The following is a 57,671-nucleotide window of genomic DNA, read 5'->3' as shown; positions in this document are numbered from 1 at the left end:
CAGAAACGCCAATGGAACTTATTTAACATTAAAAAACCCTGATAAAGTAGTTATCTGGGATAATCTTTCATACTTTAAAGAAATTGAGCCATCTCCTGAAGAGATGACACAGTTTGAATTAAGAAAGTATATTAGCAGGAAAAAGGCAATTGGAATTAAGCCATATAAATTTATTACAAATTATTACTATAGACTTGCATCTGCTTTTTCCCCTTTAATTTTACTTTTATTTGGACTACCTTTAGCATTGGGAGGAGAAGGAAGAAAAAAGAAACCTATAACAGGGGTAGGATTAGGCCTTGTTCTCGTTATTATTTACTACATTATAACTTCTTTATCATTAAGCTTTGGGGCAAAACACTACCTTCCATCTTTTTTTGCAGCATGGCTTACCAACCTACTTTTTGCTTTAACAGGCCTATATCTTTTTACAAAAATTAAAACTTAGAAAAATACTTTTTAAATTTCTTTGCTTTCCTGATTAAAGGAGTATTATCCTGGAAAAATTCTTTATCAAGAGTTTCCATTGCAACTTTCGCTTCATCCTTAGTATCGTATATCCCATAACAAACAATAAAGCAACTATTGCCCCTGAAAGTTGTAGGAATAAAAAATATTCTATCCTTCTCTGGTAGCAATTCAATTGCTTTATCAAGTGTCTCTGATTTACATGCCAATTCAAGTTGGATAGTAAAAGCTTCAGGATTTTCTAAAAGGATTGTTTTTGAATTAAGAGTAAATTCATCATATTTATCATTTTGAATATCACTTTCTATTGTAGATTGAGAACTGGTTGTCTTTTGTTCCTCATATACTGGTTTTGCCTCGTATGTTACTGTTGCTTCTATAGCATTTACATTTTCACTACCACTTTTTATATTATTTTCGGTTTTATTTTTAACAGTTGTTCCCTCCTTGTTGGTGACTCCATTCTCATTTAACTTTTCTTCAATTTTGTCAACAGTAATGTCTTCAGTTGTAATATCTTTTGATGATGAAACAATTTTCACTGTTTTTTTTGGTTTAGAGTAGCCTCTTTTCGATTTTATTTTAGATTCTTTATAAAAATTGTAACCAAGGTAACCTAAGGCAGCAATGAAAAGGATTAAAATTACAGCAACATACATCCCAATACCTTTTCCATTGCCAGAGACATACTCTTCTTCAACAACAAAAGAATCTTCATTGGATTCAATCATACCTTTCCCGTCAAAGTTAGACTGAATCTCCTGCTTAGCAGTTTCGTAAGGTGAGGAAGAAGGTATGGTTTTCTCTTCTTCATTTTCTTCATCTTTTTCAAATTCCAGTTTAAAGTTATCCTGTTCAATCTCTTCCACAATTGAGCTTTCGTCCTCTAACTGCTTTTGTAATGTTTCAATGTATTCTTTTTTGTCCTGAGCAATAGTCTCATTTCCTTCTTCAAATTCTTCTCCTGATTTCTCATATTCTTCATTTTCTTCTTGAAAATCAGATTCATCAAGGACAATAGAATCCATTTGATTGCTTTCGTTCAAATCTTCTTCAAAAGCTGAATGTTCCGATGTTACACCTTCAAATTCAATTGCAATATCGTCTTCTTTTTCTTCTTCTTCTCCAACTAATTCTTCGACCATTTTAATATTTTCTGTATCATCCCCTTTTATCTCATATACATTGTTCTCTTCTAAAACTGGTTCAAATGGAACTTCTTCATCTACCTTTTCTTCAATAAATTTAAGAAACTTTAATGCATAAAAAAGTTTATAAACTCTAAAATCCTCAATATCCACCATTTGAGTAATTTCTCCAACGGTTCTTTTTCCATCAATCAAATTGTAAATTTTTTCAAAATTTGGGTCGGTTAGAATTTTTTCTTTGTATTCTTCAAAGAAATCAGTTTTAATAAAAACCATGTCAGGGGAAATTTTCTCGGAAATCCAATCCTTGTCTTTGAATAGCAAAAATGAATCAAATAATATTTTTAACGTATTGAAAGGAAGCTTAATAATTCCCTCAGGTAATACCCCTTCTGTAACAGAATACTCGCCCTCTTTTAATACCAGAATAGAATAAACTATACTTAAAACCTGAATTTTAACAGCCCAAACTAATTCTTTATGGGTAATTAAACCCATATTAACAAGATTTCTTCCCAGAGAAATTGATTTATCCATCTGCTTGAGGGCCATATTTAGTTGTTCTTTTGTTATTTTTTTATTTTTTATTAAAATGTTTGTTAATTTGTCTTTTTCTGAATTTGAGGTAGCAAAAACGATATTCCCGTCAGAAAAGTAAACTGTCTTAACTATATTCATTGGAAAAAAAACTTTTATAACTCCTGTTTTTCCTGAAGTATAAAACTGATAAAAAATATCCTGAATTTTATATTCAACAAAACTATGAGTATTTTCTGTCATAACTTCTCCTTTAATATATTATTCTATCTTATTTTATTATAACTTAAATTTTTTTACATAGAAAATAAAATAAGAATTTTTTTTTGTGGGATTTAAAATTATTTTCTGGTAAGTTTATCAAGAAGTTGAATAATAACATCAATATCGTCTATCTCTGCTTTATCAAGACGTTCAACGATTTCTTTCACTTTTGTTTTCTTTTTATAATCGAACCTATCAAGTATCTTATATACTCCTGTATCATCAAGGTCCCCTGGCTCATCAAAAAACCACCTCATTGGAACATTAAACTTTTCACTAATTTTTCTTAAAAGTTTAATTGTATAATTTTGTCTGTAGCTTTCTGCCTGGGCGACAGTATTAATATTTATACCCAGGATATCTGCAAACTCTTTTTGAGTTAATCCTTTGGATTTTCTTAACTCTTTTACTTTGTCTGTTATCTTTCTATCACAAGATTCTCTTTTAACCATAGCAAAAAAATGTTATCAAATCTTATTAGAAAATGCAATAAAAAAAATTTTTATTTATCATATTTTTATTTTGTATAATAAATTATAAGGAGTTAACATAATGGGATATGAAGAAAAAAGAAGACATAAACGCATAGATCTAAAAGGGTATATTAATATTTACCCTTTAGCTATCAAAGGTAACTCTAACCCATTAAAGGGCAAATTTAAAAATATCAGTGAAGGCGGCATACTCTTTGAATGCTCTCGTAAAGTCAATATTGACACAATTTTAAAAATTGAATTTTTTCTCCCAAACAATAAAGCACTTGCAGCCAGATATAAAGAATTTACAAATGTAATTGGGCATAAAATAGTTATATTGGGGAAGGTTGTAAGGTTAATAAAAAAAAATAATGAGAATTTTGAATTAGGGATTCAATTTATCAATATGTACGAGGGTGACTTTACAAATTTAAAGCGATTTCTTGAACTTGTTGACAAAAATTACGTCTGGTAGTTTATTTTTTTCTATTGTCTAAAAAATCTGCTATAATTTCTATAAACTTATAAATGAGGTTGTATTGGGAATGGAAAAAAACAAGTTTGTATCAGGTATTGCATTGCCTTTTATCCCCAAAGCAGAGGAAATAAAAATTCTTGCTGTTGATGATGAAGATGAAATTTTAGATTCTCTTGAAGAAATCCTTGTTTTAAATGGTTTTTCGAACATTGATACTGCCTCAAACGGAGATGAAGCAATTGAAAAATTAAAGAAAAAACATTACGATATTGTCATTACCGATATAAGTATGCCAGGGAAAAATGGGTTTGAGGTTGTTGAATTTGTCACTAAAAATTGCTTTTCTACGGTTGCTATTGTTATGACAGGATACATAGATACAGATACCGCAATAAAATCTTTTAAATCAGGGGCATATGATTTTTTAAAAAAGCCGTTTAATAAAGAAATGCTCCTTTTAGCTTTAGATAGGGCTCTTGCCAAAAGAGCAGTAATCCTTGCTGATGAAAATTACAAAAAGATTCTTGAAGAAGAAGTTGAGAGAAGAACTGAAAAAGTGAGAGAGTTGAACAAAAAGATTATTGAACTGTATGAACTTTCTCAAAATACTAAAGAGACCCTGGAATTAGATAAAGCAATCAATATATTTAAACATCACTCTGTAAGGTTTTTTAAACCTATGAATTTTGCAATACTACTCTACTCTCCTTTAAATGACACACTAACCATGCACCATGAATTTTATTCTCAACATAACTTTCAACCTGAAAGGTTTATATTTAATGCAAAAGAATTTATTATTACCCAGAGTAAACAGGTAAAGAATGCCATCTTTTTATTTAAAAATGACAACTATTCTGTTTTGGTAAAACTTATAAGGCATAATCATTTTCTTGGCTTTTTATATATGGGTTTTGCAGAAGAAAAAGAATTTAAAACACTTGATGAAAAACTTTTAGAACTCTTTGTATCAGAATTGGAAGCAAGCCTTTACCACTGTTAAAAAGTCCACCGCAATCTTAGAGTTTAATTTATCAGTTAGAAAGCTTTCTTTTCTATATAAATTGCTGCCTGTTAAAGCCGATGCTAATGAGGAAAAAAATCCTCTTGCAACTGTCTTTTCAAAAACAACAGGTAAAATGCCAGTTTCTGGTTTTTTAGCACCCTTTTTGGATAAAACCCTTTCAACTGCTTTTTTAGAAATATTTTCTGAATCTTCAACTAAATCCTCTTTTACAGCATAATCCCACCAGCCGTCTCTAACCTTTCTTCCAACATTGCTTGAGCCTTCAATTCTGTCCTCTGATAACAAAACTATTCCCTTTCCAAAATATGTATGTTCAAAACCATCTGCAAAAAGGTAGGAATTTGCAAAAATAGTTAGGCCTGCATATGCAGAATAAAAAGAACCAGCTGATTTCACATCTGAGTTTAAAGACAGTGCAACATTTTCAAGATTCTTTGCTTCATAAACCATATCTTCAACTGTTTTGCCGAAAAAATTTACATCAAAGGTGTCTATATTCGCATCTGCTTTGCCTATTAATTCCCTCTCCGGAATGACAAAATACGGATCTTTTTCAACAATATCGATAAGATTTGTCAGGTAATTTATTAAAGATTCAACCTTTGATTCATTTATAAAATTCCCGGATACAGATGCAGTTTTGCCATTTTTAGCTCCTACAATTGAAATAGGGATGCTTTCAGAAAAGTTAACATTTTCTATACCACCATTTAGAATATTTACTTCTGTCTCTTGCATTGGGGTAAGGTAAATTTTTAAATAGTCAAATTTAGGGCTGAACTTTTTTACCAACCTGTATGCAATATCTATATAAAATTTCTTATCTTTCATGCCTGCTGTCCCCCTACTGTAATCTCTTTTATCCTGATTGTAGGCATACCAATTCCAACCTGAACACTCTGCCCTTTTCCACATATCCAGTTGCCTGAAGAAAATTTTAAATCGTAACCTACCATATCAACCTTTGTTAGCACATCGGGACCATTTCCTATTAGCGTTAAATTCTTAACTGGATATTTGACTTCTCCATTTTCAATATAGTAACTTTCATTTGGTACAAAGACAAAATCGCCGCTTGAAATATCAACCTGTCCACCAGCAAATGAACAACACATAATCCCTTTTTCCACAGATTTTATTATATCTTCTGGATTATCCTCCCCTGCATCAAGGTAGGTTACCCTCATTCTTGGGATTGGGTTTGATTTAAAAGATTCCCTTTTCCCGTTCCCGGAATAAGGTATTGAGAGTAAATCAGCATTAAGTCTGTCTGTCATAAATCTTTTTAAAATCCCCTTTTCAATTAAAACAGTTTTTTCTGTTTTTACAAGCTCATCGTCAAAGTTTAATGAACCAGTATTTTCTGGAATTGTACCGTCGTCAACTATTGTACAAAGTGAAGATGCTACCTTTTCCCCTACCCTTCCGGTATATGCCGAGCTTTTTTTTCTGATAAAATCAGCCTCCAACGGATGGCCAACAGATTCGTGAATTAAAGCCCCTGATTCTCCAGCTGCTAAAACAACTGGCATTAAGCCTGCAGGGGCTGGTTTTGCATCAAGGTTTAATATTGCCTTTCTTGAAGCCTCATTTGCAAGACTGGTTAAAATGTCACCATTTATTAACTCAAACCCACCCCTTTTTGCAAAACCATCTCTTCCAAACTCTCTTTTGTCTCCTTTTTCTGCAATAGTGCTAACAGAAACACTAATGGAGGGTCTTATATCAAAACCGTATTCACCTTGTGAATTAATAATAAAAATCCTTGATACTGTATCGGTAATCCTTCCGTTTGCTTTTTTTATAAGGTCTGAGTATTTGTAAGCCTTTTCAGTTAGTTTTTTTAAAATTTCAACTCTTTTTGTTAGCTCAAAACTTTCAAGTATTAAATCTGCTTGATAGAGATAATGTCCCTTAATCTCTTTAAATTCTATAGGATAAGTAAACAAATCCCTTTTAGATGATGCAATAGCTGAAGCAAATTTTCCTGCTTTTATTATTGAATCAATATCAAAGGTTTCGCAGTAAGAGTAACCAGTTGTTTCTCCCTCAATTACTCTGACTCCCACTCCACCCTGCTGGACCCTTGATGCAGATTTAACAATATCATCCTCAAAAACAACAGAAATACTTTCAGAAAATTCAAAGTATAATTCGCCAAAGTGACCTTTTTTAAGTATTTGAGAGAAAACCCTGTTTGCATCTGAAAAGGTAAATCCAAAAAAATGATCACTAAATTTCATAAATTATTTAATCCTCTTTGCATCCTCAATTAACACTTTGTAGTAGTAACCAAAACCAAAATCTTTGTCTGTAATTACCTTTCCTTCAATAGCAACAGTTTCACCAACCTTAAATGTTTCATTGGTAGTTGCTGTAATATCCTTATCAGTTGAAGCATCTTTTAGGTGAATCCAGTTTTTCTTCATAATATTAGGTAAAAACTTAACCACAACACCTCTAAACTTTACTGTTTTACCTTTAAATTTTTCAGCATTTTCAAGGATTTCTTTAACGGTAACGCCGCCTTTAAGCTTCTTTATTTTTGAGGTATCAATTTTTGCAATATCCTGAGAAATGTGAGGATTCTTCCCGCTGTGAATACCATCTTCCGGCATCTTCATTTCCATTTTTTTTGTATTTTCTCCAATAACCTTTCCATTAACTTCAATCCCTTCAGCAAAGTAAATTAAGTCAAAATGTTTTTTCAAAGACTTAGATTCAAAATTCATCATAGGTTGGGCAGCTATAAGTTTAATTTTATCCCCTTTATTAATTTTTGTTTTTAAAACTGCAGCCCATAAGGTTTTTCCTTCAGGTGTTTTGTACTTAATGTAGGTATATCTTGATGCATCTGCGGTAGAAAGCACTACCCCTTCAAAATCAGTATTTGTGGTATTAACTGCTGCTTTAGTTTCTTTTGTACTATTAGTTTTTACAACCTTATTGTCTCTGCTGCTGCAAGAAACAACTGTAGATACCAGAATAATCGCAATTAATGATAAAATTTTTTTCATTTTTAACTCCTCCATCTTTTTTTAATTCAAACAAAAATAATTTTACTTTAAAAAATGTTTTTAATAAAGTTATATTTAAAAATAAAAAAGGAAGCCTGTAAAGGCTTCCTTAAAGTTAAAATATTTAAATATTCTTTATCTTGGCTTAATTGAAGTATCTATCTTTTTCGATTTTTCTGATTTGATTTCTTTTTTTAATACCTCAATGGCCTTTTGCAACTGAGCATCATACCCTTTTTCAAACTGATTTGGGTCATTTTCAACTATTATGTCAGGAATAGCGCCCCTTGATTCCAATTGATGGCCATAAATATCCCATATTCCGATAAAGGTTTTTCTTATGTGCCCGCCATCAATTAACGGATACTCATCAACTGCAATAACAAAGCCTAATGTTGGAACCCCTATAAGTTTTCCTAACTTTCTTACCTTAAAGGCATTTGGGAAAACTTCTGCATCTGAGTATGAAAATTCGTTGCACAAAACAACTATTTTCCCTCTGAAAATATCCATAGGTCTTGGTAAATCCTCTCCATTTCTAAGCCTTGTTACCTGATACTGTTTTCTTTCAAGGTAATCAATCAACTGTGGGTCTATTCCACCACCGCCATTCCACCTTACATCAAGAATAAGTCCTTTTTTATCAAAGTAATAGCGAATGTAATCGTAAAATACCGCAAGGTTATCCCCAAGCATATAATTAAGATGGATATAGCCTATTTCACCGTTTGATTGTTTCTCAACAATAGCCCTGTTTTTCTCAACCCAGTTTAGGTATCTAAGCATGTATTCAGAGGAAATAGGTTTAACCCTTACATCCCATGCCCCCTTTTCAGATGGTTTATTGTTTACTGTAAGGGTTACCGATTTACCTGCTTTGTTAATTAAATACCACCTGTAATCCCTGTCTGTTTTAACAATTTGATTATCAATTTTTATAAGGTAATCCCCTTCTTTAACCTTAATGTATGGTTTATCAAGGGGTGAGTTGTACTGTTTGTAATAGGGATTTCCTTTGTAAATCTTTGCAAATTTATAGAATTTTCCGTCAGGTACTAAAACAGCACCTAAACTTCCTATTCCCACTCTCTTTGGTTTTTCCCTGAAATCTCCACCCCTTGCTCCCTGATGGGATGCGTTCAATTCACCAACAAGCTCTTCAAGTATCCTGTTTAAATCATTTCTCGTCTGGCAATAGTCAACCATTTTTTCATACTTTCTTCTCATCTTGTTCCAATCAACGCCGTGGAGATTTTTGTCGTAAAACATATCCCTTACCATTCTCCAGGATTCGCTAAAAATCTGATGCCATTCAGCCTTTCTGTCTAATTTCATAGAAAGAGTTGAAAATGACTTTCTGTCTTTTGGGCTTGCTTTTGCCTTTGCTCTTGCAATTTGATAGGATTTTGTGTAAAGAATTGCAACCCACTTATTGTTGTTTGAAATATCAAAGCCGTGAACTCCCTTTGCCACCTCTGTTAGTTTATTTTCCTTTACATTGTAAAAATACAGGTTATATCCAAAACTCCACCTTGAGCTTCTCTTTACTGTTAAATCCTTTGTTATAGGCTTAAACGCAACATATAAACCGCCTTTTATAGGCCTAATTCCCCAGATTGTGTACCCGTTTAACGGAAGGAGTTCAACCCTTCTTTCAATTCCATCAAAGTCAATTTTTACCTTAACCTTATTTGATTTTTTCTTTTCAACCTTTGCCTTCTTTTCATTTTTCTTATCTTTTTTCTTTGCTTCTTTATTTTCTTTTTTTACAACCTCTTCATCCCACTCTTTTTCCAGTGGATTTTTCTTCTCCTTTTGAAGCATAATCATTGCAATGTTTGCATTTTCACCATACCTTGATGTTATAAAGTAAATGTACTTTCCATCGGCAGAAAAAACAGGGTTGGCAATGTTGAAAACAGATGAGTATAATTTGTAACTTTTCTTCTCAACAACATTGTAGACATATATTGCACTGTGATAATTAGGCATTGTTTCTGTGTAGACAATCCACCTGCTGTCTGGAGACCATTCATACTCCCTTGAAAAATCCCTCTTGGTTTTTGAGATTAAAATTTCCTTCTTTGCATTTATATCAAAAAGGTAAAAAGCAAAATCGTTTGTTTTATATGTTAAATAATTTCCATCGGGAGAAAACCTTAAATCACTTATAAACCCTGATTTTCTATTGGTCAATTTTACAGGTTCTGTCTTTGCAAATTGGTCTATTAGATAAACATTCTCTTCTCCGTCTCTATCTGAGATAAATGCTATTTTGTCTTTTTTAGGAGACCATACAGGCTCATCGTCTCTTGCCCCACTGTTAAATGTTATCTGTCTAATCTCTCCATTCTTTTTCGGTGCTGTAAATATTTCTCCCCTGGCTGAAAAAACCAATCTTTTTCCTGTTGGTGAAACTGAGAAAGTGGTAATGAGGTTTGAAGGATTTACAAATTCATATTCTGGGAGAATTGAGTCAACATCTGCTTTAATGCTAATCTTTCCATACTTTAAGGTTTTGAGATTCAATTTCCATAAATCTGCCCCACATTCGTAAACAATATACTTTCTATCGGAAGATAGAGACGGCCACTGAGCAGCATAGTCTTTGTGGAATGTTACTTGCTCCCTCTTTTTTGTTTTAAGGTTTATTCTAAAAATATTTGCTATCCCTTTATTATTTTCAGAAACAAAGTAAATGTAATCTCCAGCCCATATAGGCCAAGATTCATTAAACTTTGTTTTTGTGATATTTTCGATTTTCTTTGTTTTTTTGTTGTAAACCCAAACATCTGTATTTGCGCTTCCCTTATACCTCTTCCACCACCAGAAGTAAAGAGAATGCCTGTTTAATGTGTATGCGTCTCCCTTATCGTTAAAGCATAAGGTTGAAGCCATATCAACGGGAAACTCCTGTCCTATTCCAACAGGTTTTCCATCTTTAACCCTGATTTTATAGATTTTTCTGAAAAATCTTGAAAAACAGCCCCTTGTGGTTAAATAGTAAATATACTTTCCGTCATTACTCCATTCAAGCATTTGAGCCCCTTCAGGTTCAAATGTAATTTGGTGAATTTCTCCACCTTCTGAAGGAATAACATAAACATTTCTGTTACCATTGTAATAGGATGTAAATGCTATCCACTTACCATCAGGTGAAAATTTTGGAAATGACTCAGGACCAACAGCCTTAACCAATCTTCTTACATTTGTACCGTCAAGGTTTGATACAAATAAATCATCCTGATAAACAAAAACAAGTTTGTTAATTCCCGCATCAGGGGTTTTTGCAAGTTTTAAGTAATTTGCAGAAAACCCGCTAAAAGCAAAAAAAACAAGCGCAATTACATTAATAAATTTTTTCATGATTTAATCTCCTCAAATAATTTGTTAACATTTTTTTTACGAAAAAAATAAAAAAAGGTTATAAAAAAATAAAAAAGCCCCGAAAAAATCGGGGCTTAAATTTTTATAAAATTATTATACTTCCCAGTCTTCAAAAGAGAGTTCTGAAAGTTTCTTGTAGTATCTATATCTGTTTATTACCCACTTGCTTGCCTCTTCAAGATACTTTTCAGCAATTTCAGGCTGAGTTTCAAGCAAATACTTAAACCTTCTTTGTGATTCGTAAAAGTCTCTTAAAGGCCTTGAAGGCTCTTTTGAATCAAGCTGCAATGGGTTCTTTTTCTCCTTCAACCTTCTCGGGTCAAACCTGTAAAGCAGCCAGTAACCTGTTTCAACAGCAAGTTTAGCCTCTTCAGGTCCCTGAGCCATATTTATTCCATGCTCAATGCAGTTGGAATAAGCAACAAGCAACGATGGTCCTGGATAGGATGCCGCTTCTTTCATTGCCTTTAAAGTTTGAGTCATGCTTGCACCAAAAGCAATTGAGCCAACATAAACATTTCTGTAAGACATTGAGATAAGGCCTAAGTCCTTTTTCTCTGTTTCTTTTCCGCCCATCGCGAACTTTGCCATACCACCCATAGGCGTTGCTTTAGACCTCTGTCCACCTGTGTTAGAGTAGACCTCTGTATCAAGAACGAGGATATTTACATCCATTCCAGAAGCTGTTACATGGTCTAATCCGCCATAACCAATATCGTAAGCCCATCCGTCACCACCAACAATCCATACAGCTTTATATTTCAGGTATGAAAGGTGTTCGTAAAGCTCATTTTCAAGACTTCCTGCTGGATAATCTTTTAGCAATTCCTTTAATTTATCAACAGCATCCCTTGTTTTATAGAAAGCATTATCATTTGCCCTCTGCTCATCAATATCTTCAACTTCAAGAAGGAGTTTTTTAACATCTTCGTTTACTCCATCCTTTTCAAGCAACTGCTTTCTCAATTCAAAGGCATGCTTTGTTAATTGGTCAACAGCAAGCCTCATTCCCAAACCGTATTCTGCGTTGTCTTCAAAGAGTGAGTTACCCCATGCCGGGCCCTCTCCCCTATCATTTTTGCAGTAAGGAATTGTTGGGGCTGTACCGCCGTAAATTGAAGAGCATCCAGTTGCATTTGCCTGAATTACCCTGTCACCCTGTAAGAGAGTCATAAGTGTTATGTATGGGGTTTCTCCACAACCAGGGCATGCACCTGAAAACTCAAATAAAGGCTCATTCAACTCAACTGTTCTAACAGAGGCTTTGCTTGCAAATTTAGTCTCTTTTGGCGCTCTTAAATATTCGTCAAGGCTTTTTCTTAAAGGTTCAAGCACTTCATACTTTGGAACAAGCTCAAGAGCTTTGTTTCCTTTCTTACCCGGGCAAACGGTTACGCAAACTCCGCAGCCTGTACAATCATCAGGGAAAACCTGAATTCTATATACATACTTACCGTCTTTGTTATCCTTGTGATTGAACTTAATTGTTGGGAATTCTTCTTCAGGTAATTGGATGTTATCCTTGTCAAAAACCGCGGCCCTGATTGCTGCATGCGGGCATGCAAAAGCACACTGAGAACACTGGATACAGTTTTCAAAATTCCATTTTGGAACCCTAACAGCAACAGACCTTTTTTCATATTTTGTTGTGCCTGTTGGGAATACGCCGTCAACAGGAATTTTAGAAACAGGGATTGTATCCCCTTCAGAGTGCATAACAGGCACCACAACACTTTCAATAAAATCCTTTATTTCTTTATCCTGAGGCAGTACTTCAACTGTCCATGGCTTTTCAGTATGTTCTGTCACGCTTGAAGGAACTGGAACTTCTTTAATCTCTTTCAAAGCCCTTCTCATTGCCTCAATATTCATATTGACAACTTTTTCACCTTTTTTAGCATAGGTTTTGCTTATTGCATTTTCAATCTCTCTTGTGAAAACTTCTTCTGGAAGTATTCCTGTAAGTTTGAAAAATCCAGTTTGCATAATAATGTTAATTCTTTCCCCTAAACCAATGTCATAAGCTATCTTGTATGCATCAATGCAGTAAACCTTAAGCTTTTTATTAATTATTGTTTCAATATCCTTTTTCGGGAAGAGAGAGATTACCTTTTCAGGCTCAACATGGGTGTTAATTAATACTGTTCCCCCTTCCTGAATCCCCTTTAAAACATCAAGAGTACCTATATACTCCATTTTGTTTATTCCAACAAAGTCTGGCTTGGTAATAAGGTATGGGGAAAGTATTTTTTCATCGGAGAATCTTAAATGAGAAACAGTGATTCCACCAGCTTTCTTGGAGTCGTAAACAAAGTACCCCTGTGCTTCCTTACCTGCAACATCACCAATAATTTTAATAGAATTCTTTGATGCGCCAACTGTTCCATCTGAACCAAAGCCAAATATCTTTGCCCTTCTAACCTTTGGGTTTTCTGCATCAAAGTTTTCATCGTAAGGAATAGACTTATGGGTTACATCGTCTTCAATTCCAAGAGTAAATCTATGAATTATTTTTTCTACAGGATTATTTATAACATGGTCAATAGCACCTTTAAGCATTGCTGGAGTAAATTCTTTTGAGGAAAGACCATAAATCCCGCCTACTATTAAAGGCTTGCTGTCAATTAAACCTAATTCTAACTGTCTGTCAAAAGCAGCAACAACATCAAGATATAAAGGCTCACCGGGGGCACCGTGCTCTTTTGTTCTATCAAGAACAATGACCTTTTTAACAGATTTTGGCATTGCCTTAAAGAATCTTTCCCTATCAAAAGGCCTGTATAATCTAACTTTTACAACGCCTGTCTTATATCCCATTGTGTTTAATTTTTCCACTGTCTCGTGGGCAACATCTGAACCTGAACCCATAATTACAACAACAACTTCAGCATTTTCATCTCCAACATAATCAAATGCATTGTATTTTCTTCCTGTTAGTTTTGCGAATTTTTCAGCATACTTATCAAAAACTTCAGGGAATCTGTCATAGTATGGATTCTGTGCTTCCCTGTTCTGGAAGAAAATATCAGGATTTTCTGCTGTTCCCCTCAATGTTGGGTAATCAGGGTTGAGCGCTCTCTTCCTCATTTCGTAAACATATTTCATTTCAATCATTTCTTTCATTACTTCTTTGGGAACAAGCTCAACCTTTCTTATTTCGTGAGAGGTTCTGAACCCATCAAAGAAATGAAGAATTGGAACTTTTGCTTCAATTGTTGCAGCATGTGCAATTGTAGCTAAATCCTGAATCTCCTGCTGGTTAGCAGAAGCGATCATTGCAAACCCTGTTTGCCTTGTTGCCATTACATCTGAATGATCACCAAAAATTGAAAGTGCATGAGTTGCAACTGATCTTGCTGCAATGTGAAACACTGTTGGGGTTAACTCTCCAGCCAATTTAAACATATTAGGTATCATTAACAACAAGCCCTGAGATGCGGTAAATGTTGTGGTTAGAGAACCTGCTGCTGCAGCCCCGTGGACAGCACCTGATGCGCCACCTTCAGACTGCATTTCATAAACTCTTGGTATCTGCCCAAAAATATTCTTTTCCCCTTTTACAGATAATACATCAGCAAGTTCTCCCATTGGCGAAGATGGTGTTATTGGATATATCGCTATTACCTCGCTCATTGCGTGTGCCACGCGCGCAGCGGCAGTATTGCCGTCAATTGACTGTTTAATAACCTTGTAATCAGACATAATAATTCCTCCTCCTAATCTTCTCGCATTCTTATTTTAACAAAAAAAGACAATTGAATTTATATTTTTAAATTTTTTTTAAAGTTTAACAAAAAATTAACTTAATCTCAGGGAATTTAAGATACAATAATAATCAGGGAAATTAAAAAGGGGAAGGGAAATATGGCTACAAGAAAAATTAGTTTTATTTTTTTAATTGTGTTTTGCTGCTCTTTTTCTGTTTTTTCACAGGTAAAGTTTAGCGAAATTGCATGGATGGGGACTCAGCATTCAACTTATGATGAATGGATTGAGTTGTATAATAATTCTGACAACGATATTGATTTAACTAACTGGCTTATTGAGGCTGAAGACGGCACCCCCCATATAGTTTTAAGCGGCGTAATAAAAGCTCACGGCTATTTCCTTTTAGAAAGAACAGACGATACTTCCGTCCCTGATGTAGCTGCTGATTTAATTTACACAGGTGCACTGGAAAACGGGGGAGAAAAGCTTTACTTAAAAGACAATGCAGGCAATGTTTCTGATTATGTTGATAAATGGTATGCAGGGGACTCAACATCAAAAGCAACAATGTATAGAAAGGATTTTTCAATTGAAGGCACAGATCCAAATGCATGGGAAACATCCACAGAAGAGTACGCTGTTGGGTTAGGAACTCCAACAAATTCACAGCAAAGCTCAAGTCTTGTTAAACCTGATTGGCTTTCAGCATACTTATCTAATCACCTTGAAACTACAATGCCCTCTTATGGCCCAAAAGATATGGAAAGAGTACTTGTTAATCTCTTAAATTCAGCACATACAAGTATTTATTTTGCTATATATGGTTATTCATCCTGCCCAACTGTATTACAGGCTTTAAAAAATGCAATTGACAGAGGAGTCGATGTAAAAGGAGTTGTTGATTGTTACGCTGATGGATGGTTCCCCTACCCTGACACACAGACTTTAATCAATGCTCTTCCCCAGGGAAGTATTGTCGCAGATTTCGATGACAGAACAATGCACAACAAATTCTTTGTTGTTGATGGAGAGTATGTATGGACAGGATCAACAAATATATCTTTAACTGGAATTGATACAGAGTATAACTCAAACTTTTCCGTTCTTATTCACAACAGTGACCTTGCAAATGCATATGAAACAGAATTTTTTGAAATGTTTAATGGAGCTTTTCATGATTCGAAGACAGACAATACTCCTCACAGATTTGTAATGGATGATAACTCTGTTGTTGAATGTTATTTTGCTCCAACTGACAATGCAAGAGATAATGCAATAATAAAAGCAATAAATCATTCAACTAAAACAATTGACATAAGAATTTTCTTTTTTACTGACACAGCAATCGCAGATGCTCTTATTGATGCAAAAAACAGGGGAGTACAGATTAGAGTTATCCTTGACGCCACTGGCGCTGAAAGTGAATACAGTCAGCATAATAGGCTTAGAGATGCAGGAATTCAGGTTAAGGTTGAAAATTGGGGAGGTAAAGAGCATTTTAAGGCAATGTGTGTGGATAATAAAGTGGTGGTGATGGGCTCCCAAAACTGGACAGGCTCAGGCAATTGGTCAAATGATGAAAACACTCTTTACATAGAAAATGCTTACCTTGCAAGACAATTTGAACAGGATTTTGAAAAGGCATGGGATTCTATCCCAGACATATATTTAACTGAAGACCCTGCTCCTGAATCTCAAGAATCAATTGGCTCTCTTTCAGACTTTTTAGATAACGATCATGATGGGCTTGTTGATGAAGGTGCACCGGAAGAATTAAATAATGTTAGCGAAGAGTTAGGGGCTATTAATGTTTACTTTAATAAAGGAGGGGTGGCTACAGTTGCTTCTACAGGAAATGTTTTAAATCAGCATGTAAATCTTGAAAACAGGTTAATAAAAAGAATAAATCAGGCTCAATATTCCCTCGATATAGCTACATACGATATAGATTTACCTGCACTTGTAGATGCAATAATTCAGGCAAAGGTAAGAGGAGTTAATGTCAGGGTTATTGCAGATTCAAAGGATTATCTCCCTGGAGAAAGCAGAACCTACGATTTACACTGCATAAGTATTGAAAAATTGATAAGAGGTGCTGACGGTGTTGTAGGCACTTCAGATGATATCCCGGTTTTCTCAGATTCTCCAATATTTGCAGTTGAAGATAGCTCAAAAAGACAGCAGTATGGATTACCGGCAAATCCTGACGGATTTCCTTATGTAACTGTAACCGTTGGAACTAAAGATAGAACTGGATATATGTTGTGTGAAGGAGAAAAGAAATCAAACGGAAATTATTACTCACCAGGAGACCAAATGCACAACAAATTTGTTATTGTTGATGAGAAATGGGTATGGACTGGTTCATGGAATTTTACAATAAATGGGTTGTACGGCTCAGAAAATAACATGAATTCAGGGATTTTAGGTGGAAACACAAATAATGCAGTCGAGCTTTATTCAACTGGAATTGCCCAAGCATATACACTTGAATTTGAGGAAATGTGGGGCAGCAGCACCCAAATTCCTGACCCTGATAATTCAAACTTTCACGGAAGAAAAACAGATAATACAAGGCATCTGTTTAATCTAAACGGGACAACTGTTGAGGTTTACTTTGCCCCTGGCGATAATCCTCTCTCAAAGTTACAGGATACAATTGCAAATGATGCTGATTATAATGCTTACTTTTGTATTTTTGCCTGGTCTGACCAGACTATGTGTGATGAGCTAAAATATAAATACGAAGGCTCCTATGATGACATGGTTGGCACATTAACAGGCTTTGACATTGCAGGCGTTTTTGAACATCTATACTGGAATCAATGGTGGTCGGCATCAGTGGATATGACAGGAAGAACAGCATCAAAGACAAGCGATAACAATCCAAACATTCGGTGGGCAAATCCGGCACCTGTCTATAAAGACAACGAAGATACCATGATGCACCACAAATATATGATTCTTGATGTTAATACTGATAGTGACCCTATCGTTATTACAGGCTCCCTAAATTGGAGTGCAAATGGAAACGATTCAAATGATGAAAATGTTCTTATAATTCACAATGCTAATATAGCAAATCAATACTATCAGGAATTTTTAGGCAGGTATTTTCAGGCAGGTGGAAACATAAAGAAGTATATAGACCCAACAACCTCCGTGAATATGCCTGTCCCGAATATTGAGAGAATATCCAAAAAATAAAGAGAATTAGAGAGCTTTTGAAGAAAAAGTAGTCTTTAAATGTGTGATTAAGAAATTTAAGGCAATTCTTTAGAGAAAAGGGATAAATTTTTAAAAAAGTTTTTAGCTTAATAAAGTAAAAAAGCCCCGCACTTTTGCGGGGCTTAAATTTTTCTTAAATAAACTGCTGTTTATTTATCTTTCTCCTCGTATGCCAGGCCTCTAATCATATCAACAGAGTTGTAAGGGGCTTTCCCACCTTTCAGCCATTTGTTAAACCACTCAAGGTGAGCATTGTAATAAAGAGGCATTGATTTTACCGGGTCAGGCCAGTGGCCGTCGTTTTTGAAAATTATTATCTCTGATGGCACTCCCCTTTTCTGCAATGCTGTAAAGAATTGAATACTTTGAGTGTAAGGCACTCTATAATCCCTCTCACCTGTTATTACGAGACACGGGGTTTTGAAATTCTTTACATAATTTGAAGGTGTGGATTTTTTATAGTATTCAGGGTTTTCCCAGGGAGCACCACCGCAATCGTAATTTGGGAACCATAACTCTTCAGTTGAACCGTACCATGAAGGTAAATCATAAAGCCCCATCATGGCAACAAGGCATTTAAAGTGTTTGTTATGGCCTTCAAGCCACATCATTGCATATCCACCCCATGACCAGCCCATTGCTCCCATTCTGTCTTTATCAACATACGGGAGTTTTTCAAGGTATTGGGTAACTTTTTCAATATCTTCCATTACCTTGCCTGTGTAGTCTTTTGATATAGCCTTTGTGAATTCCTGGCCATATCCTGTTGAACCGTGGGGGTTAGGAAAGGCAACTATATAGCCAGCACCAGGGTAAACCTGCCAGTCTCCCCTGAACGAATCAGCCCACATGTATTGAGGGCCACCATGAACATTTAAAATTAGAGGATACTTTTTATTCGGGTCAAAGTTATGGGGCTTTACTATGAATAAATGAATCTTTGCCCCATCAGCCCCTTTAACCCAGACCTGCTCTGCAGGCCTTATGTCAACATTATCCTCAATTTTTTTGTTGAAAAAAGTAACCCTTGTTTTTGTTTTGTTTTTAAATGAGAGTTTGTAAATATCGTAAGGCTTGCCAACTGATGAGATGTTTGCAAGCACTCCACTTTTTACTGGGACAAACTCTCTAACATAAACTTTTTCAAAAACCTTTTTAATCTTCCCTGATTCAACATTTACAGAACAAATAGGGGTGTATCCCCTTTCCATTACCGTAAAGTAAATGGTTTTTGAGTTAGCCCACTTAAATGAATTTACCCAGTTGTCAACCTTTTCTGTTAATATCTTTTTTTTACCTGTTTTTGTGTCGTAAACAGCAAGCCTGAATCTATCAGACTCATAACCAGGAACCTTTTGCAATCTGTAAGCGATGTACCTTCCGTCAGGTGAAAATTGAGGATTGCCGTCGTAGGCGGGATTGTCTTTTGTCAGGTTTTTCTCAGTTCCATTTTTTAAATCAATTAAAACAAGGTCGTCATTTGTTGATTCTGCCGGGTCAGGCACATCTTTGACAGTAACAATGAGAAATTTTCCATCTGGACTTATATCAAAATCTTCCCAGAATGCAGGATAATCAGCCTTCCCTTTGGTAATTGCCGAGTATTTCTTTTTTGAAATATTGTATCTTATTAAATGGGAGTACTTGAAATCCCTATATGAAGTCCAGTGCCTGAAAAGAAGTTTATCTCCATAATGAGCCTGAACAGGGTTTTTATCCATTTTGTCCTGCAATTCCTTATTCTTTTTGCTATCTGCCCCAGCTTCAGGGAATACATAGGTTGAAAAAACAATGGTGTTGTCATCAATCACCTTGAAATTATCTACACCCATAGAAAAATCTGTAAGTCTCTCCGCTTCTCCGCCATCAAGGGGAATTCTCCACACCTGAATCCCTTTTTCCCTTGAAGAGAGAAAATACAAAAACTTTCCGCTTTTTGAAAATTCAGGAGAAAAGTTCTTGTTTTCACCTCTTGTTAATTGCTTAATAGCGCCTGTAATTACATTTAATAGAAAAATATTGGAACTTGACTTTCCCTTTTTATAATCTGCTTTAGAAACGCTGAAAACAACTAAATTGCCGTCGTAAGATTTTGTTAAACCTGAAATATTTTTCAATGAGTATAAATCATCTAAAGTAAAGGCTCTCTTTTGAACCCTATCCCCTGCAAAAGCAGGAGATAGGGTAATTAAAATAAAGAGCAATAATGCTATTTTCTTCATTATTTAGTTTCCTTTTTATCTTTTTTCTCTGCCTTTACCTTAAACTTTTCAAGTATTTTTGGGTCAATTGCAGATTTGTGGACAGCAAAATCAAGCATTTTAAGTTTTACATAATCATCTCTGTAAAATAAGTATCCCTCAAATTTTCCTTTTCTTGCACTTCTTGAAGAATCCTTTATTAGAAACCAGTCGTGTCCTGCATAGTGAGTCCAGCCAACAAGGTGAATACCGTGGTCGTCTGTTGTTGTATGATTGTAAAATCTAAATTCTCTTGCATCCTGATTTATGTAGTTTGCTGGTATATCAAAATCTGCAACAATTGCAGCATCATACTCACCTCTGTAGCCAGGCTCGGAAACATCTCCACCTATTCCAACTGTATAGCCGTTTTTAACAGCATTTAGCAAAATTGAATACCAGACATCAAGTGGTACATTATAATAATCCTTTGAATGTCTCCAGTTGTCAGGCACTTTAAATTCAATCTTCTGGTAAAAAGGTGCATATTTAAAGGATACAAAATCATAGTATTCATCCATGTTAAGTTTGCAAACCTCTTTTAAGAATGTTTTTGGGGTATATTCTTTACCTTCGTACTTAAATTTTGCCGGTGGAGTGCCAATGTATTTATCAAGTATAAGTTTTATGTTTGCAACAACATAGTCTTCATCCCACAGGTCATTTGCTTTAACAAACTGAAGGAACTTATTCATTTCTCTAAACATTAGTTCGTGATTGTGCATTTTTCTACCATTTTTTAAACCGTTGTAAACGCTTTCTGGCATACAGCCGTATTTTTTATAAATCTTGTTAACCGCATCTAATTCTGAACCCTCTCCAAAAACGCTTGTACCATAAGACCTTACAAATCCCTTTGCCTTCTCAATGTACTCCCAGTAAACGGTATGCATCTCAGAGAGCTTAATCTTTTTGCCAGTAATTCTGTAAATTTCTGACTCATAAAATGAAGTCCCTGAAAATGCCCAGCAGGTGCCTGTTAAATATTGAGCAACAGGCTTAAAATGAAATGCAGATTTAAAAACTTTGGGAGATTCTGGGATTTTAACATTTGAAAAATCGGCAACAAACTTTCTCTTTGGTTGTTTCTTCTTTTCTTCCTTTTTCTTTTCAAGGTAATCTTCTCTTGCTTTTTTTATCTTTTTTAATGTTTCTTTGTTTTCTTTGAATAATTTTTCAAGTACTTTGTCTTTTTTTCTTTTAACATATTGCCCTTTATTCACTGGGCTTGCCGCAAATGTTGAAAAAGTAAAGCAAATTACAGTTAACAAAAACATAATTTTTTTCATAATTCCCCCTTTAAAGAATCATTAACAGTTTATTTTTACGGAAATTTACCATTATTGTTGCCTGAAAATATTCAAATGTTTTAAAAATCATAAAATATTTACCAGTCTTTATACTTTGTACCGTCGATTGCCGTTCCTTCGGAAAGGGAATACACATCGTAAACATTCTGACCACCCCAGGTAGTGGAATCAGGGTCATCCTGTGCTGAACGAAGCCCCCACTCTGCTTTCCCCGTCATAGGGTCAACAGGTATCCTCCTTAAAAACCTGACCTTTCTGTTTACTGTACCTATAATTCTAACCCCCTCCACAAGGGTATCAAGGTCTGGAGGATAACCCATTGTTTCGGGGCCTCCTTTTGGTATAACCCCTCTATCACTTAATTCTTTGTAATGGTCTATTGCTGTTCTGATTTCTCTCAAAGCTCTTCTTAACTGTATTTCCTTTTTTCTCTTAACGGTTAGTTTTAAAAAAGGCACAACTGCAGAGGCTAAAATTGCAAGAATTGTAGCGGCAACTAATAGTTCAATATAGGTAAAGCCTCTCTTCCTCACTTAACAATAACCTCTCCATTTATAAATGTTGAGTGTACCTTCATATCATCAAAATTTTTAATGGTGGATGAAGGCTCAAACTTTAATGTACACTTACCTGGTGAGATTGCCTGAAAAATAATGTTTGCTAAAATCCCTGTCCCGCTTCTACCCTTTTCTCCACCTCGTCTATCTATTGTAATTGCTATTTTCCCATTTCTATTATCCCAGACAGGGACAAATGAAGCGTCAACACCGTCCTGTTTCATAAATCCGCCATCCATTACATTTAAAACTTTGACAACCTTAGGGTCAAAGGTAATGACAAGGTCGGTATTATCAATGTCTTTAAAGTTTGTGGCAAACAATGTAACAGAAAAGTTTGCGCCCGCCTGCTTTACCGATCTTTTTGGGGAAAATGAAACAATTGCAGGGGTTAATGAAACACTGTTTAAAGATTCTCCCCCCTTGTTAGCTATTTTGTCGTTTTTGTTTTTCCCCATTTTTAATTGTTTTTCTGTTTTTGGCTTTGCTGGCTCAGGAATAGATTCCTCTTGTTTTTCTTCTTTCTTTATAAATCCTTCAGGTGGGAAGTTACTTTCCACTTCACTTCCAACACTGTATGGTAATAAATCATCTTCAACAATATTTGGACCTCTTACAATATGAGGAGTAATTGTCATCATAATGTCTGTTTGCTGAACTTCCTTTGAGGTGTTTGAAAATAATTCTTTTAATACAGGCAAGTCAGCAAGCCCTTTTATTCCATTTAAAGAAGTTCTCTCAGAATTTTTAAGTAACCCTGCAAGCATAACAGTTTCTCCACTCTTAACCCTGACAACCGTTTCCACGGTTCTTTTACCTATAACAGGCTGGAATGCTGTTTTATCCACTATTGAAGATACCTCTAATTTAAGTTTTAGAGTAACATCTCCATTGTGATGAACTCTTGGTTCAACTTCAATTTTAATACCAACTTCCTGATAATTGTATGAAGTGAGGGGCTGCCCCCCAATGCCTGCAACACTATTGTTGTTTGTTCCTGAAATACCTGTAAATGGAGTAAATGATGTTGTTGCAATAGGTACTGATTGTCCTATTAAAACCTTTGCCTTTTCCCCTTCTGATACCCTTAATGTTGGGTTTGCAACCTCTTTTGCTTTTCCGATAGACTTTAAAAAATCAACCTGCAAATAAGGGATAGCAAACATCCAGGTTGCATTGTCAAGGTTTATAAATCCATTGCCACCTGTATTTCCTTCATCACCTGAAGAATTGGGGATTAACCCTGCCCCAACTTTATATGCAGGGTTTTGTAAATCAGTCGGAAGGAGACCTAATTTATCAAGGTTAGATCTATTAACTTCCATTAAGTCAAAATCAATGGTAATTTCAGATTTAGGCCTATCAGTCAACTTGACAATCCTGTCTGCAATGTTTATCTGCTGAGGGGTGCCCATTACTACCACGCAGTTTAAATCTTTATCATCAAAAATTTCTTTAATCCCTGTCAACAATCTTAAATTGTTTTTTAATTTGTCAGGTTTTGCATAGGAAAGGTAGTAAACTTTAATAATTTTGTCATCGTATTTCTGGTGATTTTGCTTTGTGTCTCTTAAAATAATTACAGTTTTTTCATCAATGATTTTGTAAAAGTTACCGCTTGCTATCATCAAGGCTTTCAAGGCATTGTAAAAAGTCATCCCCCTTAAATCAATTGCAATTTGTTTATCCTGAAATGACTCATCAAAGAGAATATTAATTCCGGAGGCTTTGCCTAAAGCATGATATATCTTTTTTAAACTTGTTGGTCTTGGAAAGTAAAGGTCAATAGGCTCATTAGAAGAAGGGTTTAAAACAGGGATACCATTTTTGCCATATGCCTTTTGCTTTGCCTTGGCTATTGTGTACTCTTTTCTTGCAGCTTTTTCCTTTATTTTTTCAATTTTCGCGTTAATTGCATTTACCCTGTCAAAAACATATTGATTTGTCGGATCGTACATTAAAGCTATTTTATATTCAGCGATGGCTTTATCATACTCTTTTTTCAATTCATACTGCTTCCCCTTTTTTATGTGCAATTTTGAAGCATTGTTTTTTGCCATTTCCCATTTTACCTTATATTCAATATTGTCAGGATGGTCTAACACAAGCTTCCCGAAATGTTTTGCTGCTTCATCCCATTTTTTCATTTTAAAGGCATTCATTGCTACTTTATAATCCTGCGGCTTAAAACAGGAAACTGAAAAAATTAAAAATACAATAAGGGGAATTATCCTTTTCACTTAAAAGCCTCCTTTATTTTCAAGGTTTATTGTCTTCTCATCATCAAATCCTTTAAATCCAATTATTACTGAACTTTTATTAACAGACTTTAGAACAAATTTATCAAATATGGTATCACCCTCTCTGAAAACAAACAACTCTGGGCCCTTTGTAACAACAACAGCCTTTACTCCACCTGATACTTTTATTATCCCTATTATTTTAAAATCAATAGGCGGAAGCTTTTTACTTCCCTCTTTGGTTTGAGTAAGTTTGCTTTTTTCTAATTCTATTTTTTAATTTTTCTTCAATACTTTCTTTTGGTTGCAATTGATTGTTAAAGTCAGGAACAATTGCTCCATACTGAAATATATTTCTTTTTAATGTAAAACTTTGCCCCTTGTAGTTTTTTACAGATTTAAAATTAAAGGGTTTTATATATTTATATTTTGCAATCAAAGTATTAATTGTTGTTTTGCTTAGATTTGATTTTTCAGTTAAAGAAATATTCTCTTCTCCGGGCATAAGAAAAACAATCAAAGCGACAATTATTAAAAGAATTATTAGTCCTTTTTCTCTTGATGAAATCTTCATTTTTGCTTCCCTCTATAATAAACTCCAAGGTCAACGGTTGCCGATATTGAATTTGCTTCAACAGAATTTACCGAAATCCTCTCTATAATAACCGGGAAAGGAATAGCCTCAAGGTCGTTTAAACATCTTCTAAAATTGTAATATGTTGTCTTTAACGGGATATGAATAGTTACCTTTATTATTCCCAAATCTCTTAATTCCTTTTTGTTGTAAGAGATGTGTTGAAAATTTATGTTGTATGTATTAAGAATTTGATAGATTTTGCCTGTTAATTCAGGAAAATCCTTTTCGAGCACTTTCATATTGTTTTTTTTGATTGTAAAAATTGTTCTTTTCACCTTTTTTACATTTTTTGTTACTTTGTTTAACTGACTGAACTGCTTTTTAACCGTTTTTAGTTCTTTCTCCACAGCTTCAATTTCACTTTTAGTATTATGGAAAAGATTGTATTCATTGAATGTGAAAAAATAGAAAAACAAAATATTTAAAGCAAGAATTGAAAGAAGAATTAGATAAAATTTTCTGTTTTCAAAAAAATAATCAACTATCACTCTCATAACTTATTCCTGTATTGAACCGAAATTGAAAACTTTAAAATTTTTGTTACAGGGTCAAATGACTCATATTCAACAAAAGGGTGTGCAAAATTTTTGTTCTTTTCAAGGTTTTCTATAAACTTTAACTCACTATCCTTTGACTTTGCCTCGGCAGATATTGACAGAAGGACAGATCTTCCTTCCACTTTTGGAGAGATCATCGATAGTTTAACATCTTCAGGTAAAGCTTTTTCAAACTGATTAAACAAATCAGCCCAGCTAAGCATTTTTTTAGCAGAAATTGAATAATAGAATGAGTATTCTTTTTTAAATTTTTTATAAGGTATCTTTCTCAAAAATGATGAAGCAATTGTCATTTTCTTATTATAATTTTCAATCTGTTCCTTTAATTTGTTAATCTGCTGGTGAGATGCAGAGTTTTTTGTTCTGTAGTAAAGAAAAACCATTGAATTTAAAATTGTAATCAACGATACAATCAAAATTGGAATATAAATTTTGAATAATTTCTCTTTTTTCTCAACACAAGGCTTTTCGCTAAAATTAATTCTCAAAACCAAACCCCTTAAAAATTTGTTTAAACCCTGGAAGATTACCTTCTCCGCAAAAGTAGAAGTCTTTAATTTCTGAGCTAAATTTTTCGTAAATTACCTTTTTCATCAATTCAATTTCACTTTCAAGGGGAATTCCTTCTGCTTTTTTTCTAACTTTCAGATAAGAAAACACTCCCTTTTTAAAAAACATACCTATAAAATAGTCATCTCTATCTAAAAGAAAAAATGTATTATCTTTAAGTTCTGGCAAAAAACTTATTAAAAAATATGACTCAGGTAATATATTAAAGCATTTTAATTTCATTGAATTGCAAATTTTATTCACTTCGCTATACAAAGTAATGGGAAGGGCATAAAAAAGCACCCTATCTTTTTCAACAAGTGTGTATTTTATCTTGTATGAATCAACACTATACGGGAGCAATGAACCTAATTTCCAGGTAAGAACTTCATCTCTTTTGGATTGAGAAAGCGGAAAATTTTCAATATTAATAACCTGACTGCTAAAACATAAATCAGTTAGAATAAGAGTATTAAAGTTGTTTCTTGAATATAACTCATTGAAAACATCTAAAAGTTGTTGCTGTGATGAAACCGGAGTTTTAATATTGTCAGGATTAAACAATCCGTTGTTAGAATGATTTGCTACAATCTGTAATTCATTGTTTAAAATATAAAAATTTTTGTGGCCAAGATAAAAATAATTTGTTTGTTTCATTATCCCCTACTCAATAAATGTTACCTTATTAATTTCTTTTAAAGAAGTAATGCCTTTTAAAACCTTTTCAATTCCGCTCTGCCTTAAAGTAACCATTCCCTCTTCTATTGCTTTATTTTTTATCTCTCTTACAGGCCTTTTATTTATAATTAGTTCCCTTATTTCATCAGAGAGGTCAAGCAATTCAGAGATAACTGTCCTTCCCATATAGCCTGTACCGTTACATTCAAAACAGCCTTTGCCTTCATAAAATGAATATTTCCCGTAAATAGAAGGGTCTAATCCAGATTCAATCAATGTTTCTTCGTCAATTTTTACCTCTGTTTTACAATGAGGGCATATCTTTCTTACAAGCCTCTGGGCTAAAATACAGTTTAATGATGAAACAAAGGAATAAATATCAATGCCCATATGGACAAATCTACCAATAACATCAACAACATTGTTAGCATGAACCGTTGTAAAAACCAGATGCCCTGTTAAAGCGGATTGTATGGCTATTGTGGCAGTTTCTGAGTCTCTTATCTCCCCTACCATTATTTTGTCAGGGTCGTGTCTTAGAATTGACCTTAATCCCTTTGCAAAGGTTAAGCCTTTTTTTTCGTTTACAGGAATTTGAGTTACGCCGTCAAGCTGATATTCGACAGGATCTTCAATTGTTATAATTTTGTCTTCCTCTGTCTTAATCTCAGAAATACACGCATAAAGTGTGGTTGTTTTACCGCTTCCCGTTGGCCCTGTAACAAGTATCATTCCATATGGTTCTTTAATAAACTTTCTTAATTTTCTTTTATCTCTCTCAGGAAAGCCCAAAACATCAAGATTCAGGCTTTTAAAATCTTTGTCAGTTGATTCTTTGTCAAGGATTCTAATTACAGCATCCTCGCCATGTATTGTAGGCATAATAGAAACACGAAAATCAACATTTTTGCCCTTTAACCTTACTTTAAACCTTCCGTCCTGAGGTATTCTTTTTTCCGCAATGTCAAGCTCAGCCATAACCTTAATTCTTGAAATAATTTCATTGTGGTATTTCTTATCAATTTTGTCCATTGCCTGATAAAGTACACCATCAACCCTGTACTTTATTACAACAGAATCATCTCTTGTTTCAATGTGAATATCACTCACCCTCTTTTGCAATGCGTTAAATATAACAGTATCTATCAACTTAACAATAGGACTTGTTTCTTTTGCAACTGCATCAATTGATAAAATGTCTTCCCCGTCTTCAGTTTCCTTAACAATTTGCAGCTTTAATTCAGAAGATGCTTCTTCTAATGCTCTCTGGGATGATTCGCTTTTTTTCAAAATTTCTTTAATTTCACTTTCATCTTCGTATTGAAGGACAATTCGCTTTCCCAATTTTGTTTCAAGCTCATCAATTTTTGTAATGTCAAAACTATCAGGCACTGCTATCTTTAAAACACCTTTTTCTTCTTTCAAAGGAACAAAGCTGTATGAAAACATTAATTCTACTGGAATTTTTTTTATTAAATTAAAATCAAGTTTTTCAATATTCAACATCCTCTACTCCAAACCTTATGAAATTATATCAGATACTTCAAACAATGGAAGATACATAGAAATTAAAATAAATGCAATAATTGCCCCCATTAAAAGCAAAACAAAGGGAGCAACCAGTGAAGTAATGTTCGCAAGTAAAGTGCTGAGCTCTTCCTCTTCAAACTCTGCAGAATTTTTGAGCATTGTTGTTAAAGAACCTGTCTCCTCTCCGATTTTTATCATATCAAGATTAATTGGGTCAAAAAATTCAGTACTATTTAAAGCTTCTGAAAGAGGTTTTCCATCTTTTACCATTTTTATACTTTTATTCAATTTTTTTGAAAGAATAACGCTCGGATTGGAGTATGCAAGGGTTTCAAGTGCCTGAACAGCAGGAGTGCCTCCTTCGAGCAAAATAGCAAGGGTTCTTGAAAACTGAGTAGTCACATACTTTTCCCATATATTTTTAATTAAAGGTATCTTTAACATTGCTTTTTCATAAAATACTCTACCTTTATCTGTGGACATAAAATGTTTTAAAAAACCTATGCCCAACAGAACAGTAATCAGTTCAAAAACTGCATTTCTGGCTATCCACTTTGATGTGGCAACAACCATTCTGGTTATTAATGGTAATTGTGCCCCAAACCCTTGATAAAAATCAGAAAACCTTGGGAGAACAACATAAACAATAATTCCTATTGCTAAAGCAGCTACCAATACAAGAAATGCCGGGTACACAAAAGCTGATTTAACCTTCTTTTTTGTAGAAAACATTATCTTTTGATAATTTAAATAATTGGCCAAAACACCGGCTAAATCCCCACTCTTTTCACCTGCAAAGAGAATGCCGGGGTAAATAGGAGGAAAGTAATCTGAATAATCCTTAAAAGCCTCTGCAAGGGATTTTCCCTCTTTTATAGACTCTAAAATTTCACCTAAAATAGATTTTAATTTTTTATTCTCAACCCTTTTTATTAAAATAGACAACCCATTAAAAATAGGAATTCCGGCCTTAATCAAAGCCAAAAACTCCTGATTGAATATAAGAAAATGTTTTTCAGGGATTTTTTTTGCCCCTTTAAATAAGCTGAATTTCTTTTTAACTTCAAATACATGATAGCCTGATGACTTTAATTTTGATACAGCTTCACTTTCAGAATTTGCTGTAATTTCCCTATTTATTACCTCTCCCGAGGCTGTTCCTACCCTGCATATAAAACGCGCCATAATTTACACCATATGAGGTTGCATTGATACAAATTTAGTACAGCTTTTATGAAATAACAATTTCACCCTTGCAATAGGGCCATTTCTGTTTTTAGCTACAATTAAATCTATGTCTTTAAATGGTATTTTGCTGTCATCTTCACTTACACCGACTTTTTTAGTGTCTTTTCTATGTAAAAACATAACAATATCAGCATCCTGTTCTATTGAACCTGATTCCCTTAAATCAGAAAGCATTGGCTGGGCATCCTTTCTCTGCTCAATTGCCCTGTTTAACTGTGATAATACAATAAAAGGAACATGCAGGTCTTTTGCAAGAATCTTTAACCCTCTTGAAATTTGAGACACTTCCAGTGCCCTATTTCCCATTTCCCTTTTATCAGTTTTTTCATGCATTAATTGTAGATAGTCAACAAGGACAAGGTCAAGTTTACCGTCATTGTCCATTTTTAATTTTTGTAGTTTTGCCCTTAAATCAGCAACTGTCAAAGATGCACTATCATCAACATAAATTTTTAAATTTTCCAGTGCATTTGCAGCCTGAACAAGCTTGTTGTACTCTGCTTCACTTAGAGAGCCTTCTCTTGCCGCCTTTACATTAACTTCCCCTTCCATACAAAGAAGTCTCAAAGCAATTTGATCAAAAGGCATTTCAAGAGAAAAAATACTTACTACATGACCTTTTTTAGCGATATCCAAAGCCATAGACAATGCGAAACTTGTTTTTCCTATTGATGGCCTGGCTGCAACAATAACAAGTTCCCCTGGCTGAAAAGCAGGAATAAATCTATTTAAATCAGAAAAAGGGGAAACAATCCCCTGGGTGGATTTGTTTCTTAAATAAAAGTCTCTTCTCTCTTCAATAGACGATATAACATCAACAATTCCATCCTTTAAAAGTTTTAAAACATCTTTATTTCTTCCAATTGCAACCTCAAAAAGGTCTTTTTCTACGAGGCTTATCAGGTGTTTAGATGGGGTGTCATTACTCCCTTCTGTTAGAATTTTTTCAGCTACTGACATCAATTTTCTTACCTTAGCCTTGTCAACAATAATCTCAGCATACTCTTCAATGTTTTTTAACATCGGAACATTATCTACCAGAGAAGAGATATAAATATCACCGCCTGCATTTTCAAGTAAACCTTTTTCCTGAAGCCTGTTTTTTACTGTGATTAAATCAAAATGCTTCCCTTCTTCAAAAATCTCTAAAATGATTGAGAAAATTATCCTGTGAGGAGTTAAATAAAAATCTTCAACTTCAATAATATGGCTTATTTTAAATATATTTTCAGGGTCTAAGAAAAGGGCGCCTAAAACACCTCTTTCCGCTTCTTCGTTATAAGGAAGCCTTATGTTTTCCATTAATTGTCCTTAAATCAACTATTTTTCAAGTTTATATCTCTTTAATTTATTGTAAAGGGTTGCTCTGGTAATTCCCATTGCATTAGCTGCTTTCATAATATTCCCATTATACTTGTCAAGGGTGTACCTTATCAAAGCCTCTTCCGCCTCTTCCATCTTCTCTGTATATAATTTTAACACAACTTCAGGGGAACGCTTATTATATTTCATGCCTGGAGGCAGGAATTTTGAGCCTACATTAACCCTATTCGTCATTAAAACAAGCCTTTCTACCACATTTTCAAGCTCCCTTACATTCCCAGGCCAATCATATTTCATAAATATTCTTTCCACCTCAATGGTAAATCCTTTGAAGGTTTTGTTCACCTCTTTGCTGTATTTGTCAAGAAAGTAATTTGCAATAGGCATTATATCTTCTCTTCTGGAACGCAATGGGGGTATCTCAAACTCAAGAATATTAAGTAAATAAAAAAGTTCCTCTGCAAATTTGCCGTTTTCAACAAGTTCATTAAAATTCTCTGTAGTACTAACTATTATTTTTAAGTCGTATTTTTTTACCACTCCATTTTTTTGAAAATAGGTCAAATCATTTTTAAGAAAATCAAGAAGTTTTAATTGAGAGTCATAAGGAAGCCTGTTAATATGCTTGAAAAAAACAGTTCCTTTATTTGCGTAGTCCAGCAATCCTGGATTTCTTTTGTCCCCAAATAAGGTAGATTCAAATTTATCTGGTTCAAGCAAAACAGAATTTACTTTTACAAAGGGGTACTCTGACCTGTCACTTTCAATATGCGCAATTTTTGCAAGTAGCTCTTTACCAGTGCCTCCTTCTCCCTTAATAAGAATATTGGGAGCCTTGGATGCTACAGTATTTATTTGTTTTAAAAGTTTTTTTAGTTCTTTGTTTTCTGTTATGAATTTTAATTCTTTTTTTTCAAGGTTTAATTTATACTTTTGAATTTTTTCTTTTTCTTCTAAGTCTTTCATTTTTAAAATGTTTTCAATGTTAACCAGTAATTTATCAACCTGAAAAGGTTTTTCTATGAAGTCTGAAGCGCCCTTTTTTAATGCAGTTACAGCCAGCTCAATAGTTCCATGCGCAGTCAAAATAATCACTTTAGTTGAAGGAGATATTTCTTTTATTTTATCAAGGACTTCAAGTCCATTCATTCCTTCCATTTTTAAATCTACAATTGCTAAATCAAACTCTTTTTTCTTTATAAGTTCAACAGCAGTTTCTCCGCTTAATGCAAGGGATAGTTCATATTTATCGGAAAGCAATAAATTTAAAGCTTCTAAAACATCTTTATGATCATCTACAATCAAAATTTTCTTCATACTCATATTCGCGACCTTCCTTATGAAAAATAACCCCCGCCAAAATAAAGCGGGGGTTTGTGTTTTATTTAGAATCTGTAATCTAACCCAAATCCCAACAGATATGCTTCAGTCTGATAAACACCGTCAAATCCAGACTGGTTACCGACAACTCTTCTGTCGTTAAAGTGAACCCACATAAAGTAGGAACTAATTGTTAAGTTTTTGCTGAAATGCCAATCCATTCCAACAGAGTAATCATTTCTGTCTGAATCAGGAAGGGTTGGTTCTACCGTCTCATCAGGAGCAGGGTTTTCATCGTAAATATAACCAAATTTAAATGTAAAAGAATCGTTCCACTTGTAAGCTATACCAATTCTGTAAGAATCAACATTGTCCCACAATTTTGGAACACTCTTTAAAACTTCGCCGTTAGTTCTAACAGCTTCCAACTTATCGTAAGAAGACCAATCTGTATGGAACCATTCTGCAGCAATTTCAAGGTTCTTGCTATACTGATAGGAAAATCCAATAGCCCAAGTCTGAGGAAGGGTTACCTTTGCTTTTATATTGCCATCATAGAGAATTGGCAAAAATGGAGTTGGCACATTATCAAAGTCAGCGTCACCATCATAATGGATGGTAACTTCACTTCTAAATACTCCGCCTATATGAAACTTATCAGTAACATCCCATTCAAAACCAAAGCTTCCACCCCAGCCATCACCATCACCTGATAATTCAACATCAGCAAACTGGTCAATAAAATTAATCTGGTTTGTAATAAGAACATCTGAAAGCACATAATTTGCCTGAATTCCTATTGAAAAATTGTCTGTTAATTTGAATGCTACAGTTGGAGAAATATAGAAAGTCCTGATATATGTCCTATCTGCCAGTTCAGTGCCAGGCCATCCAGCAGGCCAATCTGTCTGCAATCCATACTGGGAAAATTCACCTATACCAACGGTTACTCTGTCATTTAACTGTTTTGTAACATAAACGGCAGGTAAAACATTAAGGTGTTTTTTCTGGTCTGTTCTTAAACTACCATCCAAAGATTCCCAGTGGCTCTCTGGATAAACTAAACTCACATTGAAACTTACATTTAAGCCGGGAAGATAGGTTAACCCTGCTGGATTATAGAATATTGCTGACGCATTTCTTGCATTTGCAACTACGGCATTTCCCATAGCGGCATAGGTTGAACTGTGTTCATTTAACTGAAACCCCGCTGAAAATGCGAAAGCAGATAATGTCAAAGCCAAAATTATAGATACAAATTTTCTCATACCTTCACCTCACTTTACTTTACGAAAATTGCATGGTTTACATCTACAACAGGATTAAAGTTTGTTGTTGCACTTTCTGCTGCTGCATTTTTCAGGGCCTCTGGAATAGAAATTGATTTGCCACTTGCAAAAGGATCAATTATAACCGGTGTACCTGACTGGAGGAATGACCCAATATACATTGCAGTCTGCATCTGTCCTGCATATGTGAATTCAGGATGTTCATTATCCAGTAAGAATCCGTGGTCATTAATATTATATTGATAAAGACCACTTGCAACACCGGCAGGTGATGTTGTCATGCCAAAAATTGAATTAACGACAGGCTCAATCTGCGGGAATGCAGAGCCAAAAGCCCTTGCAAGTGCATCGCCAGAGATATTAGGTACGACCTGGTCGCCTATTGCTTCGTGCATTAATACATACTTTGTTGTTCCAGAAAGTTCACCTGAAAGAACATAGGGGGCATAGTTAATTGGGTCAGCAGCATCAATTACTGTTTGAGCCATCAACCAGAACTGGTTATATTGAGGTGTCCCAGCAACAATACCGTTTTCAGCAAGCTTTTCATTGATAACAGGCGCAAAAGCAGGTGAATTTGTAAGAAGTGCTGCAATGTTTCCACCAGGAACATTTAATACTGCTGTTTTTATGTTAGGCTCTAATGCCATTAAATTTGTACCAGTCATTCCACCTAAAGACTGGCCAGCATAGGTAAATCCCATAGGAAGAAGGTCAGGCACATTGTCGTCAGTATAATCTATTCCTGTTTGAAGCATTTTAACAAGCATCATCTGATCAAGGTTAGACTGCCTTATATTGTCCCTTGCAGTTCTAAGGTATGCCAAATTCATAAAAAGAGCTCCAGATGGGTCAAGCTGTCCATCAGGTACAAGTTCACCTGTTTCATTGTTCATGAAATCTCCAGCCCTATCGCCGTGAAGAACTAAATCCATAGAAATTGTTGCAACACCTATTGAAGCAAAGGTATTTGCAATTGCAAGTGCATCCATCTTTGTCCTTGTAAAGCCGTGCTGGAAAATCACAACAGGAAAAGGTCCTGTACCTTTGGGAACAACCAATATAAAAGGAACGGCGTTGTCGCCAAATTTAACAAATTTTCCGTCTTCACCTTTTTCAAAGTGCCCTGCAAGAGGGTTTGAAATAAAATTAGGTGACATAAAAGCACCTGTTAAAACTCCACCAACCGCATCGTGAGGAAAATCAATACCTGTCTGGGCCTCAACTGCTCCATAAAAAGCAGCTACCATTGCATCGCCTAAATATTTTGCTGCAAAAATAGGTGCAGGAGCAGGCATTTCGTTTAACTGTGATTTCAAAACAAGAAAATCATCATAAGTACCTTGAGTTGTGAAAGTAAAAGCAATTGCAATATCATCTCTTGTTATTCCAACTTGAGTGAGAAAATCAAATATAGGTTTCATTGCCTGTCTTAAATATTCAAGTTGCTGGGCTGTTGCGTCATCTAAAAGTGCGGTTGTTGAGTGTCCATTTGCATCAACAAGAGCATTTTCTCTTTCTAAAAGATAGAAAACCTTATCCGGTTCAATTGATTTACCATTTGAATCTTTAACACCTTTTGTAACTACTACAACATATTTATGGTGCGGTTTTAATGGCCAAATTGGTGTTAAAGAAACAGCTCCACTTGCAGAATCAAAACCTAAAACTGAAAAAGGAATTTCGCTTCCAAAATCTGGAGACTCAGCTGTTACATCGATAAATTTGATATTGTTTGAATTCAATGTTGAAGTGTCAGGTGCCCCATCCAAAAAGAAAGAAATTGGTGCAACAGTTGAAAAACCTGACAATGAGTTTACAGCATCAATTAAGTCTAAGCCATCAGGATTGGGAATAGCATTTTTTCCTGTAACAGGGTCAATCAATAAATCATTTGGGAAAGGAATAATCCCTGCCGCTGGGTCAAAAATTGCAGTTGTGAATTTTTCCAGCGGTTGAGATTCATTGCTTTCCAGATGATTGGCAGCTGCACAGCCAATCATAACCAGTAATACCAAAACAAGCCCCAAAGAAAGAAACTTTTTCATAAAACCTCCCACGCATTTCTTTTATAGAAGAGAAAATACTAAAAATTTCACCTCCAATCGATGTCGAACCTTGTTAAATATATTACTTAAAATTAGTTTTAAAATCAATAAAAAAATAAGAAAAAATTTTACAAATTTTAAAATAAAAGAAAATTGTTTTTAGGTAAGTTGATGGGTAAAAATAATATTTTATTTGAATAATCTTATTTTTCCACAATAAAGGTTACAGGGCCATCATTAATTAAATTTACTTTCATATATGCCTGAAATTCACCTGTTTCAACTTTTATGTTTAACCTCTTTAAAAAATCCACAAATCTCTCATAGAAAACCCTGGCCTTATCTCCACTTAATGCATTGTCAAAAGAGGGGCGTCTTCCCTTTTTAACAGAGGCTGCAATGGTAAAATTAGAAACAACAAGCAAAGACCCTTCCACATCTTTGATTGAGAGATTCATTTTCCCTTCTTTATCTTCAAAAATTCTCAAATTAACTATTTTTTCAGCAATATATTTGATTTTTTCGTCTATTTTTTCAACATCACTTTTCTCAAATCCAACAAGAATAACTATTCCCTTATCTATCTCTCCTACAATTTTTCCATTTATCTCAACATTAGCCTTTTTTACCCTTTGAATAACCGCTTTCATAGTAACTCCTTTAATTAATAAAAAATCATTCCCAGATATGCTACAACCTCGTTAAAATCCCCTGTAACAACACCAGAATTGGTGTATTCAATAACTTCACCTTTTGTAGCCCCTTTTAGCTTTGCAATGTTAAGCATTAAATACGCCGGGTAAATTCCGCACATTGAAATATTGTTTCTTTCTACAACATTGTAGGTAAGTTCTACATTTAGCACTTCCATCGCTTTTATGACCTTAAAATCCTGTTCTTTAGCATATTCTGCAGGTACATAATGACTCATATCAGAACTTGCAATAAATAACACGTCTTTTTCTTTTGTTTTATTATAAATATGTAATGCGAAATCTTTTAAAATATCCTTATCCCCCAACCCTACAGAAACCGCCACAATTTTTGTTGAAGGATTTAATAATTTGATTATAGGCAACTGCACTTCAAGGGAATGCTCATATAGATGTGCTGTCCCATCTAACTTAGCATATGCGAAAGACGCAATCTCTCTGCTTAAATCCAGATCAACTTTAATTTCTCCAAATGGAGTCTCCCACGATTCATCAGGGGAAATTGCCAATGCCCAGCCTAATCCCCTATGATTTGGGCAGAATATTACCACTGTTTCAGGAATATTAATTGAACAAAGGGTTTTATAAGCTGTTTTGCCTGAATAAATATAACCAGCATGGGGACAAATTGCCCCTATCGCATTTATTTTCGGGTCTCTGCACTTTATACTGTTGAAAAAAGAGACTATCTCTTTACCATGTGCTGGATAAAAACTTCCAGCATATACAGAGCGTCTCATTCAAGCCTCCTTTAATAAAATGTTTAAAGAATTACTCAAAAAGGCTTTCAGCGTACTCTTCAACATTAAAGGGAATCAGGTCATCTTCTTTTTCCCCAACACCTACAAATGCAACAGGAACATTTAATTGTCTAACTATTGGAATAACAACCCCTCCTTTTGCAGTTCCATCAAGTTTTGTTAAAACAATATCAGTTATTCCGGTAATTTTTTGAAATTCTTTTGCCTGGCTTAAAGCGTTCTGGCCATTTGTAGCATCAAGTATTAAAACAATTCGGTGAGGAGCATCGGGTATTACCTTTGCTATTACCCTTTTCATTTTTTCAAGTTGTTTCATTAGGTTTTCTTTAGTGTGGAGCCTCCCTGCAGTATCTATAATAACAACATCAGCCCCCCTTGCAACCCCTGCTTTAACAGCGTCAAAAGCAACAGCAGAAGGATCAGAACCCTCTTTGTGTCTTACAATATCGCAGCCTACCCTTTGAGCCCATATTTCAAGCTGGTCAATAGCTGCGGCTCTAAATGTATCTGCTGCTCCCAATATTACCTTTTTACCCTCGTTTTTAAATTTTTTAGCAAGTTTGCCTATTGTAGTTGTTTTACCTACACCATTCACCCCTACAACAAGAATAACAAGTGGTTTTCTACTATCTTCAAGAATATGGCTTTCTTTTGAAACAGAGAGCATTTCAACAACCTTCTCCCTTAAAGCCCTCATAACCGCATCTAAATCTCCCACTTCTTTACGGGAGATCTTTTCAGTTACCGTATCAAGAAGTTCCTGAGTTGCATCAATTCCAACATCTGCTTCAATTAACAATTCTTCAAGGGTTTCCTCAATTGATTCATCAATCTCTTTTTTCCCCAATACAGCTGTTGCCAATCCTTCCGCAATCTTACTATGAGTTTTCTTTAATCCCTGTTTAAATTTACTTAAAAATCCCATTTAAAAAAACTCCTCCTCAACCTTCTCTATAATTTCTTCTGCATATAAATCTGCATAACCTCTAAACGAACGGCCTTCAAAAACAATTAATATTACAAGGTTATCTTTCAATTTCTTGGCAAAAACTGCATTCTTGTCATTGTATAAAAAAATCTCACGGCTCTCTTTGCCATTAATCTTTTTTGCCATTGTGTGAACCACATGGGCAGCAAATAGCCTTACATCTTCGTCACTTATCCTATCTTCATCGTAAGAGTAAAGAATTATTTCACCCTCATCGTCTGCAAGTGCAACTACCATTGCCTTTTTTATTTTTTCCAGATATTGGTCAAAAACTTCTTGAATTTTCATATTTCACCTCTAATTTGTTTCAACCTGAATAAGTTTTTTTAACTTTTCCATCTCTGCTCTTACCTCTTCCGAAGGATAAAGTAGAGATAGTTTTGCAATTATCCTTTTAGCCTCGTCAAAATTGTTTAACATGTAGTTTGCCTTTGCCTCTAAAAGCAATAGAGTTTCATTATTGGGGAATTGTTTTTCCGCTTTTTTTACCGCATTTAAGCAATCAGCATATCTCCCTTTTTTATAGTATAACTGAGCAAGAGGAGCATAAACACGATAGAAATCCTCTTTTATAGAAACTGCCTGCTCGAAGGCAGCAATAGCCTCATCGTATTTTTTTTGCTTTTCTTTCAACAACCCTATATTAAAGTATACAAAATGCGGTGTCGGATAGGTTTTATCTTTCAATACCTCTCTATACTCCTTTAAGGCTGAATCGTATTGTCCAAGTTCAGTGTAAATTGCCCCTAATGTATTGTGTATATCAGTAAGCTCAGGGTTTAGCTTTAACGCCTTGTGGAGTGCATCTATTGCGTCCTCGTACTCTCCCATTCCGCTTAAAGCAAGTCCCAGAGCATTCCAATACTGTGCATTGTCAGGTTCTTTTTGTATTGCACTCTGGAGAAAGTTTACTGACATTGAATACTCTTTCTTTTTTAAAAGCAAAACCCCTTTTTGATAGTCAACATAGGCATCTCTAAAATCAGGGTTTGATTGGATTTGATTTGTTTCAGGCTTTTTGTGAGCACAGGAAGTTAAAAGCAAAAAAAACCCAATAGTAACAACAATTATTTTCTTCATTCTTTATCTCCTTTATTATTGTCTTTAATTTCACTTTCATTATTATCATCTTTATCAACATTTAAAAGTTCATTAAATTCCCCGCTATTAAAGGCTTTTACAAAAGCCGCAACTACCCGTCGGTCATACCTTATACCAGCAAAATCCATTATCTTATCTCTTACAAACTCCGGGTCCATAGGGTCCTGGTAAGGCCTTCTTGAAGTCATTGCATCAAAAGTATCAGCTACCGCAATAATCCTTGCAATTAAAGGTATTTGCTCTCCCTTAAGCCCTTCTGGGTATCCACTGCCATCCCATTTCTCATGGTGATATTTTACCCCCTTATTAATCTCTTTTAATTCTTTTATTGGGGCTAAAATATTGTAGCCAATTACAGGGTGTTTTTTCATTTCCTCAAATTCTTCAGCAGTTAAAATTCCCGGTTTTCTCAGTATTTTATCGTCAATGCCTATTTTCCCTATGTCATGCAGTAATCCAGCAACTTTTATTCTCTCAAGCTCAATTGCGTTTAATCCTAAATATTTGCCTATAATCACAGATATTTTGGTTACCCTTTCGGAATGCCCCCTGGTGTATTCGTCTTTTGCGTCAATAGCCGCAGCAAGAGCAGTAATTGTTGATATAAAAAGTCTTTTATTGTACCTGATTAAAGATTCAAGTCTTTTAATGTATTTCTCAATCTCTTCAACAGTAAAATTTATCCTTTTTGCAAGAACTGTAATTTCATTTGACCCAACGATGTTTGCCCTTACGCTGAAATTTCTCTTAGAAATCTTTTCAGTAACATTTATCAAATCATTAATAGGCTCATGGAATGCATTTGAAAGAAATATACTTAATATTGAAGCAAACAATACTGCAAGTATTCCAAATGTGATAGTTTGAGTTTTCATTTTTTTTACATATTTATACGCTGTTTCTCGAGGGATATAGGTAATCACACTCATGTCAAAGCCAGGTACAAAACTTGAGGAAGCTATAATTTTTTGTCCCTGAAATTCGTCAAAAATCAAATTGTTTTGTTCTTTGTTAAAAACCGTTATATCTATTTTATCCCCAACAAGGGTTGTATTTTTTGCTCCAATTATACTTCCCTCTTTGTCTACTATAAGGAAATTATATCCTGTTGGAAGTTTAACTTTAAGGTTAGCAAACACATTATCCATATTAACTGCTATGGCAATTACACCTCTGTTATTCCCTACATTTACCGGATAAACAAAGAAAATATAGTATTTAAAATATTGATTTAAAAATATAGGTGGAGATTTAATCTCTCTGTTTTCGTGCAAACAATTAATTATGTATAGATCAAGCTTTTCATCTAAGGCATTTTTTGTATCAAAACTTGTATTCAGTGCAAATGCCTGGTGCCCTTGAGTATCTTTAATCAGGATATAATCTATCTCTGGTGTATTCTCAAGAAAATCAACAAGGGTTTTCCTTTCGTCTAAAAGGGAGATTATATCTGGAAGACTGCTGTCAATAGAATTGAAAAGTATTGTAGTTTTTACAGATTCAACCTTGCTCTCCATAATTTTCAAAAATTTCTCAGTCTGATTTGCAATAAGCCATGAAATTGTGGTATGAGTCTGTCTTTGATTTAGCAGAAGGTTTTTTTCAGCAATTTTTATAAGAATAAAATCAGAAATAATAAGTGGTATAACAGCAAGAATTATAGCAATAACTAACAAAACCTTTTTTATTGAATAGGTTAAAAAAATTTTTTTAAAAAATTCAAGTTTTAAAAATCTGTCAAACTTCTCTTCATTAAACTTCATTATAAATAACCCTGTAAACTTTTAATTTTTTCTCAACTCCTTTAACTTTCCTTTCACCTTTAAACTCTATTTTAAATCTATCCTTTATTAGTTTATAACAGTTTTCTCCGATAACAATCTCTCCAGGAGAACAAACTGAAGATTCAAGCCTCGAAGCTATATTTACTGTATCTCCCAAAACAGTATAATCCACCCTTTTATATGACCCTACATCACCAGCAACAACTTTTCCTGAGTTTATCCCTATTTTAATCTGTAAATTATATCCTGTTTCCTTATTAAATTCAGGAAGGATTTTCTGCATTTCTATTGCAGCCCTTACAGCTCTTTCCGCATGGTCATCCATTTTATTGGGGGCACCAAACACTTTTGAAAAAAAACTGTTTAGCATTGAGGCAATTTCAGGTGGAGTTAACTTTCTCGATATTGAAGTAAAGTCCACTATATCTGCAAATAAAATAGATGCCTCAACCTCTTCCATTTTCAGAGAACCTGAGGAAGTTTCCTCAATTAATTTTGACACAACCGATGGTGAGTGGTAGCGGGAGAGCCTCTCTTTAATCTGCATCTGCTTTTTCATTTCATTAAATAACCTGACCTGTTCAATTCCTATTGCTGCAAAAGATGCAAGAACGGATAACACTTTTAAATCTTCCTGTGTGTATAATCTTTCACGCAATAAAGCATCAAGATAAATTACTCCTATTGTTTTATCCTTATCCCACATAGGGACACAAAGTGCTGAACGAATTCCTTGAATCATTATACTCTGTTTCCCACTAAACCTTGGGTCAACCATGGCATTAGTTGTTAATATTCCAACTTTTTCAGTAAATGCTTTTTTTGTGATGGTAGAGGAAAACAAACTTTCAGGGTTTGAGGAATCTACTCCACCTTTTATTTTTATCCCATAAGGGATTAATTCTTTTTTTTCAGAGTCCCATAAAAGAAGTATCCCCCTTGAAAAATCTATTCTTTCCTCAATAATATCAAGAAGGTTGTCGCAAATTTTCTTTAAATCTGTTTCATATATCAACAACTTTCCTATTCTTGCAAAAACATCTATTAAATCTTTCCTTGAATGGGTCAACTCCCCTATATCTTTTACAAAAGAGCTGTCTGTAAAAGGCTTTGCTACTTCCTCTTCATCAATCTCATCTATCTTTACCGTGATAACAAAAGGCCCCAGAGTGAGCTTTGTCTTGCTGCCTAATTCTAATTCCTGAACTCTATTATTTTTATAATAAATTCCGTTTTTACTTCCTAAATCTCTAATATAAAATTTCCCATTTGTTCTTTTTTCAATCATGGCATGCTTTCTTGATACATTTGGAGAAGAGAGAACTAAATCACAATCTGGATTTCTTCCTATAACTATCTCATCATTTTCAAATTGCTTGACTTCAATTGTAATTCCATTATCAATTTCAATTTCTATCATCTTATTTAATAGTTTACCACATTTGGTTTTATTCTATACAAGAGCCTTACCAAACTTTTTCTTCCATTTTTCTGAATCATTTAATGTTAATTTCCCCTGGTAAACATATTGTTTTGCAATATTTCTCGCTTCTTCCACCATTCTGGCATCTCTCAGAATATCGGCTATTTTAAAATCCGGTAAACCTGACTGCCTTGTGCCTAAAAATTCTCCAGGTCCCCTTATTTTTAAATCCTGCTCTGCTATTAAAAAACCGTCCGATGTTTTGCTCATAATCTTTATTCTCTTGTAGGCATTTTCTCCTAATCTATCCACTATAAGAAAACAATAAGCCTGTTCTTCTCCCCTGCCTATCCTGCCTCTTAACTGGTGTAATTGAGACAACCCAAATCGCTCGGCATTTTCTATTACCATAATATTTGCATTTGGGACATCAACTCCCACCTCAATAACAGTTGTAGAGAAAAGTATATCAATTTCCCCCTGTTGAAATCTTTTCATAACATCTTCTTTTTCTTGAGGTTTCATTTTTCCGTGTATCATGGCTGTTTTTAAATCTTTAAAGTAAGTATTTGACAATTCCTCAAACTTTTCCGTTGCAGAAGTTAGTTCAAGGGCATCTGAGGTATCAATTAAAGGATAAACAAAGTAACTTTGAATTTTATTGATTTTTGCCATTTTGTAAACAAATTTATAAACCTCAAAGTCATTTTCCCTCTTTTTAATTATTGTTTTAACTTCCTTTCTTCCAGGAGGTTTTGATTTTATAGCATCGTAATCATAATGGCCGTACAAAGTCATTGCAAGTGTCCTTGGAATAGGGGTTGCTGTTAATGAAAGAATATGTGGATGGTCTCCCTTTTCAACCAAAATTTGCCTCTGTTCAACCCCAAACCTGTGCTGTTCATCAATTATTACAAATTGAAGATTGTTAAACTTCACTTCAGGCTGGATTAATGCATGAGTGCCTACTATAAATTTAATAATCCCACTCTCAAGCCCTGAATATATTTTTTGTTTTTCCTTTTTGGAGGTGCTTCCTGTCAAGAGAAAAACAGGGATTCCTGTTTTTTGGAGTATCCCCTCTATAGTTTTGTAATGCTGTCTCGCGAGAATTTCGGTGGGTGCAATTAAAGCTACCTGATAACCTTTTTTTAAAAAAGGCAACGCAGCGAGAACTGAAACAATGGTTTTGCCAGAACCAACATCCCCCTGTACCAGTCTTACAAGCCTATTTCCCTTTTCAAAAACTTTATATATATCATTTAAAACCCTTTTTTGCTCGTCGGTTAGTTTAAAAGGCAGGATTGAATCTATTTCTTTTCTTAACTCTTCGTCAATAAAAACAGGTTCTTTTTTAATCGTATCCTCTTTTTCTGTTAAAGTAAATACCCCTAAGAAAAACTCAAACAACTCTTCAAAGATTAAAGCCTGCTGATATATTGATGAAAAGTTTTCAATCTTTCTCACTTCCTCTATACTTTGAGGGAAATGAATATTTTTAAAGCATTCCCTTTTTTCTGGAAAACTAAATCTTTCTCTTACCTCATCAGGGAAAGAAAAATTAAGGGGATATGTATTTAAAATTAAAAAAGAGATGAGTTTTTTTAAAAAAGCATTTGAAACCTTCTCAATCGAAGAATAAACAGGCTCAATTTCAAGCTTAATCTCAGAAAACTCCTTTGCCTCAAGAAATCTTACAACAGGGTTTACCATACAATAATCATTATTTCTCCACTGGGTTTTGCCAAAAACGATTATTTCGCCGCCACTTTTAATCATAGGTACAAGGTACGGCTGATTAAACCAGATAAGTTTAATATTTCCTGTTTCATCTGATGCTATTGCCTCAAGCATAGGGATTTTTTTTCTAAAGCTTCTTTTAAATTTTTTAGAGCGGACTTTTACTTTTAAAGAAACCTTTTCTTCCGGTTTTGTGTAGGCAATTTTTTTAAAGTTTGATAATTCATTATATTTTAAAGGGAAAAAATAAAGCAAATCCTCTACTTTTTTTAATCCTTTACCCTTTAGTCTCTTTACAGTTGCAGGACCCAGACCCTTAAATTTAATTTCTTCAATATAATCGTCTAAATGAATTAAATCAGTCATTTAGAAAAACCCTACTTTAATCCCTAACAAGAATAAAATTGTACCCCCTAAAAATTCTGAATACTCCCCAAACTTTAACCCTAAATTTTTCCCGAAACCAATACCTATGTAAGACATTAGAGATGTTAAAATCCCTGCCATAATCGCAAGAAACCAAATGCTCTTTTTAATCAAAGCCATTGACACACCCACAGAAAGAGCATCAATGCTTACTCCTGCAGAAAATAAAATCAAAGGAAACCCTCGTGTTAAATCTTTGTTTTTATCAAATTTTTCATCTTCTTTTTTAAATCCTTCAACAAACATTTTTAAACCTAAAATTATTAAAATAATTCCACCTATAACGTTCCCAAACCTTCCCGAATGGATGTTAAATATCAAAATCAAATAGTATCCTACAATTGGAAAGAGAAATTGAAATAATCCGAAATGAAAGAAAATCCTGAATTTTTGCCTCTTCTCAGGATTTTTAAGAAAAAGGGATAGAGAAACCGAAACTGCAAGGGCATCAATTCCTAACGAAAAAGCGATTAACAGAATTTCAGTAAAATGCATTATTTATCCCTTGAAAATATATAATTTGCAAGTTGCATTAAATAGCGGTTGTTAGGTACTTTTTCTGCAAATGCTATTGTTTTTTCAAGAACCTCTTTTGCCTTCTTTTTTGCCTCATCTAACCCGAATAAAGTAACAAATGTTAGTTTATTTTGCTCAATATCTTTTCCTGCTGTTTTACCTAATTTACTGCTTGATGATTCAACATCAAGAATGTCATCTGTTATCTGAAAGAGCAACCCTAAATTTGAAGCATAGCTGTTTATTTCCTTAAAATAGGTGTAGTCTTGATAGATTATCAAAGGGACAAGGGCTGAAATTCGAATAATAGCCCCGGTTTTTGCCATATGTAACTTATATAAAAAATCGGTATTAAAGGGCTTATTCTGGTCAATATCCATTACCTGGCCACCCACCATGCCTCTAATCCCAGCTGCATTTGCTAACTCTCTAATAAAATCCAACTTGCCCTTTATTAATTTGTCGTTTTCAGGGTATTTAGATGCAACAAAAAAAGCCTCAGTTAAAAGAGCATCTCCTGCAAGAATTGCCATCCCCTCTCCAAAAATCTTATGGTTTGAAGGCTTTCCTCTTCTGAAATCATCATTGTCCATTGCAGGCAAATCATCGTGGATAAGGGAATAGGTATGAATCATCTCAATTGCAAGGCAGGCAGGGATAATGTCTTTTTCAGGCTTTCCCAATGCCTCACAGACTGTTAAAGCAAGAATAGGCCGAAATCTCTTTCCCCCCGCAAAAAATGAATACTCCATTGCCTTTAAAACAGCACTTGCCTCTTTAAAGGTTGAAGGGAAAAAATTTTTAATTTCTTTTTCAAAAAAGTCTCTTTTATTTTTCAGGTAATCAGAAAGGGACATCTTCATCATTTTCGTTCTCATCTCCGTGTGCGTTTTCCTGCCCATCTTCCTCAATCTCTTCAAGATACTTCTGAAATTCAATCACTTTACCCCTCGCGTCTTTTAATTCGGAGTTTAACTCTCTCACAAGCTTTACCCCTTCTTCAAACAGTTTTAATGATGTGTCTAATTCCAGCTCAGGACTTGAAAGGGTTTCAACTATTTCCTCAAGCCTTTTTAATTTTTCTTCAAACTTAGCCATATTTACCTCTCTTTTATATTAATCTCGTTTACTGTACAATCTAAACTTCCATCTTTTAGATTTACCTCAATAAAATCGCCTTTGTTAACTTTATTTGCTGATTTTAATATATTTCCCTCTTTGTCTTTTACAATAGCATAGCCTCTGCTAACTACATTTAAAGGGGATAAATCATTTAATTTCTCCGAAAACATTTTAATTAACCCCTCTTTATCTTTTAACTTTGCCAAGCTATTTGAATAAAGTGATTTTTTTAGATATTCCACCTTTTCTTTTTTCTTTTCAGTATCTTTAATAAATACAAAGGGGTTTAGCCTGTGTCTTAATGCTTTTACTCTATTTTCTGTTAACCTGAAATTCTCGTTAATATTTACTTTTAATTTATTTTTATTTTCTGTTAATTTTGCATGTTTTCTTTCAATAATTTTCTCAAGCCTGTTTTCCAATGAAAATTCAAGGTTGAATAATCTTTCAACCCTTGTTTCAAAATTACTTAATAAAGTTCTGGGATGTATTTTAATTGAAAGGGTTTTAACCATCTGTTCTGTGTCATTTAAAACCTGCTCTATTTCTCTTAAAAGCTTCTCGTTTAAATAATCAATATGTTGTTGCCTTGAATTAATAACGGATTCTGATAAAGACTTTAATCTTAACACAAATGCCCTAATTTTTTCTTCATCAGGGTTTCGTTCTACCCACATTCTCATTTTTCTTTCAAGAAGGACTGTTAATTTTTTAAAATTCTGAAATGTTTTTTTATAACTTTCAGCAAAGAATTTCCCAGCATCAGTTGGTGTTGCCTTTCTCAAATCAGCAACCCTGTCTGTAAAAACAACATCCCTTTCATGTCCTATCGCCGATATAACAGGCTTCTTTGAGTTAAAAATAGCTCTGACAAGATTTTCATCGTAAAAGCATCTTAAATCCTCTTCACTTCCTCCACCTCTTGTAATGACAATTGCTTCAACTTCATCTATTTTATTAAGCCTTTTAATACCCTCGATTATGGTAGCAGGAGCATCTTCCCCCTGAACTAATGAGGGGTAAAGAATTATTTTTAAATAAGGCACTTCTTTCGCCATTTTTAGAAAATCCTTTATTGCAGCACCATCCTTTGATGTGATTAACCCTATAGTTTCAGGCAACTCAGGCACAGGCCTTTTTCTGTCAAACAATCCTTCTTTTTTGAACTTTTCCTCAAGGGCTTTAATCTTTAAAGCAAACTCTCCCTCTCCAGCTGGAACTATCTGTCTGACTATTAACTGATAATTCCCTCTGGGAGCATAGACATCAATATCACCAAAGGCAAAAACCTTCATCCCGTTTTCAAGATTACCACTGTAAAACCTGTTGTTTCCTGCGAAAAAGGCACAACTTATTACTGCGTTTTCATCCTTCAAAGAAAAATAGGCGTGCTTCCCCCTGGTAAAGTATTTCAAGTCTGTAATTTCACCTAAAACCCATATCTGCTGCAAATCTGGTGTGGTTAATCTTTGTTTTATAATTTTTGTTAAATTGCTTACTGTGAAATACTTTTTTATCCTTTTTGATACATTTTCAAACATTTATAACCCTTACTTTACATTTTTTTAAAAAACAATCAAAAACTGGATAACCCCTTTCCTTTACTGTTTGTTCAATGTATTTTCTGTAATTTTTGTCTATACACGCCACCACAGTGCCCCCTGATGCCGCTCCGCAAAGCCTGTATCCGTAAACTCCGTCAAGGGAATCTAACAATTCAAATAAATCAATTTCAGGGATAAGGGAATTTAACATATTCTTTCTTGTCTCAAAATCCTCTTTTAAATATTTACCTAATAGTTTTATATCTTTATTTTCAATAGATTGCAAAACTTTTTTAGAGTTTTTGTATATGTTATTGAACCCTTCTAAAATCTTTTTATCCTTATCAAAAAATCTCTTAAATAACTCCCAGTTTGGAGAACCTGAAAAATGGCTTTTCCCTGTAAAAACAAAAATAAAGCTGTCAGATAAACTTTTATTAATTTTAATTTTCTTTCTGCTAAATCCATTTATCCCGAAGAAAAAAGCATTCATCCCACCGTAAAAAGGGGCAAGGTAATCCTGAATTCCTGCAGGATAACCCATAAACCTTGCTTCAATATTTTTCAAAACTTCTATAGCCTCTTTTCTTGAATATTTAAATTTGAAAAAATGCTTTAAGCCAATAAACACAGCAACAAGCAGAGAAGACGAAACCCCTAAGGAAGAGCCTTGAGGAAAATCTGAAAAAAACTCTATCTCAAACCCCTGTTCAATTCCAAGATATTTTAAAAGTGTTGATATTAATACTAAATCTTTATGGTTTGACGGGAAAAAATCTGAAACACCTGAATTCAGATTTTTAAGCAAAACTTTCCCCTCTCTTTTTTTAAAAAAACCCTTACCCCTTTTGATAAAGTTGCATTTAAAGTGAAAGGGTTTTCAAAAAAGAGATTAATAGGGTAAATATCAAGTGTTCCCCCGGCAAAATCAACTCTCGCCGGGGAAAAAACTTCTATTTTTTCCATATTAATTCGCTATGTGCAATGCGTCTAACTTTTTTCTTGCAATACTTGCCTCTTTTGACATTGGAAATTTTTCTATTAATTCCTGCAACTGAACAGCACCCATTCCAGCTGCCCCCATTTCAAATAGGGCAAGCCCTTTCTTTAACATTGCTGCTGCAAGGACATCAGACTGGGGGTAATCCTTAATTATTTTGTCAAAACTATCTATTGCGTCTCTAAATTTTTCTTTTTCAAAATAGCAGAGGCCTAACCAGTAGTATGCATTGTCAACCTTTTCTGAATCTGGAAACTTTGCTATGTAGTCTTTAAACTCAATTATTGCAATATCGTAATTACCTTTCATGTAATCTGCGTAAGCCTGGGAGAATAATGCATCTGGATTTGTAATTCCACTAAAATTGGTATTATTCTGATTGTCATTATTCTCTAATGAATTGTTACTTGCCTGTCCATTTTCCAGAGATGAAATCTTTGTCAGAAGAAAGGTTACCTTATCGTTTAATTCCTTTATCCTTTCTAAAATTGCGTTTACACTATCCTGGATTTCCTGCTGGGTAGCAACTATATCAGCATTTGTTCCATTATCAGCATCATTATTTCCAACTTTTTCTTCAAGTTCTTTAAGCCTTTTCAACTCTTCACTCTGTTGAGCCTGAACCTTCCACAACTGGTCTTTAATGTCGTTTAAATCCTGAGCACTTTTTGTGTTATCTACACAACCGACTAACAGAAGTGGCAAAAAAAGTAAAACCACAAGTTTTTTCATACCTTCACCTCACCATAATATTATTTTGAAATAATAACAAAATGACATCTTCTGTTTTGAGACCATGCCCACTCATTATGCCCCTTAACTTTGGGAAACATCTCACCAAAACTTATTGTTTTCATTCTATCAGGAGAAATACCGAGAGAGATAAGATAATTTTTCACTGCATGAGCCCTTCTGTCGCCCAAAGCAAGGTTATACTGCTCAGTTCCCCTCTCATCGCAATGGCCTTCAATCAATATTTTTACGGATGGGTGTTCTTTAAGCCACTTTGCATGTTTTTTTAAAACCTCTCTCGTTTCAGGGGTAAGCCTTGATTTATCAAATTCAAAATAAACATCTTCAAGAATATTCTCTTTGTTTAGCTCATCAACAGATTTTGACTCAAAATCTTCCTTCTTGTTTTCTCCCAATTGTTTTTCACTAATGACCGCGGTATTTATGTTTTCCTTTTGTTCTATTTGTTTTTGCGTTGTTTCTTGAGGTTTTATCTCCTTATTGGGCATTTGTTCAACCTTTTTATGACAGGAAACAGATATTATTACCGAAAAAAACAAAAGTAAAATAAAAAACTTCCTCATAATTACCCCCTTAAATTTCTTTCCTGCTTAATATTATATTCAATTACTCAATATAATCAAAACTATATATAATTTATTCCCGTGAAAAGGTTTTGATAATTGAAACAATTAATATGTTGTGTTAATATTTAAATCTCTGAAGGGGTAAATTATGTATGGATTTAAACTAATTGCAAAAGATAGAAATACAAAAGCAAGAACTGGTGTTTTAAGTACAGCACACGGAGAAATAGAAACACCTATTTTTATGCCTGTGGGAACCCAGGCAACAGTAAAGGCGTTAACTCCCGAACAATTAAAAGAATGTAAAGCACAGATAATTTTAGGAAATACATATCATCTTTTTTTAAGACCAGGACATAAAGTAATTGAACATTTAGGTGGTCTTCATAAATTTATGAACTGGGATAGGCCTATATTAACTGACAGTGGAGGATACCAGGTTTTTAGCCTGTCGGAATTAAGAAAGATTACAGAGGAAGGTGTTGAGTTTAAATCTCACTTAGACGGAAGTAAGAAATTTCTGTCCCCTGAAATTGCCCTTGAAATACAGAATTCATTAAACTCAGATATTGTTATGGTGCTTGATGAATGCCCACCCTACCCATCCACTTACGATTACATTAACCTGTCTCTCGCTTTAACCACTAAATGGGCTAAGAGAGCAAGGGATGCGTGGGATTATTCAGTAGAGAAAGACGGAAGGTACCAGTTTGGAATTGTGCAGGGGGGGATGATAAAGGAATTAAGAAGAAAAGCAACTTCTCAACTAATAGAAATAGGCTTTGATGGGTATGCTATAGGGGGGCTATCAGTTGGAGAGCCTAAAAATCTAATGTATGAAGTTTTAGGTTATTCAGTAGAATGGTTACCTGAAAACAAGCCCCGCTACCTAATGGGCGTTGGCAAACCTGAAGATATTTTGTACGCAGTTGAACAGGGAGTTGATATGTTTGACTGTGTTTTGCCAACAAGAAATGCAAGAAACGGGCAATTGTTTACCAAAAAAGGCACTATAAATATCAAACAGGAGAAGTATAAACTTGACAATAAACCTGTAGAAGAGGGATGCGATTGCTATACTTGCAGAAACTTTTCCAGGGCTTATTTAAGGCATTTGTTCCACGCAAGAGAGATTTTGTCGTCAGTGTTAAACACAATCCACAATGTTAGATTTTTCTTGAGGCTTATGGAAGAGATAAGAGAATCAATTAAACAACAAAAATTTAGTGAATACAAAAGAGAGTTTTTAAAAAATTACAATAATTCGGAGGTGTTTTAGTGTTTGAGACATTAGCTTACGCAGGTACAGGACAGGCAGCAGGCCAACAGAGTTTTTTAATCCAGATTTTTCCCTTAATAGTACTGTTTTTCATTTTTTATTTCTTTTTAATCAGGCCGCAGACTAAAAGGCAAAAGGCATTAGACCAGTTAAGAAGCAATTTAAAAGTAGGAGATAAAGTAATTACCACAGGCGGAATTTATGGAGAAATCGCATATGTTGGTGATAATGTTGTTCACTTGAAAGTTGGCAAAGACGTTAAGTTAACTGTTGCAAAGGCTGCAATTGCAGGCCTTCAGTCAAATAAAGAGCAAAATTAAACTAAAAAATAGAGGAGAGTAACAAGTTATGAAATGGAGAATCTTGTTAGTTTTATTCCTGACAGTAGGCGCTATTTATTATGTTTATCCCCCTCAGGAAAAGATTAATCTTGGTCTTGACCTGAGAGGCGGAGTTCACATGGTTTTAAAGGTGAACCTTGATGAAGCGTGGCGTGCGGAATTGGATAATTCTAAATCAAATTTAGAGTATCTGTTAAAAGACGAAAAAATTGAATTCAGCAAAATAACCAAAGACGATAAAAATCTGAAAATAATTGTTGAAGGTATTCCCGCTGACAAAATTGAAAAGGCAAAAGACAAATTCAAATCTTACATGGCTGGATATTCAATGAAGGATTTGGGAAATGGTTCATTTGAATTTACAATGAAAGAAAGCATGAAAAAAGAAATCTCAAAACAGGCTATGAGACAGGCTCTTTTAATCATTAATAACAGGGTTGATGAATACGGAGTGGCTGAGCCGGTTATTCAAAGGCAGGGGCTTGAAAGTGATAGAATAGTAATTGAACTTCCTGGTGTTGATAATACTGAAAGAATAAAAAAGAGTTTGTCAGAGCCTGGGTGGCTTGAATTAAGGCTTCTTGCTGATCCAAACCCCTACCCTTCAAAGGAAATGGCTTTAAAAGCACATAACGGTAAGTTACCTGAGGGAACAACAATTCTTCCCAGTGAAGACGGAAAATCATTTTACATTGTCAAAGAAAGGGTTGAGTTAAACGGGAACGACATTAAAACAGCAAGAAGGGCAACCGACCAATACGGTTCTCCATCTGTTTCATTCTCTTTAAATAAAGTAGGTGTTGAGAAGTTTGCAAAAGTAACATCTGAACATGTTGGAGAAAGACTTGCAATTATACTTGACAAAAAGGTTATATCTGCTCCAAGAATTAACGAGCCTATTAACAGCCCAACAGCCGAGATTACGGGGAGATTTTCTATTGATGAAGCTGAAGACCTTGCAATTAAATTAAGGTCTGGTGCATTGCCTGCTTCAATGACTTTTCTTGAAGAAAGAACAGTAGGACCATCTTTAGGTAAAGACTCTATTAGAAAGGGCGTTAAAGCTGCACTATGGGGAATGATTATAGTTATGGCCTTTATGCTTTTTTACTATAAACTTGCTGGATTGAATGCAGATATTGCTCTTCTTCTCAACATGATTTATCTATTAGGTGGGCTTGCATACTTCCATGCAACCCTTACCTTGCCAGGCATAGCTGGTTTTATCCTTACGATAGGTATGGCCGTTGACGCTAATGTTATTATCTTTGAGAGAATTAAAGAAGAATTAAGGAATGGCAAAACGCCAAGGGCAGCCATAGACACTGGATTTTCAAAAGGTCTGTCTGCTGTACTGGACGGTAATATAACAACCCTTATTGCAGCTGTTTTCCTATTTCAGTATGGAACAGGACCTGTTAAGGGCTTTGCCGTTACACTCTCATTAGGTATTATTGCAAGTTTATTCACTGCAATATTTGTATCTAAACTTATTTTTGATATAGTCCTTTCAATTAGAAAAAACGCTGAAACGCTGAGTATTTAAGGGGTGATGAGATGTTTAAAAAAGACATAGACTTTATGGGAGTAAGGTATATCGCAATTACAATTTCAATGATATTTATAATTGGCTCAATTATTGCGGTTTTAACCCTGGGGATCAGAAAGGGCGTTCAATTTGTTGGCGGTACTGAAATTCAGGTAAAATTCAAAAATAGTATTACCATTGATGAATTGAGAAAGCTGTTTGTTGAGAGTAACTTTAAACATGTACAGATTGTACAGGTAAAAACTGATAGCAACCTATCTGAATATATAATCAAAATTAAAGGCAAGGAGGGAGACGAAACCTCTGTAGGAAGCAGTGTTGCGAAAAAGATATCTAATGTTCTTGTTAAAGCTGCGAATGAAAAGGTTGAGGAAGGGAAATACGATATAAACAAGGTAAATAAAACAGACCTCGCGGATATTTTAAGGAAGGCCAATGTATTGAAATTAGATAAATTATCAATGGTAGGTGTAGAAAAAGACAAAGACCAGTACAGTAAACTCGCTCAAGAAATAATAGACGAGAGATCAAATCATAACGATTTCTTCAATTCTGTTGATGATGCTGTTAAAAACATAAAAAACGAAGATGTTAAAAAATTTATAAAAGACAATTTTTATGCAGGAAATTACATAATTTTAAAAGTAGACACATTCAGCCCAAGTATATCAGTAGAACAAACTGAAAAGGCTGTAACTGCAATTGTTATGGCTTTAATTGCAATCTTGATTTATGTTTCAATTAGATTTAAATTTGACTACGCAATCGGTGCTATCCTTGCTCTTGTTCACGATGTTATTATTACATTGGGATTTTTCTCAATCTTTAAACAGGAATTTACACTACCTGTTGTTGCTGCATTCCTTACAATTGTAGGTTACTCTTTAAACGACACAATTGTTGTTTTTGACAGAATTAGAGAAAATATTAAGTTGATGAAAAACAAAAAACTGTTTGATATTATCAACATTAGTATTAACCAGACACTTTCAAGAACACTTTTAACATCTCTAACAACATTATTTGTTGTGGTCGTCCTGTTTATCTTTGGCGGAGTTGCATTAAAGGGCTTTTCCTTCCCATTACTGGTAGGTATTGTTGTAGGTACTTACTCTTCTATCTTTATTGCGAGTCCAATTTTCTACTTTATTGAAACAAAGGTTTACAAAGTTAAGTAACAGACTTATATTCTTTAGGGATAGGACTAAATCCTATCCCTATTTTTTTTTTACAGGATTTAATATATGGAAAATAAATACAATATCGTAAGGTTAGACGATATTATAGACAAGTTCTTAGAGTACCATCCTGATGGAGATCCTGAATTACTAATAAAAGCCTTTGCATACGCTTCAAAAAAACATGAATTTGCTAAAAGAAAATCTGGACTTCCTTATATAATACACCCTACTTCTGTAGCTTATATTGTAGCCTGTCATAGACTGGATATTGAGAGTATTGCCGCTGCATTTTTGCACGATGTTGTTGAAGACACTGATACGCCACTTGAAGAAATAGAAGAAGAGTTTGGAAAAGAAGTTGCAAGGTTGGTTGATGGCTTAACAAAAGTTTCAGCTATTGAAAATGTAAGTAAAGAGGAAAAAGAAAGTGCAAATTTTAGAAAATTGCTAATTTCAATCGCTCAGGATCCAAGAGTTTTGATAATTAAATTAGCTGATAGACTGGACAACATGCGTACTCTCGATGCAATGCCAGAGCATAAGCAAAAGAGAATTGCAAAGGAAACTCTTGATATCTATGCTCCTTTGGCCCACGCAATAGGTATGGGAAGAATTAAAAACGAACTTGAAGACCTCTGTTTTAAATACCTATGGCCGGAAGAATACCAGAAATTAGCCGAGGAAGTGGAAAAGAGAAAAAAGCATTATAAACAATATCAGGAAGAAATCCATGAAAAACTTCTAAAACTTATGACTGATAAAGGAATAAAATGTTATATTCAACACAGAATTAAACACCTGTACAGTATTTTTAGAAAGATAAGAAAACAAAATATCTCATTAAATGAAGTGTATGATTTCCTTGCCTTCAGAATTATTATAAAGGAAGAAGATATTAGCAGATGCTATGAAGCAATGGGAGAAATCCACGCAAACTGGATTCATATGCCAAACAGATGGCGTGATTTTATAGCAAGACCTAAACAAAACGGATATCAATCATTACACACTACCCTTATACACAAACAGGGTATATACTTTGAAGTACAGATAAGAACAGAATCTATGCACAAAATAGCAGAAGAAGGTATTGCGGCACACTGGCAATACAAGCAGGGGAAAGTTGCAGCATTTGAACACTCTGAAATATATAATGCTATTAGCAAGGTTATATTGAAAATTCAAGAGAATAGCGATAAAGAATTTCTTGAGAATTTTAGAGAAAATTTAGGTGATTTAACCCATGATATAACAGTTTTAACTCCAAAAGGCAAGCCGATATCCCTTCCAGAAGGTGCAACCCCTGTTGATTTTGCATATGCTATTCATACCGAAGTAGGAAATCAATGCTCAGGGGCAAAGGTTGATGGAATTTTGGTTCCTTTAAATACTGAATTAAAAGATGGTAATATTGTTGAAATTTTAACCAACACAAACGGAAAACCAAGCCTTGACTGGTTAAAATTTGTAAAAACAAATAAAGCAAAAAATAAAATTAAAGCCTGGTATAGGGAACACGAGAGACAGGAGAAGATTGAGGAAGGGAAAATACTACTCGAGCAGGGAATGAGAAAGTTTAAAATTCCTTTTGCAAAACTTGACCTTGAAGCAATAGCGCAAAGGTTCAAATCACACAAAATAAAATCAATTGATGACTTATACTTTTACATTGCCAAGAAAAACATACCTTTGATAAAGGTTCTTGAAACAATTGAACCTTCTATTAAAAAGAAACCTAAAAAAATAGTTACCTTACCAAAAGATTTATCAGAAGAACTTAGATTTGAGAGAAGGATAAGGGTTAAAGGAATTGATAATATATTGGTAACAAGGGCAAAGTGTTGCAATCCTATTTTAGGGGATGAAATTGTAGGATATTTAACAAAAACAAAAGGGATTACAATTCATAGAAAAGACTGTAAAAATATTTCCAAACTATTAAACCTTACCCCTGAAAAATTTGTTGAAGTGGAATGGATTGAAGACAAGAACATTAATTTCACAGTAACAATTGAAATATTAACTGAGGACATGACCGGAATGCTTGCAAAATTAACAAATGTGTTCGAAGTACTTAACATTCCTATTCAAAAGGTAAGTGGAATGTCAATTAAATCTAAAGATCAAGCACAGTTTAGATTTGTTTTTTCAATAGGCTCAAAATCGCAATTAGAAGCATTAATTAACAGGATTAAAGGTTTAAAAGGCGTTATCTCAGTATGGCGAAAAAGGTAATTCTCTCAGTTTTTATCTTATTAGCCATATTTTTTTTGTCATTTCTCTTAATACCGCGAAAATATATAGTGGGATTACTCTCTGAGACAAACAAAAGAAACATAGAAAAAGTTGATATTTATTTTGTTTTTAGCGGTGGTTTTGTTAACAAAAAACCTGGCAAATCAACAAAAGAAAGAATAGAATTTCTAAAAATGCTTTTAAAAAAATTTCCTGAAACTCCCTTTGTTTTTCTTGATTACAATAGAGGTAAAAAAATTGCTAATAATTTCTTTCAAAATAAAAAAAGTAACACAGTGCTTTCCAATTACAGATACAATGAAAATTTAGGGGGCACTGAAAACAATATAAGGGAGTTGATTTCAATTTTAAAAAATCACCCAGAATTCAAGAAAATAGGGATAATTACTTCTGAGTATCATGAAAAAAGAGTGCGAATTATCTTAACCTATTACCTAAATAAAGAAAAACTTTCAAACATTAAAGTTTATTTTTTTCACAACAAACAGCAGGAAATTTATTCATGTTCTTTTTTAAGGTATTTAAGACTGATATTACACGAAATAGGCGGGATTATTTACTTTAAGCTTTATTATTTTATCAACTAAAAGTTCTAAAAGAAATCTCAGAAAAATCAACCTGTGGAGAAAACCCTTTAAGTTTAACTCCCTGCAAATTCTGGTTGCGCAAAATTATGTTTTTTCTGTGATAAAGTGGAACAACAGGAGAATCGTCAATAATTATCTGTTCAATTTTTGCATAAAGTTTAACCCTTGCCCTCGGTTCTATCTCATACTTTGCCTCTTCACTTAGCTTGTCAACAATACCATTCTTATACCCCAAATAAAAAGGGTCTCCGGCATTTGAATTAAAAATGTTAAAAATAAAATTATCAGCATCAGGATAATCTGCTACCCAGCCTACCCTAAAAGCATCAAATTCTCTTTTAGCTATATATTCCCAGTGTTTTGCAAGGCCTTTTAATTTTACTTTGATATTTATTTTTTCAAGAGACTCTTTTATAGCAAGAATGTCATTAGGAATATCTTCACTCTGTTTTCTAAAAGTTAATTCAAAAATAAAATTATCAAAATCAAAGCCCTCTTCTTTTAAAATCCTAACAGCCTTTTCAGGGTCGTAGTTGTATGAACCTACATTGGATACATAAGTAAAAATTCCATTAGGTACAATTGAGATAGCAGGAATTGCATAATCCTTTGGCAATGCATTAACAACTTTAAATCTATCAATTGCAAGGTTAAACGCTTTTCTTATCCTCGGATTATCAAATGGTTTTTTTAGACAGTTAAAAGCAAGAAAATAAGTAGAAACTTGAGGGATTGTCTCTGTTATTTTATTTAAGTTTTTTCTCTGATTTATCTTTT

At 34.3% G+C, this 57,671-nt stretch carries 48 protein-coding genes (2 of these 48 running past the window's edge); 10 read left to right on the top strand and 38 right to left on the bottom strand.

The features are described from left to right. Positions 1–448, top strand: partial view of an LptF/LptG family permease gene (locus tag TTHT_RS04460; protein WP_201328837.1) — the final stretch only. Its footprint begins 1,862 nt before the window's first position; 448 of the gene's 2,310 nt are visible here — the last part of the coding sequence; its start codon lies beyond the left edge, outside the window; the stop codon is at positions 446–448. Here the strand turns inward: TTHT_RS04460 and TTHT_RS04455 are convergent. Then, positions 438–2,396: an SPOR domain-containing protein gene (locus TTHT_RS04455; RefSeq protein ID WP_201328836.1), complete on the bottom strand. Its 1,959-nt coding sequence runs from the start codon at positions 2,394–2,396 to the stop codon at positions 438–440. The genes TTHT_RS04460 and TTHT_RS04455 overlap by 11 nt on opposite strands. 98 nt (positions 2,397–2,494) lie before the next feature. Next, positions 2,495–2,869, bottom strand: coding sequence for a helix-turn-helix domain-containing protein (locus tag TTHT_RS04450; RefSeq protein ID WP_201328835.1), 375 nt, complete (start codon positions 2,867–2,869; stop codon positions 2,495–2,497). 100 nt (positions 2,870–2,969) lie between these two features. Between TTHT_RS04450 and TTHT_RS04445 the strand changes: the two genes are divergently transcribed. Both TTHT_RS04445 and TTHT_RS04440 read left to right on the top strand, forming a co-directional pair. Next, positions 2,970–3,368, top strand: coding sequence for a PilZ domain-containing protein (locus TTHT_RS04445; RefSeq protein ID WP_201328834.1), 399 nt, complete (start codon positions 2,970–2,972; stop codon positions 3,366–3,368). 70 nt (positions 3,369–3,438) lie between these two features. Continuing rightward, the gene (locus TTHT_RS04440) at positions 3,439–4,374 is read left to right on the top strand and encodes a response regulator (protein ID WP_201328833.1); all 936 of its coding nucleotides are present in this window, start codon (positions 3,439–3,441) and stop codon (positions 4,372–4,374) included. Here the strand turns inward: TTHT_RS04440 and TTHT_RS04435 are convergent. The 5 genes from TTHT_RS04435 to nifJ all read right to left on the bottom strand — a co-directional run bounded on the left by TTHT_RS04435 (position 4,342) and on the right by nifJ (position 14,504). Beyond that, positions 4,342–5,229 carry a metallopeptidase TldD-related protein gene (locus TTHT_RS04435; protein WP_201328832.1) on the bottom strand — a complete coding sequence of 296 codons (888 nt, stop codon included), beginning with the start codon at positions 5,227–5,229 and terminating at the stop codon, positions 4,342–4,344. The two genes, TTHT_RS04440 and TTHT_RS04435, sit on opposite strands and share 33 nt — an antisense overlap. Beyond that, complete coding sequence (locus tag TTHT_RS04430) at positions 5,226–6,641, bottom strand: TldD/PmbA family protein (protein WP_201328831.1); 1,416 nt, start codon at positions 6,639–6,641, stop codon at positions 5,226–5,228. Before TTHT_RS04430 ends, TTHT_RS04435 begins: the two co-directional genes overlap by 4 nt. Positions 6,642–6,644: 3 nt before the next feature. After that, a complete protein-coding gene (locus TTHT_RS04425) occupies positions 6,645–7,415 on the bottom strand; it encodes a hypothetical protein (RefSeq protein WP_201328830.1) in 771 nt (256 codons plus the stop codon). 135 nt (positions 7,416–7,550) lie between these two features. Then, entirely contained in the window at positions 7,551–10,781 is a 3,231-nt protein-coding gene (locus TTHT_RS04420; protein WP_201328829.1) for a S41 family peptidase, read from the bottom strand. A gap of 114 nt (positions 10,782–10,895) precedes the next feature. Further along, the gene (nifJ, locus tag TTHT_RS04415) at positions 10,896–14,504 is read right to left on the bottom strand and encodes a pyruvate:ferredoxin (flavodoxin) oxidoreductase (protein ID WP_201328828.1); all 3,609 of its coding nucleotides are present in this window, start codon (positions 14,502–14,504) and stop codon (positions 10,896–10,898) included. Positions 14,505–14,666: 162 nt separating this feature from the next. Between nifJ and TTHT_RS04410 the strand changes: the two genes are divergently transcribed. Beyond that, positions 14,667–17,717 carry a phospholipase D-like domain-containing protein gene (locus TTHT_RS04410; protein ID WP_201328827.1) on the top strand — a complete coding sequence of 1,017 codons (3,051 nt, stop codon included), beginning with the start codon at positions 14,667–14,669 and terminating at the stop codon, positions 17,715–17,717. 170 nt (positions 17,718–17,887) lie between these two features. Here the strand turns inward: TTHT_RS04410 and TTHT_RS04405 are convergent, their stop codons facing one another. The 30 genes from TTHT_RS04405 to pal all read right to left on the bottom strand — a co-directional run bounded on the left by TTHT_RS04405 (position 17,888) and on the right by pal (position 49,698). Then, on the bottom strand, positions 17,888–19,960 hold the full coding sequence (locus TTHT_RS04405; RefSeq protein ID WP_201328826.1) for a S9 family peptidase: 2,073 nt from the start codon (positions 19,958–19,960) through the stop codon (positions 17,888–17,890). Then, the gene (locus TTHT_RS04400; RefSeq protein ID WP_201328825.1) at positions 19,960–21,267 is read right to left on the bottom strand and encodes a C1 family peptidase; all 1,308 of its coding nucleotides are present in this window, start codon (positions 21,265–21,267) and stop codon (positions 19,960–19,962) included. The genes TTHT_RS04405 and TTHT_RS04400 overlap by 1 nt, the downstream gene beginning before the upstream one ends. A 98-nt stretch (positions 21,268–21,365) precedes the next feature. Beyond that, the gene (locus tag TTHT_RS04395) at positions 21,366–21,821 is read right to left on the bottom strand and encodes a type II secretion system protein (protein WP_201328824.1); all 456 of its coding nucleotides are present in this window, start codon (positions 21,819–21,821) and stop codon (positions 21,366–21,368) included. Next, positions 21,818–24,085 (bottom strand): cohesin domain-containing protein, encoded by a 2,268-nt coding sequence (locus TTHT_RS04390; RefSeq protein ID WP_201328823.1) that lies wholly within the window; start codon positions 24,083–24,085, stop codon positions 21,818–21,820. Before TTHT_RS04390 ends, TTHT_RS04395 begins: the two co-directional genes overlap by 4 nt. A gap of 226 nt (positions 24,086–24,311) precedes the next feature. Further along, the gene (locus TTHT_RS04385; protein ID WP_201328822.1) at positions 24,312–24,659 is read right to left on the bottom strand and encodes a hypothetical protein; all 348 of its coding nucleotides are present in this window, start codon (positions 24,657–24,659) and stop codon (positions 24,312–24,314) included. Beyond that, complete coding sequence (gene pilO, locus TTHT_RS04380; RefSeq protein ID WP_201328821.1) at positions 24,656–25,216, bottom strand: type 4a pilus biogenesis protein PilO; 561 nt, start codon at positions 25,214–25,216, stop codon at positions 24,656–24,658. Before pilO ends, TTHT_RS04385 begins: the two co-directional genes overlap by 4 nt. Beyond that, a complete protein-coding gene (locus TTHT_RS04375) occupies positions 25,213–25,767 on the bottom strand; it encodes a PilN domain-containing protein (RefSeq protein ID WP_201328820.1) in 555 nt (184 codons plus the stop codon). The genes pilO and TTHT_RS04375 overlap by 4 nt, the downstream gene beginning before the upstream one ends. After that, positions 25,757–26,485 (bottom strand): hypothetical protein, encoded by a 729-nt coding sequence (locus TTHT_RS04370; RefSeq protein ID WP_201328819.1) that lies wholly within the window; start codon positions 26,483–26,485, stop codon positions 25,757–25,759. Before TTHT_RS04370 ends, TTHT_RS04375 begins: the two co-directional genes overlap by 11 nt. Before the next feature lie 6 nt (positions 26,486–26,491). After that, positions 26,492–28,012, bottom strand: coding sequence for a GspE/PulE family protein (locus TTHT_RS04365; protein ID WP_201328818.1), 1,521 nt, complete (start codon positions 28,010–28,012; stop codon positions 26,492–26,494). Between the two features lie 15 nt (positions 28,013–28,027). After that, entirely contained in the window at positions 28,028–29,221 is a 1,194-nt protein-coding gene (locus tag TTHT_RS04360) for a type II secretion system F family protein (RefSeq protein WP_201328817.1), read from the bottom strand. Between the two features lie 3 nt (positions 29,222–29,224). Next, positions 29,225–30,586, bottom strand: coding sequence for a replicative DNA helicase (dnaB, locus tag TTHT_RS04355; protein WP_201328816.1), 1,362 nt, complete (start codon positions 30,584–30,586; stop codon positions 29,225–29,227). Between the two features lie 18 nt (positions 30,587–30,604). Further along, positions 30,605–31,924, bottom strand: a complete 1,320-nt coding sequence (locus TTHT_RS04350) for a sigma-54-dependent transcriptional regulator (RefSeq protein ID WP_201328815.1) — start codon at positions 31,922–31,924, stop codon at positions 30,605–30,607. 68 nt (positions 31,925–31,992) lie between these two features. Next, complete coding sequence (locus TTHT_RS04345) at positions 31,993–33,195, bottom strand: OmpP1/FadL family transporter (protein ID WP_201328814.1); 1,203 nt, start codon at positions 33,193–33,195, stop codon at positions 31,993–31,995. A gap of 14 nt (positions 33,196–33,209) precedes the next feature. Further along, positions 33,210–35,264, bottom strand: coding sequence for a hypothetical protein (locus TTHT_RS04340; protein WP_201328813.1), 2,055 nt, complete (start codon positions 35,262–35,264; stop codon positions 33,210–33,212). A gap of 203 nt (positions 35,265–35,467) precedes the next feature. After that, positions 35,468–35,914 carry a D-aminoacyl-tRNA deacylase gene (gene dtd / locus TTHT_RS04335; protein WP_201328812.1) on the bottom strand — a complete coding sequence of 149 codons (447 nt, stop codon included), beginning with the start codon at positions 35,912–35,914 and terminating at the stop codon, positions 35,468–35,470. 14 nt (positions 35,915–35,928) lie between these two features. Continuing rightward, positions 35,929–36,717, bottom strand: coding sequence for an AmmeMemoRadiSam system protein B (gene amrB, locus TTHT_RS04330; protein ID WP_201328811.1), 789 nt, complete (start codon positions 36,715–36,717; stop codon positions 35,929–35,931). 31 nt (positions 36,718–36,748) lie between these two features. Then, positions 36,749–37,663, bottom strand: coding sequence for a signal recognition particle-docking protein FtsY (gene ftsY, locus TTHT_RS04325; protein ID WP_201328810.1), 915 nt, complete (start codon positions 37,661–37,663; stop codon positions 36,749–36,751). Then, complete coding sequence (locus TTHT_RS04320) at positions 37,664–38,014, bottom strand: hypothetical protein (RefSeq protein ID WP_201328809.1); 351 nt, start codon at positions 38,012–38,014, stop codon at positions 37,664–37,666. Positions 38,015–38,023: 9 nt separating this feature from the next. Then, a complete protein-coding gene (locus tag TTHT_RS04315; protein WP_201328808.1) occupies positions 38,024–38,806 on the bottom strand; it encodes a tetratricopeptide repeat protein in 783 nt (260 codons plus the stop codon). Further along, the gene (locus TTHT_RS04310) at positions 38,803–40,590 is read right to left on the bottom strand and encodes an HD domain-containing phosphohydrolase (RefSeq protein WP_201328807.1); all 1,788 of its coding nucleotides are present in this window, start codon (positions 40,588–40,590) and stop codon (positions 38,803–38,805) included. Before TTHT_RS04310 ends, TTHT_RS04315 begins: the two co-directional genes overlap by 4 nt. After that, positions 40,580–42,031, bottom strand: coding sequence for an adenylate/guanylate cyclase domain-containing protein (locus tag TTHT_RS04305; protein ID WP_201328806.1), 1,452 nt, complete (start codon positions 42,029–42,031; stop codon positions 40,580–40,582). Before TTHT_RS04305 ends, TTHT_RS04310 begins: the two co-directional genes overlap by 11 nt. 33 nt (positions 42,032–42,064) lie before the next feature. Continuing rightward, positions 42,065–44,140, bottom strand: a complete 2,076-nt coding sequence (gene recG, locus TTHT_RS04300) for an ATP-dependent DNA helicase RecG (RefSeq protein ID WP_201328805.1) — start codon at positions 44,138–44,140, stop codon at positions 42,065–42,067. Next, positions 44,141–44,695: a manganese efflux pump MntP gene (locus TTHT_RS04295; protein ID WP_201328804.1), complete on the bottom strand. Its 555-nt coding sequence runs from the start codon at positions 44,693–44,695 to the stop codon at positions 44,141–44,143. It abuts the gene before it with no gap. After that, complete coding sequence (locus tag TTHT_RS04290; RefSeq protein WP_201328803.1) at positions 44,695–45,582, bottom strand: polyprenyl synthetase family protein; 888 nt, start codon at positions 45,580–45,582, stop codon at positions 44,695–44,697. The genes TTHT_RS04295 and TTHT_RS04290 overlap by 1 nt, the downstream gene beginning before the upstream one ends. Beyond that, entirely contained in the window at positions 45,560–45,814 is a 255-nt protein-coding gene (gene xseB, locus TTHT_RS04285) for an exodeoxyribonuclease VII small subunit (RefSeq protein ID WP_201328802.1), read from the bottom strand. The genes TTHT_RS04290 and xseB overlap by 23 nt, the downstream gene beginning before the upstream one ends. 2 nt (positions 45,815–45,816) lie before the next feature. Continuing rightward, positions 45,817–47,379, bottom strand: coding sequence for an exodeoxyribonuclease VII large subunit (gene xseA, locus TTHT_RS04280; RefSeq protein ID WP_201328801.1), 1,563 nt, complete (start codon positions 47,377–47,379; stop codon positions 45,817–45,819). Next, positions 47,372–48,190 (bottom strand): GHMP family kinase ATP-binding protein, encoded by an 819-nt coding sequence (locus TTHT_RS04275; protein WP_201328800.1) that lies wholly within the window; start codon positions 48,188–48,190, stop codon positions 47,372–47,374. The genes xseA and TTHT_RS04275 overlap by 8 nt, the downstream gene beginning before the upstream one ends. After that, positions 48,175–48,348, bottom strand: a complete 174-nt coding sequence (locus TTHT_RS04270; RefSeq protein ID WP_201328799.1) for a hypothetical protein — start codon at positions 48,346–48,348, stop codon at positions 48,175–48,177. The genes TTHT_RS04275 and TTHT_RS04270 overlap by 16 nt, the downstream gene beginning before the upstream one ends. Position 48,349: 1 nt before the next feature. Beyond that, complete coding sequence (gene ybgF / locus TTHT_RS04265) at positions 48,350–49,114, bottom strand: tol-pal system protein YbgF (RefSeq protein ID WP_201328798.1); 765 nt, start codon at positions 49,112–49,114, stop codon at positions 48,350–48,352. 20 nt (positions 49,115–49,134) lie between these two features. Then, the gene (gene pal, locus TTHT_RS04260; RefSeq protein WP_201328797.1) at positions 49,135–49,698 is read right to left on the bottom strand and encodes a peptidoglycan-associated lipoprotein Pal; all 564 of its coding nucleotides are present in this window, start codon (positions 49,696–49,698) and stop codon (positions 49,135–49,137) included. Between the two features lie 151 nt (positions 49,699–49,849). On the opposite strand from pal, the gene tgt reads away from it, so the two are divergent. The 6 genes from tgt (at position 49,850) to TTHT_RS04230 (ending at position 56,894) form a co-directional block, all read left to right on the top strand. Further along, the gene (gene tgt, locus TTHT_RS04255) at positions 49,850–50,980 is read left to right on the top strand and encodes a tRNA guanosine(34) transglycosylase Tgt (RefSeq protein WP_201328796.1); all 1,131 of its coding nucleotides are present in this window, start codon (positions 49,850–49,852) and stop codon (positions 50,978–50,980) included. After that, positions 50,980–51,300 carry a preprotein translocase subunit YajC gene (yajC, locus tag TTHT_RS04250; protein ID WP_201328795.1) on the top strand — a complete coding sequence of 107 codons (321 nt, stop codon included), beginning with the start codon at positions 50,980–50,982 and terminating at the stop codon, positions 51,298–51,300. Before tgt ends, yajC begins: the two co-directional genes overlap by 1 nt. Positions 51,301–51,328: 28 nt before the next feature. Continuing rightward, positions 51,329–52,867, top strand: coding sequence for a protein translocase subunit SecD (gene secD / locus TTHT_RS04245; RefSeq protein WP_201328794.1), 1,539 nt, complete (start codon positions 51,329–51,331; stop codon positions 52,865–52,867). Positions 52,868–52,878: 11 nt separating this feature from the next. Continuing rightward, positions 52,879–54,048 (top strand): protein translocase subunit SecF, encoded by a 1,170-nt coding sequence (secF, locus tag TTHT_RS04240; protein WP_201328793.1) that lies wholly within the window; start codon positions 52,879–52,881, stop codon positions 54,046–54,048. A gap of 66 nt (positions 54,049–54,114) precedes the next feature. Beyond that, complete coding sequence (locus tag TTHT_RS04235; protein ID WP_201328792.1) at positions 54,115–56,286, top strand: RelA/SpoT family protein; 2,172 nt, start codon at positions 54,115–54,117, stop codon at positions 56,284–56,286. Next, the gene (locus TTHT_RS04230; RefSeq protein ID WP_201328791.1) at positions 56,271–56,894 is read left to right on the top strand and encodes a YdcF family protein; all 624 of its coding nucleotides are present in this window, start codon (positions 56,271–56,273) and stop codon (positions 56,892–56,894) included. The genes TTHT_RS04235 and TTHT_RS04230 overlap by 16 nt, the downstream gene beginning before the upstream one ends. Here TTHT_RS04230 and TTHT_RS10910 read toward each other — a convergent pair. Then, a protein-coding gene (locus TTHT_RS10910) for an ABC transporter substrate-binding protein (RefSeq protein ID WP_269089407.1) crosses the window boundary here: on the bottom strand, positions 56,887–57,671 show its 3' portion. It continues 250 nt past the right edge of the window; only the last 785 of its 1,035 coding nucleotides appear in the window; its start codon lies beyond the right edge, outside the window — the gene reads right to left on this strand; it ends in the stop codon at positions 56,887–56,889. The genes TTHT_RS04230 and TTHT_RS10910 overlap by 8 nt on opposite strands.

The organism is Thermotomaculum hydrothermale, from assembly GCF_016592575.1.
Lineage (GTDB): Bacteria > Acidobacteriota > Holophagae > Thermotomaculales > Thermotomaculaceae > Thermotomaculum > Thermotomaculum hydrothermale.
The sequence above is the reverse complement of the archived record's forward strand: the minus strand, read 5'-3'. Positions and strand labels throughout refer to the sequence as shown.

Excerpts from the sequence above, each read along its gene's own strand:
- TTHT_RS04455 (WP_201328836.1), bottom strand. The coding sequence starts at position 2,396 with ATGACAGAAAATACTCATAGTTTTGTTGAATATAAAATTCAGGATATT.
- TTHT_RS04450 (WP_201328835.1), bottom strand. The coding sequence starts at position 2,869 with ATGGTTAAAAGAGAATCTTGTGATAGAAAGATAACAGACAAAGTAAAA.
- TTHT_RS04445 (WP_201328834.1), top strand. The coding sequence starts at position 2,970 with ATGGGATATGAAGAAAAAAGAAGACATAAACGCATAGATCTAAAAGGG.
- TTHT_RS04440 (WP_201328833.1), top strand. The coding sequence starts at position 3,439 with ATGGAAAAAAACAAGTTTGTATCAGGTATTGCATTGCCTTTTATCCCC.
- TTHT_RS04435 (WP_201328832.1), bottom strand. The coding sequence starts at position 5,229 with ATGAAAGATAAGAAATTTTATATAGATATTGCATACAGGTTGGTAAAA.
- TTHT_RS04430 (WP_201328831.1), bottom strand. The coding sequence starts at position 6,641 with ATGAAATTTAGTGATCATTTTTTTGGATTTACCTTTTCAGATGCAAAC.
- TTHT_RS04425 (WP_201328830.1), bottom strand. The coding sequence starts at position 7,415 with ATGAAAAAAATTTTATCATTAATTGCGATTATTCTGGTATCTACAGTT.
- TTHT_RS04420 (WP_201328829.1), bottom strand. The coding sequence starts at position 10,781 with ATGAAAAAATTTATTAATGTAATTGCGCTTGTTTTTTTTGCTTTTAGC.
- nifJ (WP_201328828.1), bottom strand. The coding sequence starts at position 14,504 with ATGTCTGATTACAAGGTTATTAAACAGTCAATTGACGGCAATACTGCC.
- TTHT_RS04410 (WP_201328827.1), top strand. The coding sequence starts at position 14,667 with ATGGCTACAAGAAAAATTAGTTTTATTTTTTTAATTGTGTTTTGCTGC.
- TTHT_RS04405 (WP_201328826.1), bottom strand. The coding sequence starts at position 19,960 with ATGAAGAAAATAGCATTATTGCTCTTTATTTTAATTACCCTATCTCCT.
- TTHT_RS04400 (WP_201328825.1), bottom strand. The coding sequence starts at position 21,267 with ATGAAAAAAATTATGTTTTTGTTAACTGTAATTTGCTTTACTTTTTCA.
- TTHT_RS04385 (WP_201328822.1), bottom strand. The coding sequence starts at position 24,659 with ATGAAGATTTCATCAAGAGAAAAAGGACTAATAATTCTTTTAATAATT.
- pilO (WP_201328821.1), bottom strand. The coding sequence starts at position 25,216 with ATGAGAGTGATAGTTGATTATTTTTTTGAAAACAGAAAATTTTATCTA.
- TTHT_RS04370 (WP_201328819.1), bottom strand. The coding sequence starts at position 26,485 with ATGAAACAAACAAATTATTTTTATCTTGGCCACAAAAATTTTTATATT.
- TTHT_RS04365 (WP_201328818.1), bottom strand. The coding sequence starts at position 28,012 with ATGTTGAATATTGAAAAACTTGATTTTAATTTAATAAAAAAAATTCCA.
- TTHT_RS04360 (WP_201328817.1), bottom strand. The coding sequence starts at position 29,221 with ATGGCGCGTTTTATATGCAGGGTAGGAACAGCCTCGGGAGAGGTAATA.
- dnaB (WP_201328816.1), bottom strand. The coding sequence starts at position 30,586 with ATGGAAAACATAAGGCTTCCTTATAACGAAGAAGCGGAAAGAGGTGTT.
- TTHT_RS04350 (WP_201328815.1), bottom strand. The coding sequence starts at position 31,924 with ATGAAGAAAATTTTGATTGTAGATGATCATAAAGATGTTTTAGAAGCT.
- TTHT_RS04345 (WP_201328814.1), bottom strand. The coding sequence starts at position 33,195 with ATGAGAAAATTTGTATCTATAATTTTGGCTTTGACATTATCTGCTTTC.
- TTHT_RS04340 (WP_201328813.1), bottom strand. The coding sequence starts at position 35,264 with ATGAAAAAGTTTCTTTCTTTGGGGCTTGTTTTGGTATTACTGGTTATG.
- dtd (WP_201328812.1), bottom strand. The coding sequence starts at position 35,914 with ATGAAAGCGGTTATTCAAAGGGTAAAAAAGGCTAATGTTGAGATAAAT.
- amrB (WP_201328811.1), bottom strand. The coding sequence starts at position 36,717 with ATGAGACGCTCTGTATATGCTGGAAGTTTTTATCCAGCACATGGTAAA.
- ftsY (WP_201328810.1), bottom strand. The coding sequence starts at position 37,663 with ATGGGATTTTTAAGTAAATTTAAACAGGGATTAAAGAAAACTCATAGT.
- TTHT_RS04320 (WP_201328809.1), bottom strand. The coding sequence starts at position 38,014 with ATGAAAATTCAAGAAGTTTTTGACCAATATCTGGAAAAAATAAAAAAG.
- TTHT_RS04315 (WP_201328808.1), bottom strand. The coding sequence starts at position 38,806 with ATGAAGAAAATAATTGTTGTTACTATTGGGTTTTTTTTGCTTTTAACT.
- TTHT_RS04310 (WP_201328807.1), bottom strand. The coding sequence starts at position 40,590 with ATGAAGTTTAATGAAGAGAAGTTTGACAGATTTTTAAAACTTGAATTT.
- TTHT_RS04305 (WP_201328806.1), bottom strand. The coding sequence starts at position 42,031 with ATGATAGAAATTGAAATTGATAATGGAATTACAATTGAAGTCAAGCAA.
- recG (WP_201328805.1), bottom strand. The coding sequence starts at position 44,140 with ATGACTGATTTAATTCATTTAGACGATTATATTGAAGAAATTAAATTT.
- TTHT_RS04295 (WP_201328804.1), bottom strand. The coding sequence starts at position 44,695 with ATGCATTTTACTGAAATTCTGTTAATCGCTTTTTCGTTAGGAATTGAT.
- TTHT_RS04290 (WP_201328803.1), bottom strand. The coding sequence starts at position 45,582 with ATGATGAAGATGTCCCTTTCTGATTACCTGAAAAATAAAAGAGACTTT.
- xseB (WP_201328802.1), bottom strand. The coding sequence starts at position 45,814 with ATGGCTAAGTTTGAAGAAAAATTAAAAAGGCTTGAGGAAATAGTTGAA.
- xseA (WP_201328801.1), bottom strand. The coding sequence starts at position 47,379 with ATGTTTGAAAATGTATCAAAAAGGATAAAAAAGTATTTCACAGTAAGC.
- TTHT_RS04270 (WP_201328799.1), bottom strand. The coding sequence starts at position 48,348 with ATGGAAAAAATAGAAGTTTTTTCCCCGGCGAGAGTTGATTTTGCCGGG.
- ybgF (WP_201328798.1), bottom strand. The coding sequence starts at position 49,114 with ATGAAAAAACTTGTGGTTTTACTTTTTTTGCCACTTCTGTTAGTCGGT.
- pal (WP_201328797.1), bottom strand. The coding sequence starts at position 49,698 with ATGAGGAAGTTTTTTATTTTACTTTTGTTTTTTTCGGTAATAATATCT.
- tgt (WP_201328796.1), top strand. The coding sequence starts at position 49,850 with ATGTATGGATTTAAACTAATTGCAAAAGATAGAAATACAAAAGCAAGA.
- secD (WP_201328794.1), top strand. The coding sequence starts at position 51,329 with ATGAAATGGAGAATCTTGTTAGTTTTATTCCTGACAGTAGGCGCTATT.
- secF (WP_201328793.1), top strand. The coding sequence starts at position 52,879 with ATGTTTAAAAAAGACATAGACTTTATGGGAGTAAGGTATATCGCAATT.
- TTHT_RS04235 (WP_201328792.1), top strand. The coding sequence starts at position 54,115 with ATGGAAAATAAATACAATATCGTAAGGTTAGACGATATTATAGACAAG.
- TTHT_RS04230 (WP_201328791.1), top strand. The coding sequence starts at position 56,271 with ATGGCGAAAAAGGTAATTCTCTCAGTTTTTATCTTATTAGCCATATTT.